Genomic DNA, 57,454 nt, shown 5'->3' on the forward strand with positions numbered 1-57,454 from the left:
ACCAACGGTGAGCTGGTCTTCCAGCCCTGTATCGGACAACAGCGTTACGTCGTACGTGACAGCGAAAACACCACGCTCGTACAAGATGCTGCAGACATGCCGCTCAAGCCCGAGGCCCTTTTCGCAGATATTCGCGGCCAATTCATTGCAAGCAAAGCCGCCGGCTCGGATGGCGAGGTCAACGTCAAACAGCTCTATCGCCTTGAGCGCAGCAGCACGGCCTGCAAAGATCCGAACTTCAAGCAACTGACCGTGCATGCCAACGGCAACGGTCCGGCGTGGGAAGTCCGCGCTGGCAGCAAGGGCATGGAATTGACCCGCGAAGGCCAGCCACCTCTGGCGCTGCCGTACGTGGAAGAACAAGTCGGCGACGGGCGTTTTTATCTGTCCACCGAAGCCAACAACCAACGCATCGAGCTCTGGGTGGCGCCGCAACGGTGCACCGACAGCGTTAATGGCAGTGTGCAGCATTTGGGTGCCGAACTCCGGGTCAACGGTCAGGTCCAGCGCGGCTGCGGTTATTTCGGGGGCGCACGCAACGACTAACCGACGACGGTTACTGAACATTGCCGTTTAAGCCTGACGGATTCACCCCGAAGCAGCCTATAATCGCCGGTCTATGGCTGCCGGGGTAAACCTGGCCCCAATACTGGACCACCGTCATGTTACGAATTACCGAACTCAAGTTGCCAATCGACCATCCCGAAGAAGACCTGCGCCCTGCCATCGTGCAGCGCCTGGGCATCGCGGATGATGACCTGATCGATTTCACCTTGTTCAAGCGCAGCTACGATGCGCGCAAAAAATCCTCCGAACTGTGCTTCATCTACACCATCGACCTGTCGGTGCGTGATGAAGCACCGTTGCTGCTCAAATTTGCCGATGATCGCAACGTCAATCCTGCACCGGACGTCAGCTACAAGGTAGTCGGCAAGGCGCCGCAGGACCTGACCGAACGCCCGATTGTGGTCGGGTTCGGTCCGTGCGGTATTTTTGCAGGCCTGCTGCTGGCTCAGATGGGCTTCAAGCCCATCATTCTTGAACGTGGCCCGGAAGTACGTCAGCGCACCAAAGACACGTGGGGCCTGTGGCGTAAGAACGTCCTGAACCCCGAATCCAACGTGCAATTTGGTGAAGGCGGTGCGGGGACGTTCTCTGACGGCAAGCTGTACAGCCAGATCAAGGACCCGCAACACCACGGCCGCAAGGTGCTGCACGAGTTTGTGAAAGCCGGCGCCCCCGAAGAAATCCTCTACGTCAGCAAGCCGCATATCGGGACGTTCCGTCTGACAGGTGTGGTGGAAAACATGCGTCAGCAGATCGAGGCCCTGGGCGGCGAAGTTCGCTTTCAACAGCGTGTGACCGACGTAATGATCGACAACGGTCAATTGACCGGTGTGGTACTGGCCGATGGCGAGCAACTGAATGCACGCCACGTCATCATGGCGCTGGGCCACAGTGCGCGTGACACCTTCCGCATGCTGCACGCACGCGGCGTGTACATGGAGGCCAAACCGTTCTCGGTGGGTTTCCGTATTGAACACCCGCAATCGTTGATCGACAGTGCACGCCTGGGCAAATATGCCGGCCACCCGAAGTTGGGCGCAGCCGACTACAAACTGGTGCACCACGCCAAAAACGGTCGTTCGGTGTACAGCTTCTGCATGTGCCCCGGCGGTACGGTTGTGGCGGCCACCAGCGAACCCGGCCGAGTGGTGACCAACGGCATGAGCCAGTACTCGCGTAACGAGCGCAATGCCAACTCCGGCATCGTCGTCGGCATCACCCCCGAAGACTACCCGGGCGGGCCTTTGGCTGGTATTGAGCTGCAAGAGCGCCTCGAAGCCCACGCCTACGTTCTGGGTGGCAGCACGTACGAAGCACCGGCACAGCTGGTTGGCGATTTTATTGCCGGCAAACCCTCCACCGCGCTGGGCAGCGTCGAACCGTCGTACAAGCCGGGCGTTTCGCTGGGTGACCTGGCGCTGGCCTTGCCGGATTACGCCATCGAAGCCATCCGCGAAGCCTTGCCAGCGTTCGAGAAGCAAATCAAAGGCTTCTCGATGCATGACGCGATCCTGACCGGGATCGAGACTCGCACCTCATCGCCCTTGCGCATGACCCGCGACGCCTCAATGCAAAGTCTCAACGTCAAAGGTCTGTACCCGGCAGGTGAAGGCGCCGGTTATGCAGGCGGCATTCTGTCAGCGGGCGTGGACGGTATTCGCATCGCTGAGGCGGTTGCTCGCGATCTGCTGGGCATCGACGCTTAAAACGGGCAGTGCTACTGCCAAGCCGCTCAGAACGGATCGACAGTCCTGTTTGAGCCATCAACGGCAAAGGGCCCTCGGGCCCTTATTGCAGCTTGGCGATAGCAGTAACCTTCAGCTGTTAAGCCCCTTTCCTACGGGCTTACACGGCTAATTCCTGACTCACTTTGATACACAACTGCTAGGCTTTTGAGCGGTGTGATTTCGCGCGCCTGCTTATAACAAAAAAGAATATAGTTTTTGTTTTAACAACTAACCTCTCAGGTTAGGGTGTTGCACCCTTTCACTCACCGATGGAGAGCGACCTTGCCTCTGCGTAGCACTTTCACTCGTTTCTTTCAGTTGGAAGCTGCCAGCGGTTTGCTGTTGATTGCCGCAGCCGCTCTGGCTTTGATCATCAACAACTCACCGCTTTCACACTTCTATACCGCCTTCCTGGACGTGCCTGTGGCCGTGCAAATTGGCGCGCTGCAAATTGCCAAACCTTCGCTGCTGTGGATCAACGACGGCCTGATGGCGTTGTTTTTCCTGCTGATCGGTCTGGAGGTCAAGCGCGAGCTGCTTGAAGGCCAGTTGTCCAAGCCATCGCAGGTCGTGCTACCCGGCGCCGCAGCGATTGGCGGTATGGTGGTGCCAGCGTTGATCTACTGGTTCATCAACAAGGACTACCCGGATGCGTTGGGTGGCTGGGCAATTCCCATGGCTACCGACATCGCGTTTGCGCTGGGTGTCCTGGCGCTGCTGGGCAAGCGGGTTCCAGTATCGCTCAAGCTGTTTCTGATGACGCTGGCGATCATTGATGACTTGGGCGCGATTGTGGTGATTGCCCTGTTCTACTCCAGCGAACTGTCGGGCATGTCCCTGATTCTGGCCGCTGCGTGCCTGGTGGTGCTGATCATCATGAACCGCATGGGTGTGGTGAAAGTCGCGCCGTACATGATCGTTGGCCTGATTCTGTGGGTGTGTGTTCTCAAGAGCGGCGTTCACGCCACGCTGGCAGGTGTCACACTGGCGTTCTGCATCCCGTTGCGCACCAAGAACTCAGAGCCATCGCCGCTGATGACCATTGAGCACGCACTGCACCCGTGGGTGGCATACGGGATCTTGCCGTTGTTTGCCTTTGCCAATGCGGGCGTTTCGTTGTCAGGCATTACCCTGCACAACTTCGTCAGTCACGTACCCATGGGGATTGCCGCAGGCTTGCTGATCGGTAAAACCGTGGGCGTGTTCGGCCTGACCTGGATCGCCATCAAAACCGGCATGGCGGCATTGCCAGCCGGCGCAAACTGGGGGCAAGTGTTCGGCGTGGCCATCCTGTGCGGCATCGGCTTTACCATGAGCCTGTTTGTCGGCTCGCTGGCGTTTGTCGCAGGCAGCAGCGATTACGTTGGCATGGACCGTATGGGGATTCTCACCGGTTCGATCCTGGCCGCCTTGATCGGCTATGCGGTGACAGCCATGGCGAGCCGCAAGCCGGTAACCAACTGATCGGCTGCATGCCGCAGCTGACCCGGGGACCCCGCCTGTGCCAGCTGCGGCGAAGCCAATAAAAAACCCCGGCCAGTTTGTACTGGCCGGGGTTTTGTTTTTACGCGGTGACTTACTGAGTCACGCGGCTGGTGCCATCAACGGTCATGATGCGTACACGCTCACCGGTACGGAACACCTGATTCGGCTCTACCTGTTGCACATACGCACGGGTGCTGCCGTCGTCTTCACGCACGGTGATTTCAACACCCTGGGTTTTGGTCAGGCCAGATTCTGCAGCCGACCCCAACAGACCGCCTGCGACAGCACCGATGACAGCCGTCACGATGCTGCCGCGACCGCCGCCAATGGCGCTGCCACCTACCCCACCTACAACAGCACCGGTTGCGGCGCCGATCGGGGTTTTGGTGCCTTCAATTTTGACCGGACGCAAGGCAACGATAGTGCCCATACGCACTGTCTGCACGCGACGCGCTTCTTCGCGCGAGTAAGAGTCGCCGGTCAAGTTGGAGGTGCAGCCGCCCAACAGGACTGTCATGGTAGAAAAAGCAGCAATTAACAGTACGGACTTACGCATTAGATCAACTCCAAAAGATCAGGGATTCATTAAACTCCGCGGCCACCGCCCTGTCACGGCCGGGTGCGGAAAAAATAGCCTTTATTCAGCGGCTGTACAGCCAGATAAACGCCTTCAATCAGGTCGAAACGTCAAGCAAGGGTAGCGGGTAATCACTCGTTACGCTGCGTTCATCACAGGACACATATGGACTATTTCATCATTTTCATCACCACTGCCGCCGGCCTGTATTTCCACGGGTGGTTGTATGTGCGTATCAAACGCTGGATGGACAGGGATCTGGCGTTGTCGCTGGCAGGTGACGATCCGGCCCGCAAGGCCTTTATGTTGCAACGCCTGGAAGAGGCTCACAAGCAGAGAATCAAACGCCGCGACATGCCCCAATGGCTGCAAGCCGCGGCGTCTGAATATGCCGTCAGGGCGCCAAACGCTCCCGCGTCCAGTCAGTCCCGCAAAGCCGATAGTTGAGGCGGTCATGCAAGCGGCTGGGACGGCCTTGCCAAAACTCGATGCGCTCAGGTAACAACCTGAAACCACCCCAATGCTCGGGACAATGGGGCTGCGTATCAGTGAAGCGCTCCTGAGTGACACGAAGCAGTTCGGCCAGCTCTTCACGTCCGGCAATCACCTGGCTTTGCGGCGAAGCCCAGGCACCTATGCGGCTACCCAACGGGCGAACTTGATAGTAAGCGTCTGACTCTTCAGGCGTCACCTTGACCACGCGCCCTTCAATGCGCACCTGACGTTCCAGCGTCGGCCAGAAGAATGTCATGGCCGCAAAGGGATGCGCCGCCAGTTGCTGGCCTTTTGCACTGGTGTAGTTGGTGAAGAAGGTAAACCCTTCAGCATCCAGCCCCTTGAGCAACAGCACGCGACAGTGCGGGCGCCCGTCTTCATCCACCGTTGCCAGCGTCATGGCATTGGCTTCTACGGGCGGCTGCTCGGTTTTGACCGCGTCTGCAAACCATTGATGAAACAACGCGAAAGGCTCCGCCGGGGCCTGAGCCTCGGCGAGTCCATCACGGGTGTAGTCGCGTCGCATATCTGCCAGCGCTTGAGTCATGCCACCCTCCCGTTAATCAAACCAATCAGTTTTTGGCTTGAGTATTGCTCACGTCCTTTTTCGCGGCGGCAGTCTTGGCGACCACCGCTTTCTTGGCTGGAGCGGCTTTAGCAGGTTTCTTGGCCGGGGCGGATTTCTTGGCAACTACGGCTTTCTTCGCCGGGGCCGCAGCTTTTTTAGCCGCGACCGCTTTGGAAGGCGCAACAGCGGGTTGTACGGCTACCAGTTCAGCCGGGGACAGTGCTGGCTGGCTGTATTTGCTCACAAGCGCCAGCATGGTGTTTTGCGGTGTCATCAGGATCTCAACACGGCGGTTCAGCGCACGGCCTTCGTTACTGTCATTGGCCGCCCGTGGCATCACCGATCCCATACCACGCAAGGTCAAGCGGTTCGCCTGCAGACCACTCATGCGGAAAATCGCGGCGACCGAACGCGCGCGGTCGAGGCTTAACTTGGTATTGGCAGCCATTGCGCCTGTGGTGTCGGCGTGGCCAAGCACCAGAACTGCGGTTTTTGGATCGCCTTCAACCACTTTGGCAACACGGGTGAACGGACCGAGCATGGACGGCTTCAACAAGTCCGGACGGGTTGGTTTGAACGCACTGTCCGCAGACGCCACGATCACCAGTAAGCTTTCACGGCGCTCAAGTTGCAGGTTGGTGTCTTTGATGGCTGCACGCAGGCGCGGCTCATATTCGTCCAGCCAGGCTTGAGTCACTTTAGGGTCAGGCATCGGCACGACATTGGCTGCCACCGGCTTGGTGTCTTTAGCAGTGCTGCCAAACGGCCACCACCAGTTCTTTTCGGTGCTTGACGCAGGTGCAGCGGCTACCGTTTTTTCTTTAGCGACAGGTGCATCTTTCTTGGCACTGTCCGAACCAAAAGGCCACCAGCTGGAGCCGCTGTCTTTTTTGGCTTCGGTAGTGGCGGGAGCTGTTTTGGCTACAGCGGGCGCAGCCGTTTTTTTGTCGGTCGGCTTGGCTGCCGGGGCATCAGCCTTGTCAGCAGCGGGTGTTGCTGCCTGATCCGACGACCCGAGCTGCCACCATTTGTGGCCGCCTTCTGCGTCATTTTGTGGTGTTTGTGCGCAACCAGTGATTGCCAGACAAAGGGCGAGTGCAAGGGTCTTATTAGATGACATTGAATATCCACACAATGAATTAGAAATAATTGGACGCGATATACGTATAAAAAAGCGTATTAAGCGCATTAAAGCCACAGGGATCCGACCTACGGCTTACAAAACAGTCTTACAAACACGTTGCTAATGCCCGCACCAGCTTTTGCGCACGGGGATCCATCAAAACATAGGGGCCGAGCGTGTTGGTGACAAACCCAAACGCCACATCGCGTTCCGGGTCGGCAAACCCGATGGAACCGCCCGCCCCGGGATGGCCAAAAGCCTTGGCCCCCAGACCAAACGTGGCATTCGCCACTTCAGGCTGATCCAGCATGCACCCCAGGCCAAAACGCGTTTGGGTGCGCAGGGTTTTGTCTTCACCGACGCTGTGCTCGCGGGTCAACTCAGCGAGCATTTCGGACTCCAGCAATTGGCCATCGAGTAAACCGTTGTAGAAACCGGCGAGACTGCGGGCATTGCCATGACCATTGGCCGCTGGTTGCTCCATACGACGCCATTCCGGCTTATTAGTGCTGGTCATAATAGACGGTGGATTGGTAAATGCCCGGGTACTCATGGACGTAGGCTCGTTCATCATCGCCTTCAGCAAGCGCTGGGCAGAGGCATCACCCACCGTGCCTTTGCTGCGGGCGATGTGCGCGACCCGATAAAACTCGTCATCCGCCAACCCGATATGGAAGTCCAGCCCCAGCGGCAGTGCCGTACGGGCCATGATCGATTGACCCGGACTGCGCCCATCGGCGCGGCGTATCAATTCACCCAGCAGCCAACCATAGGTGATGGCGGCATAACCATGCCCATCACCCGGCGTCCACCACGGAGCTTCAGCCGCCAGCGCATCCACCATGGTTTGCCATTCATACAGCGCCTGAGGCGGCATAGGTTCACGCAATGCAGGTAAACCGGCACGATGGCTCAGCAGGTGACGCAACGTGATGGACTCTTTACCGGCCGCGGCAAATTCCGGCCAATAGCGAACTACCGGGACATCCAGCGCCAGCTTGCCTTCTTCCACCAATTGCAAGGCCGTCACGGCAGTGAAGGTTTTGGTACACGAAAACAGGTTGGCAATGGTATCGGTGTGCCATGCCTGCTCACCGTCTTTGTCAGCCGTACCGCCCCACACGTCTATGACCGTTTCACCGCCGACCTGGATACACAGCGCGGCGCCACGCTCTTGAGGGTCGTTGAAAAGCGCGGCAAATGCATCACGCACTGCCTCGAACTTAAGGTCGTGAAAACCCTGAATCTGCACCCGCCCCTCCTGGATCACGCATGGCTCTACAAGGCGTGCATTGTTCCAGCCCCGATCAAATTTTGAAACAGACTAAACGGATCTAAACGCACAATTTTTGAGCATTGGAACATCGAGGGAGAAGGTAAACATATGAAGGTGGATTTTTTGTGAAAAAGCCACCCGACGGCCTGCTTTTCAGGAGCGGGCCTGCCTCGGGAGGCAAGCTCACGCCTGCAAGGGTTAAAGCGCAGCGTTCACGGCTGTGGCCAATTTTTGCACCCGAGGATCCGAGAGGACGTGACTGCCCATGGTGTTGGTGACAAAAGCGAAGGTGACGTCACGGTCGACGTCGGCAAAACTGACAGGGCCACCCAGACCTACATGCCCAAACGCATCAGGCCCCATACAAAACGAAGCGCCGGGGTCGGCAGGCTGTTCCATCATGCAACCCAAGCCATAACGCATGGGTCTAAGCAATGTGCGGTCCATGCTGTTGCTGTGCTCACGCCTGAACGCGTTAAACAGTTCCGGGCCGATCAGTTGCCCCGCCAACAACGCACTGTAAAAGCCCGCCAGCCCGTGTGCGGTGCTGTGACTGTTGACGCCCGGCTGGTGGTATTTCCACCAACAGGGGTTGCCCGTGTTTTTGGGGGATATACTTGGATTGGAAAAAGCGAGGGTCGCTACATGCCTAGGTTCGCTGAGCATGACGCGGCGCAAGTCCTGTGCGTATTGATCACCGATGCGTCCTGGCGCGTGTTCGAAATGGGCGATACGAGAAAAATCCAGAGGATCAACCCCCGCGTACACTTCCAGTCCATGGGGTCGGGTTATCTGCTCGCGAATAAACGTGCGCGAATCTCTTCCGTCCACTCGGCGTATCAGCTCACCTAAAATCCAGCCATAGGTGGTTGCACCATAGCCCAGCTCAGCTCCCGGCTCCCACCACAAGGGCTCGGCCGCAACCGCAGTTGCCATATGTGCCCAGTCGTACATCATTGGCGTGTGACTGGGCAGACGCAGCGCCGGCAAGCCGCTGGTATGGCACAGCACCTGGCGCAAGGTAATGAGCTCTTTACCACCTTGCGCAAACTCAGGCCAATAAAAAGCGATGGGCGTATCCAGTGCCAACTTGCCAGTCTCTACCAACATCAAGGCGGCGATGGCGGTGATGGGTTTGATGGCACAGTAAGTATTTACCAGCGTGTCGTGCTGCCATGGCTGCTCGCCCGCCAGATCCGCCACACCCGCCCATAGATCAACGACCGTTTCACCGCTGATTTGTACGCAAACCCCACCGCCTCGCTCGTAAGAATCGTCAAAAAAAGACTCAAATGCTTGCTGAACGGCTTCGAACCCACGTGCACACTTCCCTAATGCTTCCATTTCGAAGACTCCATTCAGTTCAGGTGAATGGATAACCTTAGGTTTTGAGCGGGTATTGAGAAAGGCTCTAGAACCCCGACAGCGACGAAATACATCGCCGCCCGTCGAGTTTCACACTGTCAGTGACCTTGGCCCGAGTGCCCGCCTGCATGGCCCGCGCCAGAGCGGCCTTCGTTGCCTTCCTGGGCGGCGTGGCGCGGTGCTTTGACGTCTTTATTAGCGTCTGCCTGGGCCTTGGCCGCTTCTTGGCCAAGTTGGTCCAACGCTTGCAAATTGGCTTTGCGCACGCTTTCAACAAAACCGGTAAATGGCAAATCGGTGATGCCTACCATGCCGAAGTGACCATTTTCGCCATCCAGTAAACGGCCGGTCACTGGCTGATCCAGGTATTGGAACCAATGCACGCCGACGATCGACGGTTCTGTCACCGCCTGTTTGAGGAATTTGCTGTACGCCGGGCCACGCGCCTCCTCGTTGGCCACTTCGGTCACGCCGCCCCAGAACGGGCCGCGATCGCGGGAGCCAAAGTTGAACTCGGTGATCATCACCGGCTTGTCGAGTTCTCGCAGTTTGGCAAAGTCGTAGCCGTCTTGCGGTTGCAGCGTGTAGAAGTTGAAGCTCAGGACATCGCAATACTGCGCACACGACGCCACCGCCTCAGGTGTGCTGACGGCAAAACGGCCCCCCAGCAGCAAATGGTTAGGGGCGTGCCATTTGAGCGAGTCGGAAATGGTCTTGAAGTAGTTGTCGGCGAATACTTTCTGGAAGTATTGGTAGTCGGCTTCGATCTCCGGGTGCTCTGGGTTGGGCAACGGTGCTTCGAAACCTGGGTCTTCAAGCAACTCCCAGGCCGGGATATCGACACCCCAGGCCTTGGACAGGCCCTGCTGGTTACGGTACTTGTCACGCAACTGCTTCAAGAACGCGCGTTTGGCGGGAACGTCGGTGGTCATGCGCAACGTGCCAAAGGCCAGCGCATACCGATTCTTCGCATCGGAGCCGGGACCGGCCCACGCCAATTCGTTGTCAGCAAAATAACCGATCAACCACGGATCGTCGCGATGATCACGGGCGGCAATGGCGACGGCGCGTTCAGTGGCCATGGCAAAGCGCGGGTCGAACGGGTCGGGCATGCCGCCCCACCAGTCAGAGCCGGTACTGATGCTGGCGTAATCCCCCACAATCGACAGCGGCAAGGTATAGGGCACGCGCTTGCTATCGCCCAGCGCCGGGTCGCTCCAGTTGCCGATGGTGTTGAAACCCCAGGCTTGCAAGCGATCCAACGTATGAGTTTGCCAGCGTTGTGCATCGAAGGCTTCGGGCGCACAAGGCGTCACAACTTCAGCGCCTTCGACCGCCTTGCCGGTGGTACAGGGCTGGCCATAAATGCGTTGCAGGTTGGCGCCATAAAAGTTGTACCAGCGTCCCGCATCGAACGCTCGCCCACGGCTCGCGCCATTGCCGCTGTTATGGTCCGAGGTGCCGTAGTAGGCATGCAAAGGTTCGTCTTTGTTCGGCAACGCGCTGAACATCCATTCGCGCCCGGCCACATACGTCTGACTGTCGCTCGCGGTCACGGCGTTCAGGCCCAGGGAGTAAAACGGGTGCCCTTGCGGGGTGACCAGATTCCAGCGCCCGTCACGTTTTTCAGTGCGGAAAAACCCAGTGGCGTCGAACGGTGCGCCTTGGGTCCAGCCACCGAATTTATCCAGATCACTGCGTTTGGCCAGCCAGACTTTGAGCTGTTGCTGTTCTTTAGCGGCTGCGGCCTTGAGCTGCTCGTCATTGCTTACACGCTCGGGCCACTTGGCACGGGTCGACTGACCATAGCCGTCCACAATTGAGCTGTAGACCGCTTTGATCACTCCGTCGCCGTCTTGCACACCAAAACGTTCGAGCAAGATGCTTTGCGCGGCCGTGGGCTGCGGGACTGACAGCGTCACCGACACCACTTGGCTCAGGTCAATTTCGCCTTGGCTGGCAGCCAGCAAAATGCGCTGACCGTCGAGGTTCATCGGCATCGGCGGTCCGGCGCGCATTCCCTGGCTGTGCGGGGTATTGGCTTTCAACGGCAACAACAACGTCTGCGCCGGACCTGCTGGCAGAGCAACGCGGCTGGTCAACGTTTTGCCGTTGCTGCTTTGCAGCGTAACGTCGAGGGTCAGCGCCCAGTTCATGGCATTTTGAATACGTAACGTCATCATGCCCGACTGCGACCAGTCCCACGCTCCGGTCTGCGGTTTGAGAATCAGGCTCGGGGCGGCTGCCGGGTTGAAGGTCACACGACGCAACACCTCACCTTCGGCCGTTTGTTCTGCGTTGTACTGCGGCAAGATCGCATCCACGGTCGCCACCTGCACCACATCGGCGGGACGAACGAAGTTGAACAAGGTCTGTTGACCGGCAGGCGCTGCCATCAGTGGGGTCGTAACCAGCAGCGCAAAAACAGCGGACAGTGAACGGCGAATCATAAGAATGTGGTTCTCCCAAACGACCGAAAACGGCCGGTGTGGTGGTGAAAGACAAAGCATAGACAGCAAAGTCGGCCATAAGGCCGACTTGCGCTTAAGAAATTTCGCGCCGGAAAGGTGGCAAGGCATTCAGGATCGCCTTGCCATAGCGCTGAGTGACCAGTCGCCGGTCCAGCAACGTGATAGTGCCGCGATCCTGCTCGGTGCGCAGCAGACGACCGCAGGCTTGCACCAGTTTGAGGGACGCGTCGGGGACGGATATTTCCATGAACGGGTTGCCGCCACGGGCCTCGATCCACTCCGCAAGCGCCGCTTCGACCGGGTCGTCAGGCACCGAGAACGGAATTTTAGCGATCACCACGTGCTCACAGTACGCGCCGGGCAAGTCCACACCTTCAGCAAAGCTGGCCAGCCCGAACAACACACTGGAGTCGCCACCATCCACCCGGGCCTTGTGTTTGTTGAGGGTCTCCTGTTTCGACAAGTTGCCCTGGATGAACACCTGCTTGCGCCAGTCACGCTCCAGGCCGTCGAACACGTCCTGCATCTGTTTGCGCGACGAGAACAACACCAGCGTGCCTTTGGAACCTTCAACCAGACCCGGCAGGTCGCGAATGATCGCCGCCGTGTGCGCCATCGCGTCACGCGGGTCGGCTTTAAGGTCGGGCACCCGCAGCACACCCGCGTCGGCATGGTGGAACGGGCTGGGTACGACTGCGGTAACCGCCTTTTTCGGCAACCCGGCGCGCATGCGGAAACGATCGAAGGTGCCCAACGCGGTAAGTGTGGCCGACGTGACTAACGCGCCATAGGCGACGTTCCACAGGTTACGACGCAGCATTTCTGCCGCCAGAATCGGGCTGGCGTTTACCTCGATATCAAACAGCGAGCCGCTTTCAGCCAGCGTCAACCAACGGGCCATAGGCGGGTTGTCTTCGGGGTCTTCGGTGGTAAAGGCGGTCCACAATTCCCAGTTACCCTGGGCACGGGACAGCAAGCTGCCAAACAGGGGATACCACTCTTCGGCCTGATTGCTGGTGATGCCGATGTTGACCTCACCGTCCATGCCGTCCTTCAGAATTTCAGTCAGCCGGGTAAACAGATCGGTAAGACGCGAGAAGCCTTTTTTCAGTTCGATGCCCATTTCCCGCATATGATCGGGAATCAGCCCGCCTACAAAACGGTGCCTCGGGCGCTCACGCCCTTCCGGTTCTTCACCGACCTTGAAGTCAGCAATCTGCTCGCAAGTGGTGAACATGAACTGCTGCTGCGCCTTGATCTCCTTCGCAAGCTCCGGCACTTGTTCCAGCAAACGCCCCAAGTCACCCGGCAGTGGGTGTTGCGCCAGCAGTTTGGTCAGGTTCTTGGCGGTTTGCTCCAGCCAGTCGGCGGTGGAGCGCAGGCGCGTGTAATGGGCGAAGTGGCCGATGGCCTTGTCCGGTAGGTGATGGCCTTCGTCGAACACATACAGCGTGTCACGCGGATCAGGCAGTACCGCACCGCCGCCCAGCGCCAGGTCGGCCAGTACCATGTCGTGGTTGGTGACGATCACGTCCACCTTGCCCATGCCTTCGCGGGCCTTATAGAAGGCGCACTGGCCGAAGTTCGGGCAATGGCGGTTGGTGCATTGGCTGTGGTCGGTGGTCAGACGCGCCCAGTCCTGGTCTTCCAGAGCCTGAGGCCAGCTGTCGCGGTCGCCGTCCCACTTATTGCCCGCCAGCTTTTCGATCATGCTGGTGAACAGCTTTTGACTGGCTTCATCAACCTCGATCTTGAACCCTTCTTCCTCGAACAACTGCGCCGTCGCAGTTTGCGCGTGGCCTTCTTGCAGCAGCATGTCGAGCTTGGACAGGCACATGTAACGCCCACGGCCTTTGGCCAGGGCAAAACTGAAATTCAGCCCGCTGTTGCGCATGAGATCCGGAAGGTCTTTGTAGACAATCTGCTCCTGCAACGCCACGGTCGCCGTGGCAATCACCAGGCGCTTGCCTGCCGCCTTTGCGGTCGGGATTGCGGCCAAGCTGTAGGCCACGGTCTTGCCGGTGCCAGTGCCCGCTTCGACCGCAACCACGGCGGGCTCGCCGCTGCGATGGCCTTCTTCGTCGGTATCGATGTCGCCCAGCACCTTGGCCACTTCGGCGATCATCAACCGCTGGCCATAGCGTGGCTTGAGGCTCTTGGCTTCGAGAAAACGCGAGTATGCGCCCTGAATCTGGGATTTGAGTTCGTTACTAATCATGGTTCTTCGGGCGCGAGAAACGCTGGATAAATTTTCAGTGGTTCGAATGGCCGCTATCATACCCCGCTAAATCATCCCGCGCCGAACGGAGTACCTCATGACCGCCTTTGCCCTTGCCTATAGCCTGCATGTTTTGGCCGCCCTGATTTGGGTCGGCGGAATGTTTTTTGCCTGGATGATCCTGCGCCCGGCCAGTGTGGCGGCCCTTGAAGGCCCGGCCCGGCTGAAATTATGGGTCGAGGTGTTTCCGCGTTTTTTCGTCTGGGTATGGGCCGCGGTGCTGATTTTGCCGATAAGCGGTGTTGGCCTGTTGCAGATCCGCTTTAACGGATTTGAGACCGCACCGCGTTATGTGCAGATCATGATGGGGCTGTACATCGTGATGGTGGCGCTGTTTATCCGCATTCAATCCCTGCAACTTCCGGAACTGCGCAAGGCAGTCCAGGCAGAGCAATGGGCGGCAGGCGCAGCGGCTTTGGCCAGGATTCGTCGATTGGTGGGCTGTAACTTGATCGTCGGGCTGTTGCTGGTAGCAATTGCGGCGGCGCGGCCGATGTTTTAAGGCCTTGAGCTGTTGCGCGACGCCGCGATGAACGTCGTGCAACCGCTCGCAACCTTTATGCGGTGTCAGCAACTGCGCGTTTACAGGAAGGGTTACAAGCGCTGGATGGTCACCGCGCCAGCAGAACCGGTTTCGCCGGGTTCACCCGCCAGCCCGGGCTTGCCTGACTTGGCGCCGTCGGTGCGGTACACCAGGCACCCTTTGGATTTGCCGCCAGCCCCCGCACGCCCTGCTGCACCGGGCTTGCCACCCGCGCCGCCCTCCACACGCACGTTGATCAGGGCTTCAGGGAAATCTCGGGGCAGTTCGACACGCACCTGCGCACCGGCAGCGCCCTGCTGACCGTTACCACCATTTTGCCCATTGTGGCCTGCGCCCGCGGAACCCCAGGTGCACCCCGGTGCCTCACCGTTGCCGCCATCGAGCCCGACAAAACCCGGCGCACCGGTTCCGCCACGGGCATCGACCGACAGCTCGTTGGCTTGTAAGGCATCAAACCGCAGGGTCAGATCTCGGGCCGGTCGCGCCGGTTTTTCGTAAGTGCCCGCTGCGCCACGGGCATTGATCTGGCTGCCTTCTTCAAAGTTGGCATAAGCCGCGTGCAACTCAATGGCACGCTCGGCCGGGACAATGGTGATGCGCGCTTCACGTCCCAAATGCAGTTGGTCAATTTTGACCTGCGTCACACCGGGCGGGATCAGCAAGGTGCCGTAATCCGCCACATCGAGCTGTTCGAGTTGCAAGACGCTGGTATTGGCAGGCAAACGCATCAGCGTGTTGGGATCAACCTTGACCGATTCGGCATGGACAAACGGGCTGCACAGGGCGACCAATAAACCTAACTTACGCATGGTGAGCGCCTTGTTCAGAAGTGGAGCGGAGGGTTTGCAGGTGAAAAATGCCAACCAGGAGGACATGCAAGCGATCACGCCAAGGATTGGGGCGCTCTTTGATACTGCCGTTGAACAGTAGCAGCTCAAGCAAGTGGGTCAGCAACAACAAACTGCCGGCCAGATTGACCAATACATCAAATGGGTTGATCAACGGATTGAGCACATTGATCATCACGACCACCCAAAACAAAAGGGTCAAGACTTTCCCCAGCCCCCAAAGCACCTTCATAGCTCCCCCTGATCGTTATGTTTTTTCTTTGGATGCACCTTAACGGGTGGCAGGACAGCTGCGCCAGAGGTCCCGACAAAAATACCTCCGTGTGTCATTTCGATACGTGAGGTCGCCAGACCGCTTCTTCGCTTTCGTTGAGTGGATCCACTAGGCCGCAGGGTCAGGGCAGGCTAGTCTTGGGCGCTTAAAAAGAGGACTTGAGATGAACTCCGGCATTTCCACCCGCACGCCTCAGCACGCTTTGGCGGCTTTGCTTGATCGATACGCCCCGCAGCGTTTGCTGGTGGTCGGCGCCAGTCATTTTCCGGCCCTGCAAGCCTTTCAACAGGCCCACCCTGACGCCCAGGTTTCACTGGCAACCCCCGGCCCGCTTCCCGAAGACTTGGCCTGCCAGCGCTTTGATTTAGCCCTGGTAGTGGATTGCCTTGAACACCTGCCCAAAAAAGCGGCTCTTGAATTGCTGGGCGGGATTCGTAACCTGAACGCCAGTCGACTCGCGGTACTCGCAGATCTGACAGCGTGCGACTGGAAAGAAACGGACTTTTTCGCTTTAGCACTACAGAACAATGAGAGCTTTCAGCGTGACGATCAGATACTGACGCTATTCACCTATGATCTACGCGAGTACAAACAGGTGCCCGACTGGTTAAATGCCAGGTTCTGGGCCAATCCGGAAAACTTCGGCAAGTATTGGTGGTAAACCGATGAGTACATCCATTTGCCCTTGTGGCAGCGGCAACCTGCTCGACGCCTGCTGCGGGCATTATCACGCGGGGACTGTCGCCCCAAGCGCCGAAACCCTCATGCGTTCACGTTACAGCGCCTACGTTCTGGGGCGGGTGGATTACCTGGTTGCTACGACATTACCGGTGCAGCAAGCCGGTCTCGACCGTGAATCCATTAAAAGCTGGAGTGCACAAAGTACGTGGCTCGGGTTAGAGGTTGAACACAGTGAAGTGTTTGGTGGTCAACCTGAACATGCGTTCGTCACCTTTACGGCCCGCTGGCATGATGCCAATGGCGAACACAGCCATCGGGAAAAGTCTTCCTTCGTGCAAAGTGCCGGGCGCTGGTTCTTCATTGATCCAACCGTTTCGCTAAAAGTGGGGCGCAATGACCCCTGTCCTTGCGCCAGCGGCTTCAAATTCAAAAAATGCTGCGCCGGCTATTTCGCCCAATAAGCTGAACTGACGTGGCTGATAAGGAGCAAAGAATGGATGCTCGGGCACTTATTAAACACACCGCCGCCCTCTTGCTGATAGTGGGTCTGTCGGGGTGCGCCTCCTGGTTTGAGTCCTCGGACAAAGACCCCGGAGTGCGCCTGGAGCGTGTTGAACTAATTCAGGCCAAACTGTTGGAGCAGCGCTTCAAGCTGCACTTCAGGGTGGATAACCCCAACGACTCCACCCTCACCGTCCGCGGCATCAGCTACAAAGTGTACTTGGGCCCCATTTTGTTGACAGAAGGCGAACACAGCCAATGGTTCAGCGTTGATCCCAAAGGCACGGCCGACTACGTAGTCCCGGTGCGCACCAATATGTGGCAACACGTCAAACCCCTGGTCAAATTGCTGGAGTCGCCTGACGAACCAATCCCTTATCGGCTTGAAGGCACGCTGGAGACCGGCCTGTTCTACGGTAACGACGTGCACGTCATGCGCAAAGGCGAGATAATCCCCGGCGATTTTATTCCAGAGTGATTGAGCAATGACCCAACAACCCCACGTTCACGGCCCAGACTGCAACCACGATCATGATCAGCATGATCACGCCCATGACCACGGTACCGGTCATGTGCATGGCCCGAACTGCGGTCACGCCCATCAGGAGCCTGTGCGCAATGCGTTGAAAGACGTTGGCCGCAACGATCCTTGCCCGTGTGGCAGCAGCAAAAAATTCAAAAAGTGTCACGGCGCCTGATCCTTTAAACAGCGCCCGACCTGCGCCGCACCTGCCTTCAGGCATGTGCGGCGTTTGTATTTTTACCGCCTGAGATTTCCTGCCAAAACTTGCACTGACACGTTTCCCCTTCACAACGGCGCGAGTAAAACTGACAACTGCGAGTGAACTGCTACCTTTGCCGAGCACCAGTTTCAACGTGAACATTCGCTTCTGGAGCCCTTCATGATCGATCTTTACTACTGGACCACCCCAAACGGCCACAAGGTTTCACTGTTTCTCGAAGAAGCTGGCCTGCCCTACAAGGTCCACCCGGTCAACATCAGTAAAAATGAACAGTTTGCGCCTGCTTTCCTGAAAATCTCGCCCAACAACCGCATTCCGGCCATTGTCGATCAAACCCCGGCGGACGGTGGCGCGCCGCTCTCGCTGTTCGAATCGGGTGCCATCCTGCTGTATCTGGCCGAGAAAACCGGACAGTTCTTGCCCAAGGATTTGCGAGGGCGGCAAATGGCGCTGCAGTGGCTGTTCTGGCAAATGGGCGGCCTGGGGCCAATGGCGGGGCAAAATCACCACTTCAATCGTTTTGCGCCCGAAAAAATCCCTTACGCGATCAAGCGCTATACCGACGAAACGGCCCGCCTCTATGGCGTCTTGAACAAGCAACTGGAAGGCCGGCAGTTTGTTGCAGGTGACGCGTACAGCATCGCGGACATGGCGATTTACCCGTGGATCGTGCCGCATGCCTGGCAAGGGCAGAATCTGGACGACTTCCCGGCGCTGAAAACCTGGTTTGACCGCATCAAGGCACGCCCCGCCACTGAGCGGGCCTACGCGCTGGTGGCCAAGATCAACCCGCCACAATAAACAACCCTCGCAGTTTGAAGCTGCTATAACGCTGCCGCTGCAGGCCAGCGGCACATAGCGCCTTGCGCCGTTCGGCCGCAATAACACAGCGTGCGATGCTGACGGCGCCTGCACTTGGCTTTTCGCCATATAGCCCTTGCGTGCCCTCTTGCGCGTCACTAACGTAGCGCCTTTCGATGACACCCCCTTCGCAGGAGCTTTGCCATGGTCTCGCCAGCCTTCACTTATTGTTTACCCCGGTTCGGCGTTGCCGCGGCAGTGGTCGGTTTTCTGAGCCTGACCGGTTGCCAGATGAACAACCCTGCCACCCAAAGCCTGGTGCCCACGTCAGGGGTGCAGCCGCTCAAAGGGCTGGCGCAGAACGTGTCGGTGCGGCGTAACGCACAGGGCATGCCGCTGATTGAAAGCAGCAGTTTCCATGACGCACTTTTCACGCTGGGCTATATGCACGCCAGTGATCGCATCAGCCAGATGGTACGCCTGCGCCTGCTCGCGCAAGGCCGTCTGGCGGAACTGGAGGGTGCCGATGCCCTGCCAACCGACCGCCTGATGCGCAGCATCAACCTGAAGAAGAACGCCAGCGAGCTGTACAAAAGTGCATCGCCGCGCCTGAAAAAGTTTTTTGAGGTGTATGCCCGGGGCGTTAACGCTTACCTGTTTCGCTACCGCGACAAACTGCCCGAAGATCTGGCCCGGGCAGGTTATAAGGCCGAGTACTGGAAACCAGAAGATTCGGCACTGGTGTACAGCCTGCTGAGCTTCGGCATGTCAACCAACCTGCAAGAGGAGTTGAATGCGCTGGTGCTGGCACAGAAAGTGGGCAGCGACAAATTGCCATGGCTGATGCCGACCTACCCCGGTGAAGCATTGCCTACCAGTGAGGCCGAGAAACTCAAGGGGTTGAACTTTGGCACTGCGTTGCAAGGGCTGGACAGCGTGACGCATGCCCTCGAACAGGTCACCCGCCTGAGCATGCCGGGCGTAACGGCGTCCAGTGACTGGGCGATAGGCCCGCAACGCAGCCGCTCGGGCAAAAGCCTGCTGGCCAACGATATTCATCAGCCCATCGGCATCCCTTCGGCCTGGAGCTACGTGCAAATCCGCGCCCCAAAATATCAGGCTGCGGGGGCCTCGATTGCCGGGCTGCCGACCCTGCTTGCCGGTTTCAACGGTAACGTTGCGTGGGGCATGAGCATGGCCATGGGCGACAATCAGGACGTGTTTGTTGAGAAACTCAAACGCGAAGGCAATCGTCTTTACTACCTGTCGAACGGTAAATGGCTGCCCGCCAGCGTGCGCAATGAAACCTTCTTCATCAAAGGCCAGCGCCCGATTCGTGAAGCCGTCTATGAAACCCGTCACGGGCCACTGCTCAATACTGCGCTGAACAGTAGCCTGGGCCTGGCCCTGCAAATGCCGGACTTTAAGGACGACAAGACGCTGGACGCGTTTTTCAACCTGTCCCGCGCCCAAACCAGCGAGGCAGCCTCTGACGCCAGCCGTGAAATCCGTTCGGTCGCCCTCAACCTGTTGTATGCCGACGCCCGGCATATTGGCTGGCAAGTGACCGGCCTGTACCCCAACCGCCGCGAGGGCCTGGGCCTGATCCCGTCGCCGGGCTGGGAAAGTCGCTATGACTGGGACGGATACGCCGATGCCATGTTGCATCCCTACGATCAAGACCCGGCTCAAGGGTGGCTCGGCACAGCCAATCAGCGCACGGCGGCCTATGGCTACGGCATGCAACTGTCAAACTCGTGGCTGTCGCCCGAACGCAGTGAGCGCATCGCGCAACTGGCAGGCAGCGGCAAGCAGGACGCGCGCAGCCTGATTGCCATGCAGTACGATCAGGTCACCCTGTTCGCCCCCAAGCTCAAAGCCATGCTCACCGCGCCCGGCATGACCCAGCCCTTGAAACAGGCCATTGCTGCCCTGCCCGCTGCCGATCAACCCAAGGCGCGCGAAGCCTTGAGCCGGTTATTGGCCTTTGACGGCAAGCTCAGCGCAAGCTCGGCCAATGCCGCGCTCTATGAACTGTTCCTGCAGGCCAGTACGCAAGTGACGTTCCTTGACGCCCTCGGGCCTGAGAACAGCGCCAGTTGGCAGGCATTCATCAGCAACGGCAACCTGTCGTACTCGGCTCAGGCCGATCACTTGCTGAGCCGCGAGGACAGTCCATTCTGGAATGACGCCCGCAATGGAAAAGCACGAGACAAACCGACAGTCCTGGCGCATAGCCTGGTGGCCGCTGTCGACAACGGTGAACGCCTGATGGGCAGCGATCTCAAAGCCTGGCAATGGGGCAAGTTGCACACTTACGTCTGGCGCAATGCCCAAGGCCAGGCTGTGCGCGGCCCCATCGCGGCGGGCGGTGATCACACCACGCTGAACATCGCCGCTTATCGCCTGGGGGATTCGAACTTTGACACGACGTTGATCCCGGCCATGCGCATGATCGTCGACTTCGGGCAGGTCGAACCGATGATGGCGCAGAACAGCAGCGGACAATCCAGCAACCCGGCCAGCCCGCATTACGCCGATGGCATCGATCCGTGGCTTAAAGGCCAGTACCTGAGCTTCCCGATGCAACCGCAACATTTCGACAAGGTGTATGGAAAAACCCGCCTGACGCTGACGCCGGGCAGGTAAAACCGCGAGCACTGCCGCGCCGGGAAGGTTCACCGAGCCCACCTTGCGCGGCAGTGTCAGCACCTGCACCTTTTTCGAACTTCCCGCCCTGTCCTTGCCTCCTACATAACAAGCCCATTGCCACGGCATCCCCATGGACCTTGTGATTGCGCGACCTGAAGGCTTGTACTGCCCGCCCGGGGATTTTTACATCGACCCCTGGCGCCCTGTCGAACGTTCGGTAATTACCCACGGGCATGGCGACCATGCGCGCACGGGTAACACCCATTACCTGGCCGCCGAACCCGGCGCGGGCATTTTACGTGCGCGGCTGGGGCACGACATCAGCCTGCAAACTCTGGCCTACGGCGAACCCCTGAAACACCATGGCGTTACCCTCAGCTTTCACCCTGCGGGCCATGTGCTGGGCTCGGCGCAGGTACGACTGGAGTACAAAGGCGAAGTGTGGGTGGCCTCCGGCGATTACAAAGTGGAACCCGACGACACCTGCGCGCCGTTCGAGCCCGTGCGCTGCCACACGTTCATCACCGAATCGACCTTTGGCGTGCCGATTTACCGTTGGCAGCCACAAGCGCAGATTTTTGCCGAAATCAACCAGTGGTGGCGGGCCAATCAGCGCGTAGGCAAGGCCAGCGTGTTGTTCTGTTATGCCTTCGGTAAAGCGCAGCGTATTTTGCATGGCATCGACGCCAGTATTGGCCCGATCGTGGCTCACGGTTCTGTGGAGCCACTAAACCGGGTGTACCGCGACGCCGGCATTTACATCCCGCAAACGCTGTACGCAGGGGACCTCAAAAAGACTGATCCCTTGCTGCGGCAGGCATTGATTCTGGCGCCCCCCTCCTCGGGCGGCAGCACCTGGATGCGCCGCTTTGGCGACTACAGCGATGCCTTTGCCAGCGGCTGGATGCGCCTGCGCGGTCCGAGGCGACGCCGGGGTGTTGATCGCGGGTTTATCCTCTCCGACCACGCCGACTGGTCCGGATTGTTGTGGGCCATCGAACAGACCGGTGCGCAACGGGTCATGGTCACCCATGGATCCATCGGCACCCTGGTACGGTTTCTGCGGGAAAAGGGGCTGGATGCCCAAGGCTTTGTCACTGAATATGGCGATGACGAAGAAGCAGCGCCCCTACCGGAGCCTGCCTCATGAAAGCCTTCGCCCAGCTCTATGGTCGGCTCGACGCCACCACCTCCAGCAACGCCAAGCTGGCCGCGCTGCAAGACTATTTCAGCCAGGCCCAACCCGCGGATGCCGCGTGGGCGGTGTACTTCTTGGCAGGCGGACGCCCGCGCCAACTGGTGCCCAGCCGCGTGCTGCGCGAGATTGGCATGCAGCAGGCCGACTTGCCTGAGTGGCTGTTCGAAGAAAGCTACCAGGCGGTGGGGGATCTGGCCGAAACCCTGTCGCTGCTGTTGCCCGAGTCCCCGCACAGCAGTGAGACAGGGCTCGCCGACTGGGTTGAAAACCATCTGTTACCGCTGCGCGGAGCGACGCCAGATGCTTTGTCCCTGCGACTTCCCGCGCTGTGGGCGCAACTGGATCAACAAAGCCTGATGGTCTGCATCAAATTGATCACCGGCAGTTTTCGCGTGGGCGTCTCCAAACTGCTGGTGACCCGCGCGCTCGCGGCCCTGGCCGGGGTCGACAGTAAGCGCGTGGCCCAGCGGCTGGTGGGGTATACCGAGCTGTCGCGCAAACCTTCTGCGGCCGATTACCTGAAACTGATCGCCGAACCCTCCGCTGACGAACACGCACAACGTGGCGGGCAACCTTACCCGTTTTTCCTGGCACACCCGCTGCAACTGCCGGTCGAACAATTCGAGGCCCTGCTGGGGCCGCCCGCAGACTGGCAAGTGGAATGGAAGTGGGACGGTATACGTGCACAACTGGTCAAGCGCGACGGGCAAGTGTGGCTCTGGTCGCGGGGCGAGGAATTAATCAGCGAGCGCTTCCCGGAGCTTTTGGAAATGGGCGCTGCACTACCGGATGGGTGCGTCATCGATGGCGAAATCGTGGTCTGGCATCACGCACCGCAGGCCGGCCCCAACGTGCAGCCATTTGCCCTGCTGCAGCAGCGTATTGGCCGCAAGACGCTAAGCAAAAAGATCCTTCAGGAGATTCCGGTGGTGCTGCTTGCATACGACTTGCTGGAGTGGCAAGGCCAGGACTGGCGCCAGCACCCGCAGGCGCAACGACGGGCGCAACTGGAAGGTGCAGTGGATCAGGCCAACCAGCCAGCGCTGCAGCTGTCCCCCAAATTGCACGGCAGCGACTGGGCTGACTTGGCGCAACAACGCACCACCTCTCGCGCCCTGGGCGTGGAAGGGATGATGCTCAAATCGCGCACAGCCCAGTACGGCGTCGGGCGCACCAAAGACGTGGGCGTGTGGTGGAAATGGAAAGTCGACCCGTTCAGCGTCGATGCTGTGCTGATCTACGCCCAACGCGGGCATGGTCGCCGTGCCAGCCTCTACAGCGATTACACATTTGCCGTGTGGGACGGTCCGCCGGAAAAATCCGACCGCCAATTGGTGCCTTTTGCAAAGGCTTATTCAGGTTTGACCGACGAAGAAATGCGCAAAGTCGACGCCATCGTACGTAAGACCACCGTCGAGAAATTCGGGCCGGTCAGCAGCGTGACTCCCAGCATGGTGTTCGAGCTGGGGTTTGAAGGCATTGCCCTGTCAAAACGCCATAAAAGTGGAATCGCCGTGCGCTTTCCGCGCATGTTGCGCTGGCGACATGACAAAGGTGTCGCGGATGCCGACAGCCTTGAAACCTTGCAAGCACTGCTGGGCTAAAGGCCATCACCGGTGTGGAAAGCGCGGTGTGGGTGCTATGCGCGCGCCAGCATCGCTGCCATTATTCGCGCCTGCGTGACCTCACTCGCCGGAACGCTGCAGGCTGGCGCGCCCTGACTTGGCTCATCGGGACTTTTGCATGCAAACAAAGCGACATCAAACCCACCCCCTGCTGGCCCCCGTGCCCGGCGGTGAGCGGCACATTCACAGTTTTCACTATGGGCCTGACCAACCACAGGGCAAGGTCTACATTCAGGCCGCACTGCACGCAGATGAACTGCCAGGCATGCTGGTGGCCTGGCACCTCAAGCAGCGGCTGGCAGAGCTGGAAAACGATGGCCGGTTGCGCAGTGAAATCGTGGTCGTGCCCATGGCCAATCCCGCCGGCCTGGAACAAGTGTTGATGGACGTGCCTCTGGGTCGTTTTGAACTGGAAAGCGGGCAGAACTTCAATCGCCTGTTTCTCGATTTGAGCCTGGAAATAGGTGATGCCATTGAAGGGCTTTTAACCGATGACCCTGACCATAACCTGCACCTGATTCGCCATCACGTGCGTGCAACCCTCGCCCAACACGTACCCGCCACCCCTCTGCAATCACTGCGTTCCACCCTGCAAACACTGGCTTGCGATGCCGATATCGTGCTGGACCTGCATTGCGATTTTGAAGCCGTCCCTCACCTTTACACGACCCCCGATGCCTGGCCTCGGGTCGAGCCGCTGGCCCGTCGCATCGGTGCACTGGCAAGCCTGCTGGCCACCGACTCTGGCGGGTTGTCCTTCGATGAGTGCCTGACGCTCGTGTGGTGGGAGCTCAAACAACGCTTCGGTCACGTCGCTGCCATCCCCCAGGGTTGTGTGTCGGTCACCGTGGAGTTGCGCGGTCAGCATGACGTCAGCCATCCCATGGCCAAGGCCGACTGTGAGGCATTGCTTGATTATTTGATCGACATGGGCGCCATTGCTGGCGATCCGCCCCCTGCACCCGCGTTGTTGTGCCCTGCTACGCCGCTGGCCGGGGTTGAACCGGTTGCAACGCCCGTTGGGGGGTTGCTGGTATTTTGCGCCAGCCCGGGCGAGAAACTGCGCGACGGGCAACTCATCGCCCAGGTTATTGATCCGGTCAGCGATCGTGTCACGCCGGTTTACAGCGCAACCGACGGCGTGTTGTATGCCCGCTCGTTGCGGCGCATGGCCACGGCTGGCATGGTCATCGCCCATGTGGCGGGGGCCGGGGAGTGCCGCAGCGGGTACCTGCTGTCGCCTTGAGGCGAACGACAATTTTGGGCACTAACCGGCGGCGCTCGCGGTCTGTAAATCAAGCCCCCCTCAGAGCATCGCCCGCGCGTATGGCTGACTCTACTAACTTCGCGAAACAGTGGTTCACTGCTCGACAGTGGGTACCGTTCGACTTTCAGAAAAAAGTCTGGGCGGCGGTCAAGCGCGGTGAGTCCGGGCTGCTGCATGCCAGCACCGGTGCTGGCAAAACCTATGCGGTATGGTTTGCAGCACTCAACCGTTTTGCCCGTGCTGCGCCAGCCAAACCGCTCACTGCGCCCAAATCGCGCAAACCGGCCTCAGCACCGCTGACGGTGCTGTGGATCACCCCCATGCGCGCGCTGGCAGCGGACACCGCGCGTGCGCTGGATGCACCGCTGGCAGATTTGAACATCCCATGGACCGTTGGCCTGCGCACGGGCGACACCAGCAGCAGTGAACGCGCCCGACAGGGCCGTCGCCTGCCCAGTGCGCTGGTCACCACACCCGAAAGCCTGACCTTGCTGCTGACCCGTGCTGACGCAGAGGCACAGATGGCCAACCTGCGCATGTTGGTGGTCGATGAGTGGCATGAGTTGATTGGCAACAAACGCGGAGTACAACTGCAATTGGCGTTAGCTCGATTGCGCAAGTGGAATCCACAACTGATTGTGTGGGGCATTTCTGCAACCTTTGGTAATCAGGCCCACGCTCAGGACGTGCTGTTGCCGCAAGGCGGGGGCGCCAGCGTACAGGGCAACGTCATTAAGGATTTGCAGGTCGACACCCTGTTGCCGCCCTCGATAGAACGCTTTCCCTGGGCGGGGCACATCGGCTTGCGCATGTTGCCGGCAGTTGTGAACGAGGTGGACAGCAGCGCCAGTTGCCTGATTTTTACCAATACCCGCGCGCAATCCGAGATTTGGTATCAGGCGTTGCTAGAGGCCCGTCCCGATTGGGCCGGATTAATTGCCCTGCACCACGGTTCATTGGCCAGAGGCGTGCGCGATTGGGTCGAGCGCAGCCTCAAGGAAGGCACACTGAAGGCGGTTGTATGTACGTCGAGTCTGGATCTGGGCGTGGATTTCTTACCGGTTGAGCGGGTGCTGCAAATCGGCTCGGTCAAAGGCATTGCCCGTTTGATGCAACGCGCCGGGCGCTCGGGGCATGCGCCGGGGCGGCCTTCGCGCGTTACGCTGGTGCCGACCCACAGCCTGGAACTGGTAGAAGCAGCAGCCGCCAAAGCCGCAGTGGCGGCCCGTTTGATCGAGCCCCGGGAATCCCCCCACTGCCCGCTGGATGTGTTGGTGCAACATCTGGTCAGCATGGCGTTGGCCGGCGGTTTTCTGCCTGATGAATTACTCGACGAAGTGCGCAGCACCTGGGCTTATCGCGACTTGAGCGAGGAACAATGGCGCTGGGCGCTGGCGTTTGTCCATCATGGCGGCGACTCGCTGACGGCGTATCCGGACTATCAGCGCGTTGAGCCCGATGCCGATGGCGTGTGGAGAGTCCCCAGCGCACGCCTGGCCCGACGCCACCGTATGAGCATCGGCACCATCGTCAGTGACGCCAGTATCCAGCTTAAGTACTGGCGCAAAGGCGGCGGCGGGCAATCGCTGGGCAGTGTCGAAGAAGGCTTTATTGCAAGGCTTAAACCGGGGGACGGCTTTTTGTTCGGCGGGCGCTTGCTTGAGCTGGTGCGCGTCGAAAACATGGTGGCGTACGTCAAACGCACCTCGGGTAAAAAAGCCGCCGTACCGCGCTGGAATGGAGGACGAATGCCACTGTCCAGCGAGCTGGCGCATGCCGTGGTCGCGCAGCTGGATGCCGCTCGCCACGGTCAGTTCACAGGCCCGGAAATGCAGGCAATCAAACCCTTGCTGGCGGTGCAAGAGGCGTGGTCGGCCCTGCCCGGCACCCACACCCTGTTGGCCGAGACCCTTAAATCCCGTGAAGGCTGGCACCTGTTCTTGTATCCCTTTGCTGGCAGGCAGGTGCACCTGGGGCTGGCCAGCCTGTTGGCCTGGCGGGTCAGTCAACAGCAACCGCTGACATTCTCAATCGCGGTGAATGACTATGGTTTTGAACTGCTCAGTGCAACTGCAGTGGACTGGGCGTCCCTTCTGAACGCAGGCCTGTTTGATGAGGGTCACTTGCTGGAAGACATTCTTGCCAGCCTCAACGCCGGTGAGCTGGCCCTCAGGCGCTTTCGGGAGATTGCGCGCATTTCAGGACTGGTTTTTGGCGGCTATCCCGGCGCGCAAAAAAGCACGCGGCAGGTTCAAGCCTCCAGCGGTTTGTTTTTTGAAGTTTTCAAGCAATACGACGCCAACAACCTGTTACTGACCCAAGCCCAGGAGGAGGTGTTGCGCCAGGAGCTGGACATTCAGCGCCTGGAACTGACCTTGAGGGACATGCGCGCCTTAACGCTCGACCTGCAGGCTATTAAGCGGGCAACCCCGTTCGCCTTTCCACTCCTAGTGGAGCGCTTTCGCGAAAGTCTAAGCTCCGAGAAACTGGCGGACCGCATCGCCCGCATGGTCAAGGACCTGGAAGCCGCTGCCTTGAAAGGAACGAAATAGCATGAAGCTAGCGGTTGAACTGGCAGGTGAAGAAGTATGGCTGTTGGCAGAAAAGGCAATGTTTTGGCCGCGGCGGCAAACCCTGTTGATTGCTGACGCGCATTTCGGCAAGGCGGCAGCCTATCGAAAACTGGGCCAGCCGGTGCCGACAGGAACGACTCAAACCAATATCGATGTACTGAATCGTTTAATGAAGCGTTATCCCTGCACAGAAGTGATTTTTCTAGGGGACTTTCTGCACGCACCTGAATCCCACGCGCTCAACACATTGGCCGCCATTCGCACCTGGCGCGAAGCGCATTCCGAGGTGACGATGACTTTGATAAGGGGCAACCACGACCGGCGCGCAGGAGATCCACCAGACGCGTTGAAGATTGAGGTGATTGCCGAGCCGCTACTGCTGGGGCCCTTTGCACTTCAGCATGAGCCAGATCCCCATGAAACACACCATGTGCTGGCCGGTCATGTGCATCCTACATACCGACTGCGCGGTAAGGGCAGACAGAGCGTACGGGCGCCCTGCTTCTGTCTTGGCACCAAGGTCAGCGTATTACCGGCGTTCGGCGCATTCACTGGGGGGATGAACATCAGCCCTGCGCCCGGCACGCGCCTGTATCTGGTAGCAGATGAGGGCGTGTGGCCACTGACGCATGACTGACTGAATATTCACGCCACGGGGGCAGGTGGAGGCTCGTCGGGAATCGTCGGAACGCCCGGTTCAGTGGGCTGCGGGGTATCGGGATCAGGCTGGCCGGGGATACCGCCTGCTTGCATCTGAGGGTGTGCGAGCAGCGACCAGGCCAACATACCGACCTGATTAGGTTCAAGGCTGGCCAATTGGGCGCGGATACTCGGATCAATCTTCATAGGGGCACTCCTGAGCGTGGATCCGGCGCGCTGGGTGCATCACCGGAAATACACTCAGTAGAGTGCATTTTCGCTCAGGAATTCCCTCAGCTCGTCAGGTACGTGGCAAGGTCACGCCGCGCTGGCCCTGGTATTTGCCACCACGGTCCTTGTAGGAGACTTCACATTCTTCATCGGACTCAAAGAACAACATCTGTGCGACACCTTCGTTGGCGTAGATTTTCGCTGGCAAGGTCGTGGTGTTGGAGAACTCCAGCGTCACGTGGCCTTCCCACTCCGGCTCAAGCGGGGTCACGTTGACGATAATGCCGCAGCGGGCGTACGTGCTCTTGCCCAGACAGATAGTCAGCACGTTGCGCGGAATACGGAAGTACTCGACGGTGCGCGCCAGGGCGAACGAGTTGGGGGGAATGATGCACACGTCACTGGTGACATCGACAAAGCTGCCTTCATCGAAATTTTTTGGATCGACGGTGGCGGAATTGATGTTGGTGAACACCTTGAATTCGTTCGCGCAACGCACGTCATAGCCGTAGCTCGACACACCATAGGAGATCAGACGGTCGGCGCCTTCGCCGCGCACCTGGCGCTCAACGAAGGGTTCGATCATGCCGTGCTCTTGCGCCATGCGGCGGATCCACTTGTCTGATTTGATGCTCATGGCGGGGTGTCCTGAATAGCGAGGTGGAAAAATTCTGTTGGGCATCTTACCGGTGCGCGGTGTCAGGTTCAAAAGCCTGAGACAGATTTATTGAAAATAGCTGTACCTACCGGGAATACAGGCTGTGAGGCCAACCGCCAGTCACGTTTTTAGAGAAACCTTCGCAAAGACCCTTTGCACGTTCCTGAAAAAGGGTTAAGGTGGCGTCACTGTGTTGCTTGTGTCACTGAGAATCTCTACACGATGTTGAATTTCGATCCAACCATCTCCAAGAATTTTTCCTGCTCTTTGCACTCAGTCTCGGCCAGGGCTTTTCCTGAGTCGCAGTTATCTTTGTCCAAGGAGTTACACCATGTCTAATCGCCAAACTGGTACCGTTAAGTGGTTCAACGATGAAAAAGGCTTCGGCTTCATCACTCCACAATCCGGTGACGACCTGTTTGTTCACTTCAAAGCAATCCAGTCCGACGGCTTCAAAAGCCTGAAAGAAGGCCAACAGGTTTCTTTCATCGCTACTCGCGGTCAGAAAGGCATGCAAGCTGAGGAAGTTCAAGTTATCTAACTTGTACTGATCCAGTAAAAAACCCCGCCCTCAAAAGCGGGGTTTTTTTATGCCCGTCCAAAAACATTAAGCGCCACGCACGCCAGCAGGAGCGAGCTAGCCCGCCCCCACTGCCGAATATCAATCGTCGCTGTTGGTAATGCTGGGCATGGCTTGAGATGCCGCTTCGTGCAAGACGATGCGCGCCCCCACATGCCGGGCCAATTCCTGATAAATCAATGCGATTGGACTGTCCGGCTCGGCAATCGCCGTCGGCTTGCCGCTGTCTGCCTGCTCACGGATGGACATCGACAATGGCAATGAGGCCAAGACCTCAACACCGTATTGAGTCGCAAGCTTCTCACCCCCGCCCTCCCCAAACAGATGCTCAGCGTGACCGCAATTGGAGCAGATGTGGACCGCCATGTTCTCAACGACACCCAATACCGGGATATTGACCTTGCGGAACATTTCGACACCTTTGCGCGCGTCCAGCAGTGCCAGATCTTGCGGCGTGGTCACCACGACAGACCCGGTGACCGGAACTTTCTGCGCCAGAGTAAGCTGGATATCCCCCGTACCCGGCGGCATATCAATCACTAAGTAGTCCAGATCATTCCAGGCTGTTTGCGTCACCAGCTGCAACAGCGCGCCGGACACCATTGGACCGCGCCACACCATCGGCGTGTTGTCGTCGGTCAAAAACGCCATGGACATCACTTCAACACCGTGTGCTTCGATCGGCACAAACCACTTCTGATCACGGATCTTTGGCCGAGTGCCTTCCGGAATGCCGAACATTACACCCTGGCTCGGCCCATAAATGTCGGCATCCAGAATACCGACCCGCGCACCTTCGCGCGCCAGTGCCAACGCAAGGTTTGCGGCCGTGGTGGATTTGCCCACGCCACCCTTGCCCGACGCCACTGCCACAATATTTTTGACATTGGCCAGCTCAGGGATTTGTCCCTGAGCCTTGTGCGCCGCAATCACGCAATTGACCTCAACCTTGGCAGCTGTCACGCCGTCCATGTTTTGAATGGCCATTTGCAGCATCTGCGCCCAGCCATTTTTGAACAGGCCCGCAGCGTAACCCAGCTCAAGCTGCACGCTAACGCGATCACCTTCAATATCGACATGACGGACGCAGCCGGCAGACACAGGGTCCTGATTCAAGTAAGGGTCGGTGTACTGGCGAAGGACAGCCTCCACCGCTGCGCGATTGACGGCGCTCATGGGCAACTCCCGAAAGGTCTGATTAAAACAGGCCGCTATCCTAACCTTCTGAGGCGACCAAAGCAGGCTTTTAAAAGCCCTTGAAACACCATAAACCCACAGATACGTGTCCACGGGGTGAAATATATTGTCTGGCGCTTTATAGTGGCCGACCACCGTCTCATCAAGTAGCCGAGCCCCATGTCCGAGCCACGCAAGATCCTCGTCACCAGCGCCCTGCCCTATGCCAATGGTTCAATCCACCTTGGCCATATGCTTGAGTACATCCAGACCGATATGTGGGTGCGCTTCCAGAAGCAACGCGGCAACCAATGCACGTACGTTTGCGCAGACGACGCCCACGGCTCGGCAATCATGTTGCGCGCCGAAAAAGAAGGCATCACACCCGAGCAACTGATCGCCAACGTTCAGGCTGAGCACAGCGCCGACTTTGCCGATTTCCTCGTTGACTTCGATAATTTCCATTCGACCCACGCTGAAGAAAACCGTGAGCTGTCGAGTGCGATCTACATCAAGCTGCGTGAAGCCGGCCACATCGCAACCCGCTCGATTACTCAGTACTTCGACCCGGAAAAGAAAATGTTCCTGGCCGACCGCTTCATCAAGGGCACCTGCCCGAAATGCGGCACTGAAGATCAATACGGCGACAACTGCGAAAAATGTGGTGCCACCTACGCCCCCACAGATCTGAAGAACCCAAAATCAGCGATTTCCGGCGCCACTCCGGTGCTCAAAGAGTCGCAACACTTCTTCTTCAAACTGCCAGACTTCGACGCCATGCTCAAAAGCTGGACCCGAAGCGGTGCCCTGCAAGACGCCGTGGCAAACAAAATTGCCGAATGGCTGGATGCGGGCCTGCAACAGTGGGACATCTCCCGCGATGCGCCGTATTTCGGTTTCGAGATCCCGGATGAGCCCGGCAAATATTTCTATGTGTGGCTGGATGCGCCTATCGGCTACATGGCCAGCTTCAAGAATCTCTGCGCCCGCCGTCCTGATCTGGACTTCGACGCCTACTGGGCCAAAGATTCGACCGCTGAGCTGTATCACTTCATCGGCAAAGACATCGTGAACTTTCACGCCCTGTTCTGGCCAGCCATGCTCGAAGGTGCAGGCTATCGCAAGCCCACGGCCATCAATGTCCACGGCTATTTGACGGTCAACGGCCAGAAGATGTCCAAATCCCGCGGCACCTTTATCAAGGCCCGCACCTATCTGGACCACCTGTCGCCTGAATACCTGCGTTACTACTACGCATCGAAACTGGGTCGCGGGGTCGACGACCTGGACCTCAACCTCGAAGATTTCGTGCAAAAGGTCAACTCGGATCTGGTCGGCAAAGTGGTTAACATTGCCAGCCGTTGCGCAGGCTTTATCCACAAAGGCAATGCCGGTGTGATGGTCGAAGGCAACGCTGCACCTGAGCTGACGGATGCATTTCTGGCAGCCGCTCCGAGCATTGCTGAAGCCTACGAAACGCGCGACTTCGCTCGCGCCATGCGCGAAATCATGGCACTGGCCGACCGCGCCAACGCCTGGATTGCTGAAAAAGCGCCATGGGCCATGGCCAAGCAGGAAGGCAAACAGGATGAAGTCCAGGCAGTGTGTGCACTGGGTATCAACCTGTTCCGTCAACTGATCATTTTCCTAAAGCCCGTGCTGCCCGTGCTCGCCGCCGATGCCGAAGCATTCCTGAATGTCTCGCCGTTGACGTGGGACGATCACACGACCCTGCTGAACAACCATCAGTTGAATGCATTCAAGCCGCTGATGACCCGTATTGATCCGGTAAAAGTACAAGCGATGACTGACGCGTCAAAAGAAGACCTGGTTGCGAGCCAGACTGACACAGGCTCCGCCACCCCCAAAGGTAACGGCGAACTGGTAAAAGAACCGCTGGCAGCCGAAATCGACTTTGATGCCTTCGCGGCCGTTGACCTGCGCGTGGCGCTGATTCTCAAGGCAGAAGCCGTTGAAGGTGCCGACAAGCTCTTGCGCCTGACGCTGGACATCGGTGATGAGCAGCGCAACGTCTTTTCCGGGATCAAAAGCGCCTACCCGAACCCGGCAGAACTCGAAGGTCGCCTGACAATGATGATCGCCAACCTGAAACCGCGCAAAATGCGTTTCGGTATTTCGGAAGGCATGGTCATGGCAGCGGGTCCCGGCGGTGAAGAAATTTACCTGCTGAGCCCCGACAGCGGTGCCAAGCCGGGTCAACGCATCAAGTAAGACCCCGCGTATCACATTCGCCAATGGCCTACCGGCCGTTGGCGAACGTTCTTCAGTAGCCTCCCTTCCTGCCTTGTCGGATAATCAGCCAGCCTCGCTAGACTGCGACTATGACTTACCTGACATTCACGCGTTAATGCCAAGCCCGTTTCGATGATCCCCACGTCATGAACGCCGGGAGATGGCTTGCTGTCGTTGGAAACACCCCACAATGAGCCTGATACAACAGATCGATGCCTTATTGCCGCAAACTCAGTGCGGAAAATGCGGCCACCCGGGCTGCAAACCTTATGCGAAAGGGATTGCCCAGGGCGAAGCCATTAACAAATGCCCGCCTGGCGGAGAAGAAACCGTTCGCGCCCTGGCACAGTTGCTCCGCGTACCTGTCATTGAGCTCGACCCCGAACGCGGCTCTGCTCCAGCTCAAGTTGCGTACATCCGCGAGGCTGAGTGCATCGGCTGCACCAAATGCATTCAGGCGTGCCCGGTTGATGCCATTCTCGGCGCTGCCAAGTTGATGCACAGCGTGATCGTGGATGAATGCACGGGCTGCGACCTGTGTGTTGCCCCCTGCCCGGTGGACTGCATCGAAATGCGCCCGCTCCCTGCGAATGTTATTCCAGTTGTAGGCGGACTTGCGCAGCAAGCCGGGGAGTTCGAAGCGCGGGCAAACAAACGGCAGCATGCACGTTGGCGTTACGAACAGCGTCAAACCCGGCTCGCACGCGAAGAAACGACCAGACAAGCCGCACGTGCGGCACGCTCGCAACCCACCGTCGCGGCACACTCACGGGCTGAAGCTGAGCCGCAAACACATGCCCTGCGGCCAAGCGGTCATGAAGCCGCGCTTAAACAGGCCAAAATTACGCTGGCCATGGCCCGGGCCCAATTGCACAAATCGCTAAAAGCCTTTGGTCACCCACCAACAGCTCAACAACAAGCTCAACTCAACCAGCTCGGGCAACAGTTTGAATTGGCCGAACAGGCATTGGCGACACTCGAAAAAAGCCCTCAGCCACCAGCGCCCAAAACACACCCGCAGGGTTCCGATCTCAAGCGCGCAAAAATTCAACTGGCGTTGCGTCGGGCAGAATTGAAAAAATCGATCAATCTGGATCTGCCAACCCAAGAACTTGCACCACTAAAAGAAGCTGTGGATCGGGCCGAAAAGCTGATTGCTTCGTTGACCGACGCCAGCTCTTGATATTTCTCAGACCGAGACCCAACTGTCCCAACAGCGCTTGGACAGACAGCACATCAGGAAACGCCCTTACTCATGAACGCCGCAAAGCGCCTTGAAATATTTCGTCGATTTCACGAAGACAATCCTGAGCCTAAAACGGAGTTGGCTTACTCATCACCTTTCGAATTGCTAATCGCGGTCATTTTGTCCGCGCAGGCAACCGATGTGAGCGTCAACAAGGCGATGGCCAAATTGTTTCCGGTCGCGAATACGCCAGAAGCCATCTACGCTCTGGGTGTGGAAGGGTTGTCGGAGTACATCAAGACCATCGGTTTGTATAACAGCAAGGCCAAGAACGTGATTGAAGCCTGCCGATTACTCATCGAGCGACATGACAGCCAGGTGCCTCAGACACGGGAGGCGCTCGAAGCACTTCCAGGTGTCGGCCGTAAAACTGCGAATGTGGTGCTAAACACCGCATTCAGGCAATTGGCCATGGCAGTCGATACCCATATTTTTCGAGTGAGCAACCGCACCGGCATCGCACCGGGCAAGAATGTGGTGGAGGTCGAAAAGCAATTAATGAAGTTCGTACCCAAGCCCTACCTGCTGGATGCGCACCATTGGTTGATTCTGCATGGACGCTATGTTTGTCAGGCTCGCAAGCCTAGATGTGGGAGCTGTCGAATCGAAGACCTGTGCGAGTTCAAGCAGAAAACCTCTGATGATTGAGCGATAGTGATTTTATGGGCTGATCGATTGAGAAAAACTTTTTTACCCTTGCGACATTTGTCGCTATAAGGAGCGCCAATAGCTGTCTTGGTCTGGAGTGAGCAGAATGAGCACTGGCAAAGAAGAATTGGATGTAGACGATGAGCTTGTCTCAGACGAGCAAGAGGAGGTAGTCCCTCCCCCAGAGGTTGCGAAGACCAATCTCGCCAAACGCAGAACCATTGATAACCTTCTGGAAGAGAGAAGACTCCAGAAGCAGCTATCAGATTATGACTTTGATCTTTGATGAGCTGAAAAGCCTCCTGTTGCCCAAGGAGGCTATTTTAATCATGGGGCCTGAGCAAACGGCTATCCCGCCATACAAGCGAGATAGCCGTCTAGACGTGAAACTTACTGGTGCCGCCGTTCACACTAAACCGTTGCGCTGAGCAAGCTCGATCAGGTCAACCAGTGAGCGAGCGTTAAGTTTCAATAACAAGCGTGTCTTATAGGTACTGACGGTTTTGTTACTCAAGAACATCCCGTCCGCGATGTCCTTGTTACTTTTTCCGCGTGCCAATTGTTGCAGCACCATCATCTCCCTGCCCGACAAGCGATTTACCATATCGGCTTCACTGGCATTTCCAAGACTGGTGCGCACAGAGTGCAATGCTTGATTAGGAAAGTAACTGTATCCCGACAATACAGCCTTTATTGCACTGAGCAACTCTGTCAGATCCTGCTGCTTGCACACATATCCCGCCGCCCCGGCTTGCATGCAACGCATGGAAAAATGTCCCGGCGCTTGTGAAGTTAAAACCAGCACTTTCACAGGTAGCGCCGGAGTTGATAGACGAGCAATCACCTCAAGCCCGTCCAGTTTAGGTATTCCTATGTCGAGTATCACAATATCCGGCGCATGTTCACGCGCAAGTTGTAATGCGTCCACACCGTTATCCGTCTCAGCAACGACTTCATAGCCATGTCGTTCCATGAGCATACGTACAGCAAGACGGATCACTGGATGATCATCCACGATCAGCACTTTATTCATGGGTAATTCCAATTTTCGCTGTTCGAATTTTTAGAGTCAGCACAATAGCCTAGTCGTAACACCCTGGGCATAGCGCCCCCCCCCGAGCACTAACAGCCAAAGACATCACCTACATAAAATAACGATTTTCCCTACAAAAAACTGCTCTAAAGAAAAGCTTCCCGCCCAACAAAGCGTGGACACCCTCACAAAATAAAACCGTATCCCACAGCCTGTACGGATACACGATTAATCAAACGAGTGTTTTATTGCAATTCCATCGCACTTACGCAAGCGACACTTCGACGTAACACCATACATGTCATTTACGTCCTGAGATCCCTCCCGTTTTCGAATTGACACAAGCACCTTCGTGCTCCAGGAATCGGAGCCACAATCAGTTACTTGTGACAAACCTTATATCAACAATATTCGTCATGACAACACGTACAGACATGAAAATACGTCTGGAGCTGTTGATGCCACATAAATAGCATTACAGAAAAACTCTTAAAATATGTAGGCGAACCACACTAGCATGCTCTTATGCGCCGCCTGACACATTTAATTTCACGCAGCAAAATCTACTCTTATTTCTCATGAAAGTATTTCAAATTATCACTTAAGGAAAGGTACTACAGATCATTAGGAAAAATATGCAGGAATCAATTAACTCTATTTTTTACGAAACATATCACAACAACCCAGCTAGACACCTCTATAGGCATTCATCATCCCACTGTTTGAAATTGACTACCCTGTAATAACTCCCTCTTTGACTCGAGACATAGACTACAACTAACGAACAAAATAGCGCAGCGTATGCGCCCCGCCGGCGCGACCCAAGTAAACCTTGCGCATTCAAAATCTCACAGCTAACTTTATAAATAGACACATTATTAAAACCACTCAAGGCCCGACAATAAACTCAGACAAAAAATAATTTTTACGATTACATTTGTCTTCTTTCATCAATTGAGGCCTTTTCAGACAAGCAGGTTCCCTTATGCTTACGAGCAAACCCACTACAAAAAATCCGCTGACTGTAATTGCGATTTTTTCAATACTGACGCAAGCCTCGGCATCCGTTTCCCTGCCGTACATAAACAAGGAGAATCAGGAAATCTATGTCTGGTTTTTGGTCGCATTCCCGATCGCACTGGTTATCCTTTTCTTTATTACATTGAATTTCAATAACAGAACGCTTTACTCACCCTCCGATTTCTCGAACGAGAAACACTTTCTGGACACAAATATTGAGTCGACAAACCCAAGAAAAGAGCGTGAAAACAAACCACTCCCACATTTAAAATCACCACCCAAAAAAATAACCGACCGGTCGGACATAACATTGAGCTTTTGCACCCCGCAAAACCTTGTACTGCTGCCTCAGAGCCATACGCACGCCCAGTCATCCACACACAAGCAAGGCACAAAAAAGGGCCTGAGCGAAGCCACCAAACGGCATAAAGAGCCAGAATCGGCCAAATACAAAACCTTTAAAAGGACCATAACAGACGGGTTGCAGGTCGCTAACCTGACTCATTCAGATGAAGTCCTTACAAGCAAGCATGATCTTGAGGAGGTTCTTTCAACCATTTACAGAAACATGATCTCATCAAAAAACTCAGCCGATAAAAACAAGGTGCTTATTCTGTTAATTAACAGCCATGTCAGCGAGTTAATAAATAAATACCCGCTCTCAGCGCTGAGTTATAAGAAGACTCACTTAGGGGACACAACCACTGTTTTCACCTACAACACCGACACTGACTCACTGAGCATGACACATTGAAATTATTGGCACTTCAAAAGCGCTTTAAAAAAAAGCCCCGACCATTGGCCGGGGCTTTTTTTTCAACAGGCGTAGTCGATCAGAACAACGTACGACCCTTATTCGCCGCAATACGCATGCGCAGTGCATTCAGTTTGATAAAACCTGCAGCATCGGCCTGGTTGTAAGCGCCACCATCTTCTTCAAAGGTTGCGATATTCGCATCGAACAACGACTGATCAGACTTACGACCGGTGACGATGACATTACCTTTGTAGAGTTTTAGACGAACGACACCGTTCACGTGAGCTTGGGAGGCATCAATCATCTGCTGCAACATGACGCGCTCAGGGCTCCACCAGTAACCGGTGTAAATCAGGCTGGCGTATTTAGGCATCAACTCATCTTTCAAGTGCGCCACTTCACGGTCCAGCGTAATCGACTCAATCGCACGGTGAGCACGCAGCATGATGGTGCCGCCCGGGGTTTCGTAACAGCCGCGGGACTTCATGCCCACGTAGCGGTTTTCAACGATATCCAGGCGACCGATACCGTTTTCGCCGCCAATGCGGTTCAGGGTAGCCAATACCGTAGCAGGCGTCATTTCAACACCGTCCAACGCCACGATGTCACCATTGCGGTAGGTCAATTCCAGATACGTCGGCGTATTGGGTGCGTCTTCAGGTGACTTGGTCCAGCGCCACATTTCTTCTTCGTGCTCAGTCCAGGTGTCTTCCAGCACACCGCCCTCGTACGAGATATGCAGCAGGTTAGCGTCCATGGAGTAAGGGGATTTTTTCTTACCGTGGCGTTCGATTGGGATTGCATGCTTTTCAGCGTAATCCATCAATTTTTCACGCGAGAGCAGATCCCATTCACGCCAGGGCGCAATCACCTTAACGCCGGGTTTCAGTGCGTAGGCGCCAAGCTCGAAGCGCACCTGATCGTTACCTTTACCTGTGGCACCGTGGGAAATGGCATCAGCGCCCGTTTCGTTAGCGATTTCAATCAGGCGTTTGGCAATCAGCGGACGAGCGATGGAGGTACCCAGCAGGTACTCGCCTTCGTAAACAGTATTGGCACGGAACATCGGGAACACGAAGTCTCGAACAAACTCTTCGCGCAGGTCGTCAATATAGATTTCCTTGACGCCCATGGCTTGCGCCTTGGCACGTGCAGGTTCGACCTCTTCGCCCTGACCCAGGTCAGCGGTAAAGGTTACGACTTCACAGTTATAAGTATCCTGCAGCCACTTCAGGATCACCGAAGTGTCCAGGCCGCCCGAATAAGCCAGAACGACCTTGTTTACGTCCGCCATGCCATCACTCCACGGGTTGTTCGAAAAGCCGAACAGTCTACCGCTCAAGTTGCATAAATTACAGAGGCGCGACAGCTTAAGACGACAAAGCGACAGTTACTTTCATTAGGGCGACGACGGTGTCTGCATTAAGAGACGTTAGCAGGGTGGGTCGTATTTGCAGGAGGAGTTGTTTTTTCCGGCGCGGGAACCCGCTCAAGCCGCACACTGACACGGCGATTTTTTGCACGATTCGCAGCACTGGAGTTACGCACCAACGGGTATTGCTCACCATGAAACCGGAGTGTGATTTGCGACTCTTGAATGCCGTTTTCCTTGAAGAAATCCATGACGGCCAGCGCTCTGCGTCGTGACAAGTCACGATTGGTCAGACGGTTACCGGAATTGTCCGAGTGCCCATCCAGCGTGACATGATTGACCGAAGGATCTGCCTTCATATATTCCACCATAACCAGCAGGTTTGCCCGCGCCTGATTGTCCAGATCAATCCCGCCGCCCGGAAAACCAATCTGACTTTGACGAACCTGCTCGAAATTTTTGGGTAACAACTTGGCCGTACAAGCCTCGTAATCGCTGTACGCCTGGCGAAACTTAACAGGAAGCAAGCGAACTTCAGACGTTCCGCCGGTCGAAGAATAATGCCTGACTAAGGGAGTACGCCCCTCCAGCAAGCCCCGCACGAGGCTGGAGGCCTGAGCCTGAGAACTGCTGAACAGCACTTGACCCCGACCAATCCGGACAGATCCAAGATTGATATCTCCACGCCCCGGCTGCCAAGGTGCAGCGGCCGCCAACAACGTAGCAGAACCTTCACCCAACAAAGCGTTGAAGGCATTGAGGCGAAAAATAGCTTGTTCACCCGCGCGGCGCACGAATACGCCAGACCCGAAGTCCGTGATCGGCTGGATAAGACGGCACTCGAATTTGTCACCTTCCACCTTCCACTCGATATTCTCCAGACGCGTCTGGAAAGTCAGGGCCATGGCAGGCAGGCTGGCAAACATACTGAGTAGGGCTAGATAACGCTGGCGCACGGGCGGCTCCACAGGCTTGTACTGCAAAAAAACAGCAAACAGATAGACGGCATTCTCAAAAGATATCGGTTAAGCGCCGCAAAACTTGATAGCGAGTGCCTGACAGAGTGTTTTCCGGTAGGATTCGCCTCAGTTTGACCCGCCTGGAATCCCCAATGTCCGACCGCCTGACCCTTCTGCGTCCCGATGACTGGCACATACATCTTCGCGATGGTGCTGTGTTGCCTCACACTGTCGCGGATGTAGCGCGCACTTTTGGCCGCGCCATCATCATGCCCAACCTGGTGCCTCCGGTGCGTAACGCAGCCGAAGCTGATGCCTATCGACAGCGTATTTTGGCCGCTCGCCCTGCGGGTAGCCGCTTCGAGCCGCTGATGGTGCTGTATCTGACTGATCGCACGCAGCCTGAAGACATTCGCGCAGCAAAATCCAGTGGCTTCGTACACGCTGCAAAGCTTTATCCTGCAGGTGCAACGACCAACTCCGACTCTGGTGTCACCAGTATCGACGCTATTTTCCCTGTTCTGGAAACCATGGCTGAAGTCGGCATGCCCTTGTTGATTCACGGCGAAGTGACGCGCGCTAACGTGGATATCTTCGATCGCGAGAAAATCTTCATCGACGAGCACATGCGCCGCGTCGTAGATCGTTTTCCGACACTCAAAGTTGTGTTCGAACACATTACCACGGCTGACGCCGTGCAATTTGTCAACGAAGCTTCAACCCACGTCGGCGCGACGATTACTGCTCACCACCTGCTCTACAACCGCAACCACATGTTGGTGGGTGGTATACGCCCGCACTTTTACTGCCTGCCGATTCTCAAGCGCAACACCCATCAGGAAGCCCTGCTGGATGCTGCAACCAGCGGCAGCGAGAAATTCTTCCTCGGGACTGACTCGGCACCCCATGCCCAGCACGCCAAAGAAGCGGCGTGCGGCTGCGCCGGTTGCTACACCTCGTACGCCGCCATCGAGCTGTACGCCGAAGCTTTTGAACAGCGCAATGCGCTGGACAAGCTGGAAGCTTTTGCCAGCTTGAACGGCCCACGCTTCTACGGATTGGCGCCGAGCACCGAACACATCACCTTGGTTCGCCAGGAGTGGACCGCCCCAACCAGCCTGCCGTTTGGCGAGCTGACCGTAATCCCGCTGCGCGCCGGTGAAAAACTGCGCTGGCGCCTGCTGGAGGAACAGCTGTGAGTGACGACCATTTCGACGACGAACATGAAGGCGGGCATGGCGGACCGCGTCACCCGATGGCGGAACGTTTTCGCGGCTACCTGCCGGTAGTTATTGACGTTGAAACCGGCGGTTTCAACAGTGCGACCGATGCATTGCTGGAAATCGCGGCCGTAACGATCGGCATGGACGAGAAAGGCTTCGTGTTCCCTGAACACACCTATTTCCATCGCGTGGAGCCGTTCGAAGGCGCCAACATTGAGCCTGCGGCGCTCGAGTTTACAGGTATCAAGCTGGATCACCCGTTGCGCATGGCCGTCAGCGAAGAAACGGCCCTGACCGATATCTTCCGCGGTGTTCGCAAAGCCTTGAAAGCCAATGGCTGCAAGCGCGCAATCCTGGTGGGACATAACAGCAGCTTCGACCTAGGCTTTTTGAATGCGGCCGTCGCTCGACTGGACATGAAGCGCAACCCGTTCCACCCCTTCTCGAGTTTCGACACGGCTACGTTGGCGGGTCTGGCTTACGGCCAGACGGTGCTCGCGAAAGCCTGTCAGGCCGCGGACATCGATTTCGATGGACGCGAAGCTCACTCAGCGCGGTACGACACTGAAAAAACAGCTGAGCTGTTCTGTGGCATCGTCAACAGCTGGAAACAAATGGGCGGCTGGAAAGATTTCGACGACTGAGTCTGACATTTTCTATCGCGCATAAAAAAACCGGACAGTGCGTCCGGTTTTTTTATGCCCTTTGACTGACGCTTACAACTTGTCAGCATTCTCGGACAGGTACGCCGCTACGCCCGCAGTAGAAGCGGTCATGCCTTTGTCGCCTTTTTTCCAGTTGGCCGGGCAAACTTCGCCATGCTCCTCATGGAATTGCAGAGCGTCAACCAGACGCAGCAGTTCGTCCATGTTACGGCCCAGAGGCAGGTCGTTGACGATCTGCGAACGAACAATGCCTTTGTCGTCGATCAGGAATGCGCCACGGAAAGCTACGCCACCTTCGGATTCAACATCGTAGGCTTTGCAGATTTCGTGCTTCATGTCGGCAGCCATGGTGTATTGCACCTGACCGATACCGCCGTTGTTTACCGGCGTGTTGCGCCATGCGTTATGGGTGAAGTGGGAGTCGATGGAGACTGCTACCACTTCCACGTTACGCGCTTTGAACTCAGGAATGCGGTGATCCAGAGCAATCAGCTCGGACGGGCAAACGAACGTGAAGTCCAGCGGGTAGAAGAACACCAGGCCGTATTTGCCTTTGATGGCGGTGGACAGCGTGAAGCTGTCAACGATTTCGCCATTGCCCAAAACGGCGGCGACGGTGAAGTCAGGGGCTTGTTTGCCTACGAGTACGCTCATGGATATCTCCTGATGTGCAGCGTGGTAAACGGGAGCTGGCCAGTCATGGGTAATGACACGGTTAACAATCAGCTCGCGCATGAAAAAAGATCGGCCATCATACACCGGTCGTCGGGTACGGCCTCCCCCATTTTTTTACACCCAAGAGGGTTGAGCGCCGCACCGTTCGTCAGCGTCGGGAGTTAAACACGCAATCGAGACACAAGTTGCTTTGACAATCATTCTCGTTAACATTAAGATCCTTCGCATTGAATCCCAACCAGCGATGGTTCTTATTTATGTACGTTTGCCTCTGCACTGGCGTCACTGATGGAAAAATTCGAGACGCAATCTATGAAGGTTGCTGCAGCTACCGTGAAGTGCGCGAAGCGACCGGTGTTGCCAGTCAGTGTGGCAAATGTGCGTGCCTGGCCAAGCAAGTGGTGCGCGAAACCCTGACTTCCCTGCAAGCCAGTCAGGCAGCCATGAGTTACCCGGCAGAATTTTCAGTCGCCTGATTTCGTCTTTTAAAGAGAACCGGACGTAATGTCCGGTTTTTTTATGCCTTGAATTCAAGTGCTTAGGGTCTAGACGCGGAATACAAACATTCTTATTCCTATTAATTTTAATAGAGTATTCAAATACTTAGGTTTGACAGCTGTAAGTGTGCGGATCAAACTCTTGCGCATATACAGTTAATGAAGGCAGGCCCTCGCGATGAAAGGCGACATTTCAGTCATTCAGCACCTCAATAAAATCCTCGGCAACGAGCTGGTCGCAATCAATCAGTACTTTTTACATGCGCGCATGTATCAAGACTGGGGCCTGGAAAAGTTGGGTGCACACGAATACCACGAGTCCATCGATGAGATGAAGCACGCGGACAAGCTGATCAAACGCATCCTCTTTCTGGAAGGTCTGCCGAACGTACAGGATCTGGGCAAGCTGCATATCGGCGAGCACACCAAGGAAATGCTTGAGTGCGACCTGCGCATCGAGCGCACCGGTCACGCCGATCTCAAAGCAGCCATCGCACATTGCGAAGTTGTGGGTGACTTTGGTAGCCGAGAACTTCTTGAAGACATTCTGGCGTCCGAAGAAGAGCATATTGACTGGCTCGAAACTCAGCTTGGCCTGATTGATAAAGTAGGCCTTGAGAATTATCTGCAATCGCAGATGGGCGAATAAACAGCCTCTCATTCAATAAAAAACCCCGCCCTGTTTAACAGTGGCGGGGTTTTTAATGCGCGCTAATTTATTCAAATCAGCGCGCAAAGACCGTTACGCTTCGGTCTTGGCTGCAGCGGCTTTAGCGGCTGCCTCTTTGATCAGGGTTTGCAACTCACCATTGGCAAACATCTCCGCCATGATGTCGCTGCCGCCGACCAGCTCACCACCGACCCACAATTGCGGGAAGGTTGGCCAATTGGCGTACTTTGGCAAGTTGGCGCGAATTTCCGGATTCTGCAGGATGTCCACGTAAGCGAACTTTTCACCACAGCCCATAACGGCCTGAGCAGCTTTCGCCGAAAAGCCGCACTGTGGGGCATTCGGTGAGCCTTTCATGTAGAGCAGAACGGTGTTGTTGGCAATCTGTTCTTTGATAGTTTCGATGATATCCATGGAGCACCTCGGCTGAACTTTCCGACTCAGTTGTCGGCACGGTGGCGCATTGTAACGGAAACCCAAGCACCACGCTCGGTCTCCCCCACCGACGATAGTCTGCTTCTGCTGCCCATAATTGCCAACCCCGGGTGGGGCAGTGTACAAATGAGCAGCTGAGGGGGCAGGTAAACCACCCATTAGTGATTTCAAGGCACGCGCTCATGCCGCTTGCCCATCGCTGACACCCCCCAAACAACACCCTTATTGGCAAGACGCGACATTTCCTTATAAGATCGCGCCTTCCCCTATTTCGTCGCCCGGTGCGGCTAACGCCGCAGGTCTCGCCCGTTTTCCTGAAAAATCCGGCTTTGAGCATCTGCAGTCGTTGTAAAAAAAGGTAGTTAATGATGAGCGCAAGGCACTTTCTCTCCCTGATGGATTGCACGCCCGAAGAGCTAATCAGCGTGATTCGTCGAGGCATCGAGCTCAAGGACCTGCGCAACCGCGGCGTACTTTTCGAACCTCTGAAAAACCGTGTGCTAGGTATGATTTTTGAAAAGTCATCGACCCGCACCCGTTTGTCATTCGAGGCGGGTATGATTCAGCTCGGCGGTCAGGCTATTTTCCTCTCGCCTCGTGATACCCAACTGGGCCGCGGTGAACCCATCGGCGACTGCGCGATTGTTATGTCGCGCATGCTGGATGCCGTCATGATCCGTACCTTTGCCCACAGCACCCTTACAGAATTTGCTGCCAATTCTCGCGTCCCGGTGATCAACGGCCTCTCAGACGATTTGCACCCCTGCCAATTGTTGGCTGACATGCAAACGTTTCTGGAACACCGCGGTTCGATCAAAGGCAAAACCGTGGCCTGGATCGGTGACGGCAACAATATGTGCAATAGCTATATAGAAGCCGCCACTCAGTTCGACTTCCACCTGCGCATCGCCTGCCCGGAAGGCTACGAACCCAATGCCGAGCTCGTGGCCCAGGCAGGCGAGCGCGTGACCATCGTGCGTGCGCCGCAAGATGCTGTCGCAGGCGCCCACCTTGTCAGCACCGATGTCTGGACCTCCATGGGCCAGGAAGAAGAGACTGCCAAGCGTCTGCAGCAGTTCGCGCCTTATCAAGTTAACAAGGCACTGCTTGATCTGGCGGCCGACGATGTACTGTTCATGCACTGCTTACCCGCGCACCGTGGGGAAGAAATCAGCGAGGACCTGCTGGACGATCCGCGTTCAGTCGCATGGGACCAGGCTGAAAACCGTTTGCACGCGCAAAAAGCGTTGCTCGAATTCCTTGTACAACCGGCGTACCACCACGCATGAGTCAACCTCTTCTGCTTAACCTTCGCGATCTGGCCTGTGGGTACCAAGGCCAAAGCGTTGTACAAAACCTCAATCTGCACCTCAATGCCGGCGACATCGGTTGCCTGCTGGGCTCTTCGGGGTGCGGCAAGACGACCACTCTGCGTGCAATCGCAGGCTTTGAACCGATCCATCAAGGTGAAATCCAGCTGGGTGGCGAGATCATTTCCAGCGCAGGCTTTACCCTCGCGCCGGAGAAACGTCGTATAGGTATGGTGTTTCAGGACTACGCGCTATTTCCTCACCTCAGCGTGGCCGACAACATTGCCTTCGGTATTCGCAAACTGCCGAACAAAGACCGTGTGACGGAAGAACTGCTTGAACTGGTCAACCTGAAAAACCTCGGCAAGCGTTTCCCCCATGAGCTTTCTGGGGGACAACAGCAGCGCGTTGCACTGGCTCGCGCCCTTGCGCCGGAGCCACAATTGCTTCTGCTGGATGAACCGTTCTCCAATCTGGATGGTGAGTTACGTCGCAAGCTGAGCCATGAAGTGCGGGATATTTTGAAAGCACGCGGCACCAGCGCGATTTTGGTGACACACGATCAGGAAGAGGCCTTCGCCGTAAGTGATCACGTTGGCGTGTTCAAAGAAGGCAGGCTGGAACAGTGGGATACGCCTTACAACCTTTACCACGAACCGCTGACACCCTACGTGGCGAGCTTTATTGGCCAGGGTTACTTCATTCGCGGCCAGTTACTGAGCCCGGAGTCCGTGCAAACGGAGCTGGGTGTCCTGCAGGGCAACCGCGCATACACATGGCCAACGGGTGGCGCCGTCGATGTGCTGCTGCGCCCGGACGATATCGTCTATGCGCCGGACAGCGACCTGAAAGCCAGAATCATCGGCAAGACCTTCCTCGGCGCATCGACGCTGTATCGCTTGCAACTGTCGACAGGCAGTCAGCTGGAGTCGATTTTCCCAAGCCACGTCGACCATCTTCCAGGCGCAGAAGTGGGCATTCGTGTTGCAGCTGAGCACCTCGTGATGTTCCAAACCAGTGGTAGCACCGCTGCGCAAATTCCCCACTCTGACTCAGGTGTCAGACGTTTCAGCAACGTTCACTGAAACATCTGATACACCGGCGACGTGACTGTCACCTCGCCGGTGTTTCAAGCCCTTCCAATTGCCGCAAAGGTTGCCCGGGTCTGCTCTGCAAGCACTGAGGGCGCCAATTCGACCTCCAGCCCGCGTCGCCCGGCGCTCACATAAATCGTCGCAAACTCCTCAGCGCTGCTGTCTATAAAAGTACGCAAGCGCTTCTTCTGCCCCAGAGGGCTGATCCCGCCTAATAAGTAGCCTGTCGATCGCTGCGCTGCCGCCGGGTCAGCCATTTCAGCTTTTTTAACCCCGGCGGCATGCGCAAGCGCTTTAAGATCCAGGCTTCCGACGACCGGTACCACAGCGACCAGTAATTCACCTTTTTCGCTGCTGGCCAGCAGCGTCTTAAACACCTGAGCAGGCTCCAGACCAAGCTTTTCCGCAGCTTCATGGCCGTAGGATGCCGCTTTGGGGTCATGCTCGTAGCTGTGTATCCGATGCTCGGCGCGAACTTTTTTCAGCAGATCCAGTGCAGGGGTCATTGGCATTCCTGTCATTTGGTAATGGCACATAATCGCCGGTGATTTTAGGGCAATTCAGGCCTGAAAAGGCGCTGGAACGGGCGTTCCAATTCGAATCCGGGCTGAATCGTTACATCTGGACCTACCGATTTGTAGTCTTTGCTTACAGAAAAACCAATACCAAAACATCCTGCAAAAGTCAGAATGTGAATGCTCGTTCACTTTCGACCTTTGACAGTTGTGTTTCTTGTCTATATTTTTTCGATTCTGAATATATCTGCCAAAATTATGTTCCTATTTACCAGCACACGAAAAACACGGAAAAGCATTTCCCGGTTTTTGTGCAGCTTCACTGCCACCTGACTGACGATGTCAAAAAACAACAAAAATGAGGTTTCACATGACGACTGCATCGCAGCACCCTACGCTTTCAGGCCAGTGTATGGCCGAGTTTCTCGGCACCGCACTTCTTATCTTCTTTGGCACCGGTTGTGTCGCGGCTCTCAAGGTCGCGGGCGCAAGCTTTGGCTTATGGGAAATCAGCATCATCTGGGGTATTGGCGTGAGCATGGCGATTTATCTCACGGCTGGCGTTTCAGGTGCCCACCTGAACCCGGCTGTCAGCATCGCATTGTGCCTGTTCACCGATTTTGAAAAACGCAAATTGCCTTTTTATATCCTCGCGCAGGTCGCAGGTGCGTTTTGCGCCGCTGCCCTTGTGTACACGCTGTACAGCAACCTGTTCTTCGATTACGAACAAGCCCATCAGATGGTACGTGGCAGTAAAGAGAGCTTGGAACTGGCTTCTGTTTTCTCGACTTACCCGCATCCATCCCTGTCGACGCTGCAAGCCTTTCTCGTGGAAGTGGTGATTACGGCCATCCTGATGGGCGTAATCATGGCCCTGACGGATGATAAAAATGGCCTGCCACGCGGTGCAATGGCACCTTTGCTGATTGGCTTGCTGATTGCGGTCATTGGCAGCTCGATGGGCCCATTGACCGGCTTTGCAATGAACCCTGCACGTGATTTCGGGCCTAAGCTGATGACATTCTTTGCGGGCTGGGGTGAAGTTTCGTTCACCGGCGCACGCGATATTCCTTATTTCCTGGTTCCAATCTTTGCACCCATCGTGGGTGCTTGCCTCGGCGCAGCCATTTACCGCGGGATGATTGCCCGCCACCTGCCTGCCGTCGAACCTGTGGCAACGGATGCCCAAGCAAGCGCTGAGGTGAAAACCCAAGCGTCCTGATATCGACTTATGAAACGGGGCGCACGAGACTCTGCCCGTTTTCTTCTCGCGCCCTGAACCCATTACTTCATTCTGCAAGGCAATCCCATGACCGACATTCAGAATAAGAACTACATTATTGCGCTGGACCAAGGCACCACCAGTTCGCGAGCGATCATCTTTGATCGTGACGCCAACGTGGTCTGCACCGCCCAACGCGAGTTCCAGCAGCATTACCCTCAGGCAGGCTGGGTCGAACACGACCCTATGGAAATTTTCGCGACACAGAGCGCCGTGATGGTAGAAGCCCTCGCGCAAGCGGGCCTGCATCACGATCAAGTCGCCGCCATCGGTATCACCAACCAGCGTGAAACCACTGTGGTCTGGGACAAGGTCAGCGGCCGTCCGATCTACAACGCCATTGTCTGGCAGTGCCGACGCAGCACTGAAATCTGCGAACAGCTCAAGCGTGACGGCCACGAGCAGTACATCAGCGACACCACCGGCCTTGTGACTGACCCGTACTTCTCCGGCACCAAATTGAAGTGGATCCTCGACAACGTCGAAGGTAGCCGCGAACGTGCCCGTAACGGCGAACTGCTGTTCGGTACTGTCGACAGCTGGCTGATCTGGAAATTTACCGGTGGCAAGACACACGTCACCGATTACACCAACGCCTCGCGCACCATGCTCTTCAATATCCACACGCTGGAGTGGGACACGAAGATGCTGGAAGTGCTGGATATCCCGCGTGAAATGTTGCCGGAGGTTAAATCTTCCTCCGAAATCTATGGCCGCACCAAAAGCGGCATCGCTATTGGCGGCATTGCGGGAGACCAACAGGCCGCGCTGTTTGGCCAAATGTGCGTTGAGCCGGGGCAGGCCAAAAATACCTACGGCACCGGTTGCTTCCTGTTGATGAACACCGGCACCAACGCGGTCAAGTCCACCCACGGCATGTTGACCACCATCGCTTGCGGCCCCCGGGGCGAAGTGGCGTATGCGCTGGAAGGCGCAGTGTTCAACGGCGGCTCCACCGTGCAGTGGCTGCGCGATGAACTGAAGATCATCAACGACGCCCACGACACCGAGTACTTCGCCAGCAAGGTCAAGGACAGCAATGGTGTGTACCTGGTACCCGCTTTTACCGGTCTTGGCGCACCGTATTGGGACCCGTATGCACGGGGCGCCTTGTTCGGCCTGACCCGTGGCGTACGCGTCGATCACATTATTCGTGCAGCGCTTGAATCCATTGCCTACCAGACCCGCGATGTTCTGGACGCCATGCAGCAGGATTCCGGCGAACGCCTCAAAGCCCTGCGCGTGGACGGCGGCGCCGTGGCCAATAACTTCCTCATGCAATTTCAAGCTGACATTCTGGGGACCATGGTCGAGCGTCCGCAAATGCGCGAAACCACGGCGTTGGGCGCTGCCTACCTGGCCGGTCTTGCCTGCGGTTTCTGGAGCAGCCTCGACGAATTGCGCGGTAAAGCGGTGATTGAACGCGAGTTCGAACCCACCCTTGAAGAGGCCAGCAAAGAGAAACTTTACGCAGGCTGGAAAAAGGCCGTGAGCCGTACCCGCGACTGGGAACCCCACGAAGAAAACAACTAAGCACCACGCGAAACACAGCAGCTGGCGCTTCCCGCGCTGGCTGCTGCCTGCTGACTTCCTCTCACCTGCGAGTAGCAGACGGCGCTTTCCTGCGGCATCATGGTCGAATTTGCTTCGCCGCCCAAAGGAAACTCCATGAATCTGCCTCCACGCCAGCAGCAGATCCTCGAACTCGTTCGCGAGCGCGGCTATGTCAGCATCGAGGAAATGGCGCAGTTATTCGTTGTTACGCCACAGACCATTCGTCGCGATATCAACCAGTTGGCTGAAGCCGATTTGTTACGCCGCTATCACGGTGGCGCTGCGTATGATTCCAGCGTAGAAAACACGGCGTACGCGATGCGCGCCGACCAGATGCGCGATGAAAAACGCCGGATCGGTGAAGCCATTGCCGCTCAAATCCCTGATCACGCCTCTATTTTTATCAATATCGGGACAACTACCGAGTCCATCGCACGCGCGCTGCTCAACCACAACCACTTGAAAATCATCACCAACAATTTGCACGTTGCCTCGATCCTGAGCGCAAAGGACGACTTTGAAGTCCTGATTGCAGGTGGCAACGTTCGTCGTGACGGCGGTATCGTCGGTCAGGCCAGCGTCGACTTCATTAATCAGTTCAAGTTTGACTACGCCTTGGTGGGAATCAGCGGTATTGATTCTGACGGCAGCTTGTTGGATTTCGACTATCAAGAAGTACGCGTATCCCAAGCCATTATTGCCAATGCCCGACAGACTATTCTGGCTGCGGACTCCAGCAAATTTGGTCGCAACGCCATGGTTCGTTTGGGCCCCATCACCCTGATTGATTGCCTGGTCACCGACCAACCGCCGGTCCCGGAGCTGGCACAGTTACTGGCACAGAACAAAATCCGCCTCGAAGTGGTGTAACCCTTCCGTGCAGGATCAGGGGCTCGCAGTAGCCGAGCCCTGTGCGCGCCGCGAAAGTCAGTCGTGGCCTGCATCTCAAGCGTAAATGTTCGAAATTTTTCCTTTAAGCCGCCTTCGATGAGTTTTTTCAATCGAAGTAGACTGGCTGTGCGCGTGTTTATCCGCTACCATTTTCGAAAATGAACATTAATGTTCGAATTCAAATATGCGTATTCAACGCGAGGCTCATTCATGTCGCACACCACCTTGCCTGCCACGCCTCTTGCCGAGGTTTACGACGTTGCCGTGATTGGCGGCGGAATTAACGGTGTCGGCATCGCCGCAGACGCCGCTGGCCGCGGCCTGTCAGTGTTCCTGTGCGAAAAAGATGACCTCGCCAGCCACACGTCTTCAGCCAGCAGCAAGCTGATCCACGGCGGCCTGCGCTATCTGGAACACTACGAGTTTCGTCTGGTGCGTGAAGCCCTGGCCGAACGTGAAGTGCTTTTGGCCAAAGCGCCGCACATCGTCAAACCGATGCGCTTTGTATTGCCACACCGCCCGCACCTGCGTCCGGGCTGGATGATCCGCGCCGGTCTGTTCCTGTATGACCATTTGGGTAAACGCGAAAAACTGGCAGGCTCCACCAGCCTCAAATTCGGGGCCGACAGCCCGCTAAAAGCTGAAATCACCAAGGGCTTCGAATATTCGGATTGCTGGGTTGATGACGCTCGCCTTGTCGTACTCAATGCCATGGCTGCGCGTGAAAAAGGCGCCCATGTCCATACACAGACCCGTTGCGTGGGTGCCCGTCGTAGCAAAGGCCTGTGGGAACTGAACCTGGAACGTGCAGACGGCAGCCTGTTCTCAATCCGCAGCAAAGCATTGGTCAATGCTGCAGGCCCATGGGTCGCGAAGTTCATCAAGGACGACCTGAAGCTGGATTCGCCGTACGGCATCCGCCTGATCCAGGGCAGTCACTTGATCGTGCCGAAGCTGTATGACGCGCCAAACGCGTTCATCCTGCAGAACGAAGACCAACGCATCGTATTTACGATCCCGTACATGGACCAGTTCACCATCATCGGCACCACAGACCGTGAATACACAGGCGACCCGGCCAAGGTCAGCATCACTGAGCAAGAAACCGATTACCTGCTGAATGTGGTCAACGCTCACTTCAAAAAGCAGTTGAGCCGCGACGATATCCTGCGTACTTATTCCGGGGTACGTCCGCTGTGCAACGACGAGTCCGACAACCCGTCTGCCGTGACCCGTGACTATACGTTGGCTTTGTCGGGCGTGCCGGGCGAAGCACCTTTGTTGTCGGTGTTTGGCGGCAAGCTGACCACTTACCGCAAATTGGCTGAGTCGGCGATGGCGCAACTGACCCCATTCTTCACCCAGATCAAACCCAGCTGGACGGCAGCTGCTACCTTGCCAGGTGGTGAAGACATGACCACCCCGGCGGCACTGAGCGCAGCGTTAATCAGCAAACACAGCTGGCTGGATGCAGCGATCGCCAAGCGTTGGGCCATTACCTACGGCAACCGCTCGTGGAAGCTGTTGGAAGGCGCGCAATGCCTGGAAGACATGGGTGATCACATTGGTAGCGGCCTATACAGCCGCGAAGTCGATTACCTGTGCAATCAGGAATGGGCACTGGACGCGCAGGACATCCTGTGGCGCCGCACCAAGCTGGGTTTGTTTACCACCGCCGAAGAACAGCAGCACTTGGCGCACTATATGGCCAGCCTGAACTTGAAACACCGCAAAGTAGAAGCCGCTTAACTCTCCCTTTGACGCCCACCTTGATGTGGGCGTTTTTTTGTCTGAACATTCGCAGGCATTCGGTTTTCCGAACGCAATGATTCGTCATGGTTCGGCTTTCCGGGCATTTGCCTCTTTTCCCCAATTCGCAAAAAATCTATAACCCTATACAAATCATATAGTTAGGTTTAATAGCGCGATCTGGCACGACTCATGCTCTACACTCAGGGCCGACTGCTTAAACAGCCTTAGCCTGTTGAGTTGTTCGAAGTACATAAAGGGTCCAGTGAACTGGCTCAATAAAAAAAACAATGTCGAGGAACCACCGATGCGCATCGTCCCGCAACTTTTGGCCGCAGCCATTACTGCAGCCCTGATTAGCACTCCAGCTTTTGCAGCCGAATTGACCGGCACGCTGAAGAAAATCAAAGAATCCGGCACCATCACCCTCGGCCATCGTGACTCCTCCATCCCGTTCTCCTACATCGCAGACGCTTCCGGCAAACCGGTGGGTTACTCCCACGATGTGCAGCTGGCCATTGTTGAAGGCCTGAAAAAGCAGCTCGACATGCCGGAGCTTAAGGTCAAGTACAACCTGGTCACCTCCCAGACCCGCATCCCGCTGGTACAGAACGGCACCGTCGACGTTGAATGCGGCTCTACCACCAACAACGCCGAACGCGGTCAGCAAGTCGACTTCTCGGTCGGCATCTTCGAAATCGGCACCCGTCTGCTGTCCAAAAAAGACTCGCCATATAAAGATTTTGCTGACCTGAAAGGCAAAAACGTCGTGACCACCGCTGGCACCACGTCCGAGCGCATTCTCAAGGCCATGAACGCTGACAAGCAGATGGGCATGAACGTGATCTCGGCAAAAGACCACGGTGAAGCGTTCAACATGCTGGAATCTGGCCGCGCCGTCGCGTTCATGATGGACGACGCCCTGCTCGCCGGTGAAATGGCCAAGGCCAAGAAGCCAGGTGACTGGGCTGTAACCGGAACGCCTCAATCGTACGAAATCTACGGTTGCATGATGCGTAAAGGCGACCCGGACTTCAAAAAAGCCGTGGATGACGCCATCGTTGCGACTTACAAGTCTGGCGAAATCAACAAGATTTACGACAGGTGGTTCCAGCAGCCAATCCCGCCCAAGGGGCTGAATCTGCAGTTCCCGATGAGCGACGAGCTGAAAGCGCTGATCGCAAACCCTACCGATAAGCCAGCAGACGACAAGCCAAAAGCCTGATGCTGGTGGCGACCGGGCGTGAATAATCGCGCCCGGTCGCCTTGATCACCCGCTGTACTCGCTACTAACTGCATTAGAGAGCACTCGACCCGCCGGATGTCGAGCGGGGAGCGTGTGCCTGACGATCGTGTCAGGTGAGAACGGATTCCCTGAAGCAAGTGCTTGTGACTAGAACCCTCTGAGGGGAGACCCTGCATGAATTACAACTGGGACTGGACCGTGTTCTTCAAGTCCACCGGCGTAGGCAGCGAGACCTATCTCGACTGGTTTATTTCGGGCTTGGGCTGGACCATCGCGATCGCTGTCGTCGCCTGGATCGTTGCCTTGATGCTGGGTTCGCTGCTGGGCGTGATGCGCACACTGCCGAACCGCTTCATCGCGGGCATAGCCACCATTTACGTGGAAATCTTCCGTAACGTACCGCTGCTGGTGCAGTTGTTCATCTGGTACTTCCTGGTGCCCGATTTGCTGCCACCAGACTTGCAAGAGTGGTACAAGCAAGACCTCAACCCGACCACCTCGGCCTATCTGAGCGTCGTTGTGTGCCTGGGCCTGTTCACCGCCGCCCGCGTGTGCGAACAAGTGCGCACCGGTATCGAAGCGTTGCCTCGCGGTCAGGAGTCAGCCGCTCGCGCCATGGGCTTCAGCATGACGCAGATTTACTGGCACGTGCTGCTGCCTCAAGCCTACCGGATCATCATTCCGCCACTCACGTCCGAATTCCTCAACGTGTTCAAGAACTCGTCAGTGGCCTCGTTGATCGGTTTGATGGAACTGCTGGCTCAAACCAAACAGACGGCCGAGTTTTCCGCCAACCTGTTTGAAGCCTTCACATTGGCAACGCTGATTTACTTCACCTTGAACATGAGCCTGATGCTGCTCATGCGCCTGATCGAGAAGAAGGTCGCCGTACCCGGCCTCATGTCTTTGGGGGGCAAATAATGGACTTCTTTGATTTCAGCGGGATCGTCCCTGCCCTGCCGGGCCTTTGGAACGGCATGATCATGACCCTCAAGCTCATGGTGATGGGCGTGATCGGTGGTGTAGCACTGGGGACCGTGCTGGCCCTCATGCGCTTGTCTTCGAGCAAGTGGCTGTCCAATCTGGCAGGCGCCTACGTTAACTACTTCCGCTCGATACCCTTGCTGCTGGTGATCACCTGGTTCTACCTGGCCGTACCGTTCGTACTGCGCTGGATCACCGGTGAAGACACCCCTATCGGCGCGTTCGAGTCGTGCCTGGTTGCGTTCGTCATGTTCGAAGCAGCGTACTTCTGCGAAATCGTGCGAGCAGGCGTACAAGCCATCCCGAAAGGTCAGATGGGCGCCGCCAAAGCACTGGGGATGAGTTACGGCCAGGCCATGCGCCTGATCATCCTGCCTCAGGCGTTCCGTAAAATGACCCCGTTGCTGCTGCAACAAAGCATCATCCTGTTCCAGGACACCTCGCTGGTTTACACCGTAGGCCTTGTGGACTTCCTCAATGCCTCGCGCTCAAGCGGCGATATTATCGGCCGCTCCAATGAGTTCCTGATCTTCGCCGGTCTGGTGTATTTCATCATCAGCTTTTCCGCCTCGCTGCTGGTCAAGCGTCTGCAAAAAAGGTTTGCCGTATGATTTCGATCAAGAACATCAACAAGTGGTACGGGGACTTTCAGGTACTGACCGATTGCAGTACTGAAGTCAAAAAGGGTGAAGTGGTGGTGGTCTGCGGGCCATCGGGCTCCGGCAAGTCGACCCTGATCAAGTGCGTCAACGCCCTTGAACCGTTCCAGAAAGGCGACATCGTGGTTGACGGCATCTCGATTGCCGACCCTAAAACCAACCTGCCGAAATTGCGTTCGCGCGTGGGCATGGTATTCCAGCACTTTGAACTGTTCCCGCACATGACCATCACCGAAAACCTGACCATTGCTCAGGTCAAGGTACTGGGGCGCAGCAAAGCCGAAGCCACCAAAAAAGGCCTTGAGTTGCTGGAGCGTGTGGGCCTGTCGGCTCATGCCCACAAGCACCCCGGCCAACTGTCGGGCGGTCAGCAGCAACGTGTCGCGATTGCCCGTGCGCTGGCGATGGACCCGATTGTCATGCTGTTTGACGAACCCACTTCTGCACTCGACCCGGAAATGGTCAACGAAGTACTCGACGTGATGGTGCAACTGGCCCACGAAGGCATGACCATGATGTGTGTGACTCATGAAATGGGTTTTGCGCGCAAAGTGGCCAACCGGGTCATCTTCATGGATCAGGGGAAAATCGTTGAAGACTGCGAAAAAGAAGAATTCTTTGGCGATGTGAGCGCCCGCTCGCAACGCGCGCAAGACTTCCTCAGTAAAATTCTGCAGCACTAAAACCACACCCGCCGGGTGTATGCCACACGCCTGTAACCGCTGGCGCGCGCTGCGCCCGGTTACAGCATTGGCCACCTTTTTATTGCGCAGTGGTTGACCCAAGGCATCTGTGATGAAATGCGACCCCACACTTTATCGCGGTGCCCCGCCCTCACTTGCCGTGAAACCTCGTCTGCTCCGCCATTGGCTGTTGCCGCCGCTGATTATCCTGCTGACTATCGGCCTGGGGTACACGGGCTATCGCGTCAGTGAGCATTTCGGCATTCGTGCCCTCAGCGAAAACGGTGAGCGTCAGCTTGAGCTGCACGCCCGCACTGTAGAAAGTGAACTCGGCAAATACACCTACCTCCCCAGCTTGTTGGAACTTGAGTCCAGCGTATCGAAGCTGTTGGCCGACCCGAATTTGCAGAACCGCACCACCGTCAATCAATACCTCGAAGGCCTTAACCGCCGCAGCCGCAGCCGCGCCATCTATGTCCTCGACACCACCGGGCGGGTGCTGGCTACCAGCAACTGGCGAGATGCCGACAGCTACCTGGGCGAAGACCTGTCCTTTCGGGCTTACTTTCAAGACGCTGTACGCGGCCAGCCGGGGCGCTTCTACGGAATCGGCAGCACCAGCGGCGAGCCCGGCTACTACTTGGCCCACGGGTTGGAAGAACAAGGAAAAATCATCGGTGTCGCGGTTATTAAAGTGCGCCTTGAAGCCCTTGAAGAGCGCTGGCAGCGGGCGCGCCTTGAAGCCTACGTCAGCGATGAGAACGGCATCATTATCTTGTCCAGCGACCCTACCCGGCGCCTGAAGTCAGTCAGGCCTCTTTCGGCCGACACCAAAGAAAAACTGGCGCGCAGCCTTCAGTACTACTGGTGGCCGCTTAATGAGTTGCAACCGTTACAACGCGAACAGTTGGCCGAAGGTGTGGAGAAAGTCACCTTCGCCACCAACAGCGAAGTCATCACCGATCATCAGCAAGTCAGTTACCTGGCGCAAACGCGCAACCTCAACGACACGCCGTGGGACATCACCCTGCTGACACCCTTGCAAGACTTGCGGCGCGAAGCCGCGAATCAGGGCATGTTGGTGGCTGTGGGCTTTGCTCTGCTGGCCTTC

General features: G+C 56.7%; 55 protein-coding genes (2 of these 55 only partly in view). 37 read left to right on the forward strand and 18 right to left on the reverse strand.

The annotated features are described in order from the left end of the window. The 3 genes from HBN68_RS05920 to nhaA form a co-directional block, all read left to right on the forward strand. Positions 1-546 carry the 3' portion of a hypothetical protein gene (locus tag HBN68_RS05920; protein ID WP_169963250.1) on the forward strand. It extends 126 nt beyond the left edge of the window, so only the last 546 of its 672 coding nucleotides appear in the window; its start codon lies beyond the left edge, outside the window; the stop codon is at positions 544-546. A 116-nt stretch (positions 547-662) separates the two neighbouring features. Further along, the gene (locus HBN68_RS05925) at positions 663-2,273 is read left to right on the forward strand and encodes an NAD(P)/FAD-dependent oxidoreductase (protein WP_169963248.1); all 1,611 of its coding nucleotides are present in this window, start codon (positions 663-665) and stop codon (positions 2,271-2,273) included. 303 nt (positions 2,274-2,576) lie between these two features. Then, positions 2,577-3,758, forward strand: coding sequence for a Na+/H+ antiporter NhaA (nhaA, locus tag HBN68_RS05930; protein WP_094993617.1), 1,182 nt, complete (start codon positions 2,577-2,579; stop codon positions 3,756-3,758). A 112-nt stretch (positions 3,759-3,870) separates the two neighbouring features. Here nhaA and HBN68_RS05935 read toward each other — a convergent pair whose 3' ends face one another. Further along, positions 3,871-4,335, reverse strand: coding sequence for a glycine zipper 2TM domain-containing protein (locus tag HBN68_RS05935; RefSeq protein WP_094993618.1), 465 nt, complete (start codon positions 4,333-4,335; stop codon positions 3,871-3,873). A 186-nt stretch (positions 4,336-4,521) separates the two neighbouring features. On the opposite strand from HBN68_RS05935, the gene HBN68_RS05940 reads away from it, so the two are divergent. After that, positions 4,522-4,803 (forward strand): hypothetical protein, encoded by a 282-nt coding sequence (locus tag HBN68_RS05940; protein ID WP_169963246.1) that lies wholly within the window; start codon positions 4,522-4,524, stop codon positions 4,801-4,803. Here HBN68_RS05940 and pdxH read toward each other — a convergent pair. From pdxH to dinG, 6 genes are all read right to left on the reverse strand, one after another. Beyond that, the gene (gene pdxH, locus HBN68_RS05945) at positions 4,751-5,398 is read right to left on the reverse strand and encodes a pyridoxamine 5'-phosphate oxidase (protein WP_094993620.1); all 648 of its coding nucleotides are present in this window, start codon (positions 5,396-5,398) and stop codon (positions 4,751-4,753) included. The two genes, HBN68_RS05940 and pdxH, sit on opposite strands and share 53 nt — an antisense overlap. Before the next feature lie 25 nt (positions 5,399-5,423). Beyond that, on the reverse strand, positions 5,424-6,539 hold the full coding sequence (locus HBN68_RS05950; protein WP_169963244.1) for an OmpA family protein: 1,116 nt from the start codon (positions 6,537-6,539) through the stop codon (positions 5,424-5,426). A 109-nt stretch (positions 6,540-6,648) separates the two neighbouring features. Further along, positions 6,649-7,794 carry a serine hydrolase domain-containing protein gene (locus HBN68_RS05955; protein ID WP_169963242.1) on the reverse strand — a complete coding sequence of 382 codons (1,146 nt, stop codon included), beginning with the start codon at positions 7,792-7,794 and terminating at the stop codon, positions 6,649-6,651. A 222-nt stretch (positions 7,795-8,016) separates the two neighbouring features. Further along, positions 8,017-9,162, reverse strand: a complete 1,146-nt coding sequence (locus tag HBN68_RS05960) for a serine hydrolase domain-containing protein (RefSeq protein ID WP_169963240.1) — start codon at positions 9,160-9,162, stop codon at positions 8,017-8,019. Between the two features lie 119 nt (positions 9,163-9,281). Beyond that, entirely contained in the window at positions 9,282-11,633 is a 2,352-nt protein-coding gene (locus HBN68_RS05965; RefSeq protein ID WP_169963238.1) for a beta-galactosidase, read from the reverse strand. Between the two features lie 94 nt (positions 11,634-11,727). Beyond that, positions 11,728-13,872 (reverse strand): ATP-dependent DNA helicase DinG, encoded by a 2,145-nt coding sequence (gene dinG / locus HBN68_RS05970; protein ID WP_047278693.1) that lies wholly within the window; start codon positions 13,870-13,872, stop codon positions 11,728-11,730. 97 nt (positions 13,873-13,969) lie between these two features. On the opposite strand from dinG, the gene HBN68_RS05975 reads away from it, so the two are divergent. Beyond that, entirely contained in the window at positions 13,970-14,434 is a 465-nt protein-coding gene (locus HBN68_RS05975) for a CopD family protein (protein ID WP_094993625.1), read from the forward strand. A 92-nt stretch (positions 14,435-14,526) separates the two neighbouring features. Here the strand turns inward: HBN68_RS05975 and HBN68_RS05980 are convergent, their stop codons facing one another. Both HBN68_RS05980 and HBN68_RS05985 read right to left on the reverse strand, forming a co-directional pair. Next, complete coding sequence (locus HBN68_RS05980) at positions 14,527-15,285, reverse strand: hypothetical protein (RefSeq protein ID WP_094993626.1); 759 nt, start codon at positions 15,283-15,285, stop codon at positions 14,527-14,529. Continuing rightward, positions 15,278-15,556 carry a DUF1145 domain-containing protein gene (locus HBN68_RS05985; RefSeq protein WP_094993627.1) on the reverse strand — a complete coding sequence of 93 codons (279 nt, stop codon included), beginning with the start codon at positions 15,554-15,556 and terminating at the stop codon, positions 15,278-15,280. Before HBN68_RS05985 ends, HBN68_RS05980 begins: the two co-directional genes overlap by 8 nt. A 205-nt stretch (positions 15,557-15,761) precedes the next feature. On the opposite strand from HBN68_RS05985, the gene HBN68_RS05990 reads away from it, so the two are divergent. The 11 genes from HBN68_RS05990 to pdeM all read left to right on the forward strand — a co-directional run bounded on the left by HBN68_RS05990 (position 15,762) and on the right by pdeM (position 28,276). Beyond that, positions 15,762-16,259 carry a DUF6231 family protein gene (locus HBN68_RS05990; protein ID WP_169963236.1) on the forward strand — a complete coding sequence of 166 codons (498 nt, stop codon included), beginning with the start codon at positions 15,762-15,764 and terminating at the stop codon, positions 16,257-16,259. A gap of 4 nt (positions 16,260-16,263) precedes the next feature. Next, positions 16,264-16,740, forward strand: a complete 477-nt coding sequence (locus HBN68_RS05995; protein ID WP_169963233.1) for a YchJ family protein — start codon at positions 16,264-16,266, stop codon at positions 16,738-16,740. Positions 16,741-16,772: 32 nt separating this feature from the next. Beyond that, the gene (locus HBN68_RS06000) at positions 16,773-17,258 is read left to right on the forward strand and encodes an LEA type 2 family protein (RefSeq protein WP_169963231.1); all 486 of its coding nucleotides are present in this window, start codon (positions 16,773-16,775) and stop codon (positions 17,256-17,258) included. Positions 17,259-17,265: 7 nt separating this feature from the next. Further along, positions 17,266-17,478: an SEC-C metal-binding domain-containing protein gene (locus HBN68_RS06005; RefSeq protein ID WP_094993630.1), complete on the forward strand. Its 213-nt coding sequence runs from the start codon at positions 17,266-17,268 to the stop codon at positions 17,476-17,478. Positions 17,479-17,682: 204 nt separating this feature from the next. Continuing rightward, positions 17,683-18,324 (forward strand): glutathione binding-like protein, encoded by a 642-nt coding sequence (locus HBN68_RS06010; protein WP_094993631.1) that lies wholly within the window; start codon positions 17,683-17,685, stop codon positions 18,322-18,324. Between the two features lie 204 nt (positions 18,325-18,528). After that, entirely contained in the window at positions 18,529-20,973 is a 2,445-nt protein-coding gene (locus HBN68_RS06015) for a penicillin acylase family protein (protein WP_169963229.1), read from the forward strand. Positions 20,974-21,106: 133 nt separating this feature from the next. Beyond that, positions 21,107-22,126: a ligase-associated DNA damage response exonuclease gene (locus HBN68_RS06020; protein ID WP_169963227.1), complete on the forward strand. Its 1,020-nt coding sequence runs from the start codon at positions 21,107-21,109 to the stop codon at positions 22,124-22,126. Next, on the forward strand, positions 22,123-23,778 hold the full coding sequence (locus HBN68_RS06025; RefSeq protein ID WP_169963225.1) for an ATP-dependent DNA ligase: 1,656 nt from the start codon (positions 22,123-22,125) through the stop codon (positions 23,776-23,778). Before HBN68_RS06020 ends, HBN68_RS06025 begins: the two co-directional genes overlap by 4 nt. Before the next feature lie 139 nt (positions 23,779-23,917). After that, the gene (locus HBN68_RS06030; protein ID WP_169963223.1) at positions 23,918-25,045 is read left to right on the forward strand and encodes a succinylglutamate desuccinylase/aspartoacylase family protein; all 1,128 of its coding nucleotides are present in this window, start codon (positions 23,918-23,920) and stop codon (positions 25,043-25,045) included. An 80-nt stretch (positions 25,046-25,125) separates the two neighbouring features. Continuing rightward, on the forward strand, positions 25,126-27,618 hold the full coding sequence (locus tag HBN68_RS06035; RefSeq protein ID WP_169963221.1) for a ligase-associated DNA damage response DEXH box helicase: 2,493 nt from the start codon (positions 25,126-25,128) through the stop codon (positions 27,616-27,618). Position 27,619: 1 nt separating this feature from the next. Then, positions 27,620-28,276 carry a ligase-associated DNA damage response endonuclease PdeM gene (gene pdeM / locus HBN68_RS06040; RefSeq protein WP_094993637.1) on the forward strand — a complete coding sequence of 219 codons (657 nt, stop codon included), beginning with the start codon at positions 27,620-27,622 and terminating at the stop codon, positions 28,274-28,276. A gap of 8 nt (positions 28,277-28,284) precedes the next feature. On the opposite strand, the gene HBN68_RS06045 is transcribed toward pdeM, so the two are convergent. Beyond that, complete coding sequence (locus tag HBN68_RS06045; RefSeq protein WP_094993638.1) at positions 28,285-28,485, reverse strand: hypothetical protein; 201 nt, start codon at positions 28,483-28,485, stop codon at positions 28,285-28,287. A 94-nt stretch (positions 28,486-28,579) separates the two neighbouring features. Further along, on the reverse strand, positions 28,580-29,146 hold the full coding sequence (dcd, locus tag HBN68_RS06050) for a dCTP deaminase (RefSeq protein ID WP_019411020.1): 567 nt from the start codon (positions 29,144-29,146) through the stop codon (positions 28,580-28,582). Positions 29,147-29,498: 352 nt separating this feature from the next. Between dcd and HBN68_RS06055 the strand changes: the two genes are divergently transcribed. Next, positions 29,499-29,708 (forward strand): cold-shock protein, encoded by a 210-nt coding sequence (locus tag HBN68_RS06055; protein ID WP_002554837.1) that lies wholly within the window; start codon positions 29,499-29,501, stop codon positions 29,706-29,708. 120 nt (positions 29,709-29,828) lie between these two features. On the opposite strand, the gene apbC is transcribed toward HBN68_RS06055, so the two are convergent. After that, complete coding sequence (gene apbC, locus HBN68_RS06060; protein WP_094993639.1) at positions 29,829-30,923, reverse strand: iron-sulfur cluster carrier protein ApbC; 1,095 nt, start codon at positions 30,921-30,923, stop codon at positions 29,829-29,831. 180 nt (positions 30,924-31,103) lie between these two features. On the opposite strand from apbC, the gene metG reads away from it, so the two are divergent. The 4 genes from metG (at position 31,104) to HBN68_RS06080 (ending at position 35,356) form a co-directional block, all read left to right on the forward strand. Then, a complete protein-coding gene (gene metG, locus HBN68_RS06065) occupies positions 31,104-33,155 on the forward strand; it encodes a methionine--tRNA ligase (protein ID WP_169963218.1) in 2,052 nt (683 codons plus the stop codon). Positions 33,156-33,336: 181 nt separating this feature from the next. After that, on the forward strand, positions 33,337-34,359 hold the full coding sequence (rsxB, locus tag HBN68_RS06070; RefSeq protein WP_169963216.1) for an electron transport complex subunit RsxB: 1,023 nt from the start codon (positions 33,337-33,339) through the stop codon (positions 34,357-34,359). A gap of 72 nt (positions 34,360-34,431) precedes the next feature. Continuing rightward, positions 34,432-35,070: an endonuclease III gene (gene nth / locus HBN68_RS06075; RefSeq protein ID WP_094993642.1), complete on the forward strand. Its 639-nt coding sequence runs from the start codon at positions 34,432-34,434 to the stop codon at positions 35,068-35,070. 106 nt (positions 35,071-35,176) lie between these two features. Next, entirely contained in the window at positions 35,177-35,356 is a 180-nt protein-coding gene (locus HBN68_RS06080; RefSeq protein WP_094993643.1) for a hypothetical protein, read from the forward strand. Positions 35,357-35,476: 120 nt separating this feature from the next. Here HBN68_RS06080 and HBN68_RS06085 read toward each other — a convergent pair whose 3' ends face one another. Further along, the gene (locus HBN68_RS06085; protein ID WP_047274014.1) at positions 35,477-36,103 is read right to left on the reverse strand and encodes a response regulator transcription factor; all 627 of its coding nucleotides are present in this window, start codon (positions 36,101-36,103) and stop codon (positions 35,477-35,479) included. Between the two features lie 985 nt (positions 36,104-37,088). Between HBN68_RS06085 and HBN68_RS06090 the strand changes: the two genes are divergently transcribed. Continuing rightward, positions 37,089-37,877: a hypothetical protein gene (locus HBN68_RS06090; protein ID WP_169963214.1), complete on the forward strand. Its 789-nt coding sequence runs from the start codon at positions 37,089-37,091 to the stop codon at positions 37,875-37,877. A 79-nt stretch (positions 37,878-37,956) separates the two neighbouring features. Here the strand turns inward: HBN68_RS06090 and HBN68_RS06095 are convergent, their stop codons facing one another. Continuing rightward, a complete protein-coding gene (locus HBN68_RS06095; RefSeq protein WP_094993791.1) occupies positions 37,957-39,174 on the reverse strand; it encodes an argininosuccinate synthase in 1,218 nt (405 codons plus the stop codon). Between the two features lie 128 nt (positions 39,175-39,302). After that, positions 39,303-40,208: an OmpA family protein gene (locus tag HBN68_RS06100; protein ID WP_169963212.1), complete on the reverse strand. Its 906-nt coding sequence runs from the start codon at positions 40,206-40,208 to the stop codon at positions 39,303-39,305. 155 nt (positions 40,209-40,363) lie between these two features. Here HBN68_RS06100 and pyrC point away from each other — a divergent pair, with 155 nt between their 5' ends. Together pyrC and rnt are read left to right on the forward strand one after the other, a co-directional pair. Continuing rightward, a complete protein-coding gene (pyrC, locus tag HBN68_RS06105) occupies positions 40,364-41,410 on the forward strand; it encodes a dihydroorotase (protein WP_169963210.1) in 1,047 nt (348 codons plus the stop codon). Then, a complete protein-coding gene (gene rnt, locus HBN68_RS06110) occupies positions 41,407-42,078 on the forward strand; it encodes a ribonuclease T (protein ID WP_094993788.1) in 672 nt (223 codons plus the stop codon). The genes pyrC and rnt overlap by 4 nt, the downstream gene beginning before the upstream one ends. 72 nt (positions 42,079-42,150) lie before the next feature. On the opposite strand, the gene HBN68_RS06115 is transcribed toward rnt, so the two are convergent. Continuing rightward, a complete protein-coding gene (locus HBN68_RS06115) occupies positions 42,151-42,753 on the reverse strand; it encodes a peroxiredoxin (RefSeq protein ID WP_047274004.1) in 603 nt (200 codons plus the stop codon). Between the two features lie 278 nt (positions 42,754-43,031). Between HBN68_RS06115 and HBN68_RS06120 the strand changes: the two genes are divergently transcribed. Then, on the forward strand, positions 43,032-43,250 hold the full coding sequence (locus HBN68_RS06120; RefSeq protein WP_094993787.1) for a bacterioferritin-associated ferredoxin: 219 nt from the start codon (positions 43,032-43,034) through the stop codon (positions 43,248-43,250). Positions 43,251-43,449: 199 nt separating this feature from the next. Beyond that, the gene (gene bfr, locus HBN68_RS06125) at positions 43,450-43,920 is read left to right on the forward strand and encodes a bacterioferritin (RefSeq protein WP_094993786.1); all 471 of its coding nucleotides are present in this window, start codon (positions 43,450-43,452) and stop codon (positions 43,918-43,920) included. 93 nt (positions 43,921-44,013) lie between these two features. Here bfr and grxD read toward each other — a convergent pair whose 3' ends face one another. Continuing rightward, positions 44,014-44,355 (reverse strand): Grx4 family monothiol glutaredoxin, encoded by a 342-nt coding sequence (gene grxD / locus HBN68_RS06130; RefSeq protein WP_094993785.1) that lies wholly within the window; start codon positions 44,353-44,355, stop codon positions 44,014-44,016. Between the two features lie 389 nt (positions 44,356-44,744). On the opposite strand from grxD, the gene argF reads away from it, so the two are divergent. Together argF and HBN68_RS06140 are read left to right on the forward strand one after the other, a co-directional pair. Then, complete coding sequence (gene argF / locus HBN68_RS06135; protein ID WP_169963208.1) at positions 44,745-45,665, forward strand: ornithine carbamoyltransferase; 921 nt, start codon at positions 44,745-44,747, stop codon at positions 45,663-45,665. Continuing rightward, positions 45,662-46,771, forward strand: coding sequence for an ABC transporter ATP-binding protein (locus HBN68_RS06140; RefSeq protein ID WP_094993783.1), 1,110 nt, complete (start codon positions 45,662-45,664; stop codon positions 46,769-46,771). Before argF ends, HBN68_RS06140 begins: the two co-directional genes overlap by 4 nt. 44 nt (positions 46,772-46,815) lie before the next feature. On the opposite strand, the gene ybaK is transcribed toward HBN68_RS06140, so the two are convergent. Beyond that, a complete protein-coding gene (gene ybaK / locus HBN68_RS06145) occupies positions 46,816-47,286 on the reverse strand; it encodes a Cys-tRNA(Pro) deacylase (RefSeq protein WP_094993782.1) in 471 nt (156 codons plus the stop codon). Between the two features lie 379 nt (positions 47,287-47,665). Here ybaK and HBN68_RS06150 point away from each other — a divergent pair, with 379 nt between their 5' ends. The 9 genes from HBN68_RS06150 to HBN68_RS06190 all read left to right on the forward strand — a co-directional run. After that, the gene (locus HBN68_RS06150; RefSeq protein WP_047273992.1) at positions 47,666-48,517 is read left to right on the forward strand and encodes an MIP/aquaporin family protein; all 852 of its coding nucleotides are present in this window, start codon (positions 47,666-47,668) and stop codon (positions 48,515-48,517) included. 87 nt (positions 48,518-48,604) lie between these two features. Further along, positions 48,605-50,110 (forward strand): glycerol kinase GlpK, encoded by a 1,506-nt coding sequence (gene glpK, locus HBN68_RS06155; RefSeq protein ID WP_169963206.1) that lies wholly within the window; start codon positions 48,605-48,607, stop codon positions 50,108-50,110. 135 nt (positions 50,111-50,245) lie between these two features. Further along, positions 50,246-51,001: a DeoR family transcriptional regulator gene (locus tag HBN68_RS06160; RefSeq protein WP_047273988.1), complete on the forward strand. Its 756-nt coding sequence runs from the start codon at positions 50,246-50,248 to the stop codon at positions 50,999-51,001. Between the two features lie 231 nt (positions 51,002-51,232). After that, complete coding sequence (gene glpD, locus HBN68_RS06165; RefSeq protein ID WP_169963356.1) at positions 51,233-52,771, forward strand: glycerol-3-phosphate dehydrogenase; 1,539 nt, start codon at positions 51,233-51,235, stop codon at positions 52,769-52,771. Between the two features lie 307 nt (positions 52,772-53,078). Beyond that, positions 53,079-53,996: a glutamate/aspartate ABC transporter substrate-binding protein gene (locus tag HBN68_RS06170; protein ID WP_169963203.1), complete on the forward strand. Its 918-nt coding sequence runs from the start codon at positions 53,079-53,081 to the stop codon at positions 53,994-53,996. A gap of 195 nt (positions 53,997-54,191) precedes the next feature. Further along, a complete protein-coding gene (locus tag HBN68_RS06175; protein ID WP_094993778.1) occupies positions 54,192-54,938 on the forward strand; it encodes an amino acid ABC transporter permease in 747 nt (248 codons plus the stop codon). Beyond that, positions 54,938-55,612, forward strand: a complete 675-nt coding sequence (locus tag HBN68_RS06180) for an ABC transporter permease subunit (RefSeq protein WP_047273982.1) — start codon at positions 54,938-54,940, stop codon at positions 55,610-55,612. The genes HBN68_RS06175 and HBN68_RS06180 overlap by 1 nt, the downstream gene beginning before the upstream one ends. Next, positions 55,609-56,343: an amino acid ABC transporter ATP-binding protein gene (locus tag HBN68_RS06185; protein ID WP_094993777.1), complete on the forward strand. Its 735-nt coding sequence runs from the start codon at positions 55,609-55,611 to the stop codon at positions 56,341-56,343. The genes HBN68_RS06180 and HBN68_RS06185 overlap by 4 nt, the downstream gene beginning before the upstream one ends. Positions 56,344-56,455: 112 nt before the next feature. Further along, a protein-coding gene (locus tag HBN68_RS06190) for an ATP-binding protein (RefSeq protein WP_169963201.1) crosses the window boundary here: on the forward strand, positions 56,456-57,454 show its 5' portion. 906 nt of this gene lie beyond the right edge of the window; only the first 999 of its 1,905 coding nucleotides appear in the window; the start codon lies at positions 56,456-56,458; its stop codon lies off the right edge, out of view.

Origin of the sequence: Pseudomonas sp. WS 5078, assembly GCF_012985745.1 — a bacterium.
Lineage (GTDB): Bacteria > Pseudomonadota > Gammaproteobacteria > Pseudomonadales > Pseudomonadaceae > Aquipseudomonas > Aquipseudomonas lundensis_A.

Bases quoted from the DNA above. Each gene is read 5' to 3' on its own strand.
- HBN68_RS05925 (WP_169963248.1), top strand. From the start codon at position 663: ATGTTACGAATTACCGAACTCAAGTTGCCAATCGACCATCCCGAAGAA.
- HBN68_RS05935 (WP_094993618.1), bottom strand. From the start codon at position 4,335: ATGCGTAAGTCCGTACTGTTAATTGCTGCTTTTTCTACCATGACAGTC.
- HBN68_RS05940 (WP_169963246.1), top strand. From the start codon at position 4,522: ATGGACTATTTCATCATTTTCATCACCACTGCCGCCGGCCTGTATTTC.
- pdxH (WP_094993620.1), bottom strand. From the start codon at position 5,398: ATGACTCAAGCGCTGGCAGATATGCGACGCGACTACACCCGTGATGGA.
- HBN68_RS05950 (WP_169963244.1), bottom strand. From the start codon at position 6,539: ATGTCATCTAATAAGACCCTTGCACTCGCCCTTTGTCTGGCAATCACT.
- HBN68_RS05960 (WP_169963240.1), bottom strand. From the start codon at position 9,162: ATGGAAGCATTAGGGAAGTGTGCACGTGGGTTCGAAGCCGTTCAGCAA.
- HBN68_RS05965 (WP_169963238.1), bottom strand. From the start codon at position 11,633: ATGATTCGCCGTTCACTGTCCGCTGTTTTTGCGCTGCTGGTTACGACC.
- dinG (WP_047278693.1), bottom strand. From the start codon at position 13,872: ATGATTAGTAACGAACTCAAATCCCAGATTCAGGGCGCATACTCGCGT.
- HBN68_RS05975 (WP_094993625.1), top strand. From the start codon at position 13,970: ATGACCGCCTTTGCCCTTGCCTATAGCCTGCATGTTTTGGCCGCCCTG.
- HBN68_RS05980 (WP_094993626.1), bottom strand. From the start codon at position 15,285: ATGCGTAAGTTAGGTTTATTGGTCGCCCTGTGCAGCCCGTTTGTCCAT.
- HBN68_RS05985 (WP_094993627.1), bottom strand. From the start codon at position 15,556: ATGAAGGTGCTTTGGGGGCTGGGGAAAGTCTTGACCCTTTTGTTTTGG.
- HBN68_RS05990 (WP_169963236.1), top strand. From the start codon at position 15,762: ATGAACTCCGGCATTTCCACCCGCACGCCTCAGCACGCTTTGGCGGCT.
- HBN68_RS05995 (WP_169963233.1), top strand. From the start codon at position 16,264: ATGAGTACATCCATTTGCCCTTGTGGCAGCGGCAACCTGCTCGACGCC.
- HBN68_RS06000 (WP_169963231.1), top strand. From the start codon at position 16,773: ATGGATGCTCGGGCACTTATTAAACACACCGCCGCCCTCTTGCTGATA.
- HBN68_RS06005 (WP_094993630.1), top strand. From the start codon at position 17,266: ATGACCCAACAACCCCACGTTCACGGCCCAGACTGCAACCACGATCAT.
- HBN68_RS06010 (WP_094993631.1), top strand. From the start codon at position 17,683: ATGATCGATCTTTACTACTGGACCACCCCAAACGGCCACAAGGTTTCA.
- HBN68_RS06015 (WP_169963229.1), top strand. From the start codon at position 18,529: ATGGTCTCGCCAGCCTTCACTTATTGTTTACCCCGGTTCGGCGTTGCC.
- HBN68_RS06020 (WP_169963227.1), top strand. From the start codon at position 21,107: ATGGACCTTGTGATTGCGCGACCTGAAGGCTTGTACTGCCCGCCCGGG.
- HBN68_RS06025 (WP_169963225.1), top strand. From the start codon at position 22,123: ATGAAAGCCTTCGCCCAGCTCTATGGTCGGCTCGACGCCACCACCTCC.
- HBN68_RS06030 (WP_169963223.1), top strand. From the start codon at position 23,918: ATGCAAACAAAGCGACATCAAACCCACCCCCTGCTGGCCCCCGTGCCC.
- HBN68_RS06035 (WP_169963221.1), top strand. From the start codon at position 25,126: ATGGCTGACTCTACTAACTTCGCGAAACAGTGGTTCACTGCTCGACAG.
- pdeM (WP_094993637.1), top strand. From the start codon at position 27,620: ATGAAGCTAGCGGTTGAACTGGCAGGTGAAGAAGTATGGCTGTTGGCA.
- HBN68_RS06045 (WP_094993638.1), bottom strand. From the start codon at position 28,485: ATGAAGATTGATCCGAGTATCCGCGCCCAATTGGCCAGCCTTGAACCT.
- dcd (WP_019411020.1), bottom strand. From the start codon at position 29,146: ATGAGCATCAAATCAGACAAGTGGATCCGCCGCATGGCGCAAGAGCAC.
- HBN68_RS06055 (WP_002554837.1), top strand. From the start codon at position 29,499: ATGTCTAATCGCCAAACTGGTACCGTTAAGTGGTTCAACGATGAAAAA.
- apbC (WP_094993639.1), bottom strand. From the start codon at position 30,923: ATGAGCGCCGTCAATCGCGCAGCGGTGGAGGCTGTCCTTCGCCAGTAC.
- metG (WP_169963218.1), top strand. From the start codon at position 31,104: ATGTCCGAGCCACGCAAGATCCTCGTCACCAGCGCCCTGCCCTATGCC.
- rsxB (WP_169963216.1), top strand. From the start codon at position 33,337: ATGGCTTGCTGTCGTTGGAAACACCCCACAATGAGCCTGATACAACAG.
- nth (WP_094993642.1), top strand. From the start codon at position 34,432: ATGAACGCCGCAAAGCGCCTTGAAATATTTCGTCGATTTCACGAAGAC.
- HBN68_RS06080 (WP_094993643.1), top strand. From the start codon at position 35,177: ATGAGCACTGGCAAAGAAGAATTGGATGTAGACGATGAGCTTGTCTCA.
- HBN68_RS06085 (WP_047274014.1), bottom strand. From the start codon at position 36,103: ATGAATAAAGTGCTGATCGTGGATGATCATCCAGTGATCCGTCTTGCT.
- HBN68_RS06090 (WP_169963214.1), top strand. From the start codon at position 37,089: ATGCTTACGAGCAAACCCACTACAAAAAATCCGCTGACTGTAATTGCG.
- HBN68_RS06095 (WP_094993791.1), bottom strand. From the start codon at position 39,174: ATGGCGGACGTAAACAAGGTCGTTCTGGCTTATTCGGGCGGCCTGGAC.
- pyrC (WP_169963210.1), top strand. From the start codon at position 40,364: ATGTCCGACCGCCTGACCCTTCTGCGTCCCGATGACTGGCACATACAT.
- HBN68_RS06115 (WP_047274004.1), bottom strand. From the start codon at position 42,753: ATGAGCGTACTCGTAGGCAAACAAGCCCCTGACTTCACCGTCGCCGCC.
- HBN68_RS06120 (WP_094993787.1), top strand. From the start codon at position 43,032: ATGTACGTTTGCCTCTGCACTGGCGTCACTGATGGAAAAATTCGAGAC.
- bfr (WP_094993786.1), top strand. From the start codon at position 43,450: ATGAAAGGCGACATTTCAGTCATTCAGCACCTCAATAAAATCCTCGGC.
- grxD (WP_094993785.1), bottom strand. From the start codon at position 44,355: ATGGATATCATCGAAACTATCAAAGAACAGATTGCCAACAACACCGTT.
- argF (WP_169963208.1), top strand. From the start codon at position 44,745: ATGAGCGCAAGGCACTTTCTCTCCCTGATGGATTGCACGCCCGAAGAG.
- HBN68_RS06140 (WP_094993783.1), top strand. From the start codon at position 45,662: ATGAGTCAACCTCTTCTGCTTAACCTTCGCGATCTGGCCTGTGGGTAC.
- ybaK (WP_094993782.1), bottom strand. From the start codon at position 47,286: ATGACCCCTGCACTGGATCTGCTGAAAAAAGTTCGCGCCGAGCATCGG.
- HBN68_RS06150 (WP_047273992.1), top strand. From the start codon at position 47,666: ATGACGACTGCATCGCAGCACCCTACGCTTTCAGGCCAGTGTATGGCC.
- glpK (WP_169963206.1), top strand. From the start codon at position 48,605: ATGACCGACATTCAGAATAAGAACTACATTATTGCGCTGGACCAAGGC.
- HBN68_RS06160 (WP_047273988.1), top strand. From the start codon at position 50,246: ATGAATCTGCCTCCACGCCAGCAGCAGATCCTCGAACTCGTTCGCGAG.
- glpD (WP_169963356.1), top strand. From the start codon at position 51,233: ATGTCGCACACCACCTTGCCTGCCACGCCTCTTGCCGAGGTTTACGAC.
- HBN68_RS06170 (WP_169963203.1), top strand. From the start codon at position 53,079: ATGCGCATCGTCCCGCAACTTTTGGCCGCAGCCATTACTGCAGCCCTG.
- HBN68_RS06175 (WP_094993778.1), top strand. From the start codon at position 54,192: ATGAATTACAACTGGGACTGGACCGTGTTCTTCAAGTCCACCGGCGTA.
- HBN68_RS06180 (WP_047273982.1), top strand. From the start codon at position 54,938: ATGGACTTCTTTGATTTCAGCGGGATCGTCCCTGCCCTGCCGGGCCTT.
- HBN68_RS06185 (WP_094993777.1), top strand. From the start codon at position 55,609: ATGATTTCGATCAAGAACATCAACAAGTGGTACGGGGACTTTCAGGTA.